The 57,671-nt window shown below is 37.2% G+C and carries 56 protein-coding genes, 5 tRNA genes and 2 rRNA genes (2 of these 63 running past the window's edge); 42 read left to right on the top strand and 21 right to left on the bottom strand.

The window, feature by feature from the left end; genetic code table 11:
* A protein-coding gene (locus tag V7S79_RS11030) for an outer membrane protein assembly factor BamB family protein (protein ID WP_459490644.1) crosses the window boundary here: on the top strand, positions 1-1,130 show its 3' portion. 955 nt of this gene lie to the left of the window's left edge; only the last 1,130 of its 2,085 coding nucleotides appear in the window; its start codon lies beyond the left edge, outside the window; its stop codon occupies positions 1,128-1,130.
* A gap of 121 nt (positions 1,131-1,251) precedes the next feature.
* Positions 1,252-2,733, top strand: coding sequence for a Fic family protein (locus V7S79_RS11025; RefSeq protein WP_459490643.1), 1,482 nt, complete (start codon positions 1,252-1,254; stop codon positions 2,731-2,733).
* 61 nt (positions 2,734-2,794) lie between these two features.
* Here the strand turns inward: V7S79_RS11025 and trpA are convergent, their stop codons facing one another.
* The 7 genes from trpA to V7S79_RS10990 are packed head-to-tail and all read right to left on the bottom strand — an operon-like array spanning position 2,795 to position 9,174.
* Positions 2,795-3,568 (bottom strand): tryptophan synthase subunit alpha, encoded by a 774-nt coding sequence (gene trpA, locus V7S79_RS11020; protein WP_459490642.1) that lies wholly within the window; start codon positions 3,566-3,568, stop codon positions 2,795-2,797.
* A 3-nt stretch (positions 3,569-3,571) separates the two neighbouring features.
* Complete coding sequence (gene trpB, locus V7S79_RS11015; RefSeq protein WP_459490641.1) at positions 3,572-4,771, bottom strand: tryptophan synthase subunit beta; 1,200 nt, start codon at positions 4,769-4,771, stop codon at positions 3,572-3,574.
* Between the two features lie 3 nt (positions 4,772-4,774).
* Entirely contained in the window at positions 4,775-5,401 is a 627-nt protein-coding gene (locus tag V7S79_RS11010; protein WP_459490640.1) for a phosphoribosylanthranilate isomerase, read from the bottom strand.
* Between the two features lie 3 nt (positions 5,402-5,404).
* Positions 5,405-6,190: an indole-3-glycerol phosphate synthase TrpC gene (trpC, locus tag V7S79_RS11005; protein WP_459490639.1), complete on the bottom strand. Its 786-nt coding sequence runs from the start codon at positions 6,188-6,190 to the stop codon at positions 5,405-5,407.
* A gap of 2 nt (positions 6,191-6,192) precedes the next feature.
* Positions 6,193-7,182 (bottom strand): anthranilate phosphoribosyltransferase, encoded by a 990-nt coding sequence (gene trpD, locus V7S79_RS11000; protein WP_459490638.1) that lies wholly within the window; start codon positions 7,180-7,182, stop codon positions 6,193-6,195.
* Between the two features lie 3 nt (positions 7,183-7,185).
* Entirely contained in the window at positions 7,186-7,749 is a 564-nt protein-coding gene (locus V7S79_RS10995) for an anthranilate synthase component II (RefSeq protein WP_459490637.1), read from the bottom strand.
* 6 nt (positions 7,750-7,755) lie between these two features.
* Positions 7,756-9,174: an anthranilate synthase component I family protein gene (locus tag V7S79_RS10990; RefSeq protein WP_459490636.1), complete on the bottom strand. Its 1,419-nt coding sequence runs from the start codon at positions 9,172-9,174 to the stop codon at positions 7,756-7,758.
* A gap of 272 nt (positions 9,175-9,446) precedes the next feature.
* On the opposite strand from V7S79_RS10990, the gene V7S79_RS10985 reads away from it, so the two are divergent.
* Complete coding sequence (locus V7S79_RS10985; protein WP_459490635.1) at positions 9,447-10,682, top strand: S8 family peptidase; 1,236 nt, start codon at positions 9,447-9,449, stop codon at positions 10,680-10,682.
* Positions 10,683-10,751: 69 nt separating this feature from the next.
* Entirely contained in the window at positions 10,752-11,327 is a 576-nt protein-coding gene (locus tag V7S79_RS10980; protein WP_459490634.1) for a methylated-DNA--[protein]-cysteine S-methyltransferase, read from the top strand.
* Between the two features lie 57 nt (positions 11,328-11,384).
* Here the strand turns inward: V7S79_RS10980 and V7S79_RS10975 are convergent, their stop codons facing one another.
* Positions 11,385-11,780 carry a VOC family protein gene (locus V7S79_RS10975; RefSeq protein WP_459490633.1) on the bottom strand — a complete coding sequence of 132 codons (396 nt, stop codon included), beginning with the start codon at positions 11,778-11,780 and terminating at the stop codon, positions 11,385-11,387.
* 1 nt (position 11,781) lies between these two features.
* Complete coding sequence (gene purB, locus V7S79_RS10970) at positions 11,782-13,146, bottom strand: adenylosuccinate lyase (RefSeq protein ID WP_459490632.1); 1,365 nt, start codon at positions 13,144-13,146, stop codon at positions 11,782-11,784.
* 107 nt (positions 13,147-13,253) lie between these two features.
* Here purB and V7S79_RS10965 point away from each other — a divergent pair, with 107 nt between their 5' ends.
* Positions 13,254-14,282 carry a sensor histidine kinase gene (locus V7S79_RS10965; RefSeq protein ID WP_459490631.1) on the top strand — a complete coding sequence of 343 codons (1,029 nt, stop codon included), beginning with the start codon at positions 13,254-13,256 and terminating at the stop codon, positions 14,280-14,282.
* A 165-nt stretch (positions 14,283-14,447) separates the two neighbouring features.
* On the opposite strand, the gene prfA is transcribed toward V7S79_RS10965, so the two are convergent.
* Positions 14,448-15,518, bottom strand: a complete 1,071-nt coding sequence (gene prfA, locus V7S79_RS10960) for a peptide chain release factor 1 (RefSeq protein WP_459490630.1) — start codon at positions 15,516-15,518, stop codon at positions 14,448-14,450.
* Between the two features lie 94 nt (positions 15,519-15,612).
* Between prfA and V7S79_RS10955 the strand changes: the two genes are divergently transcribed.
* Positions 15,613-16,077: a hypothetical protein gene (locus tag V7S79_RS10955; RefSeq protein ID WP_459490629.1), complete on the top strand. Its 465-nt coding sequence runs from the start codon at positions 15,613-15,615 to the stop codon at positions 16,075-16,077.
* Between the two features lie 76 nt (positions 16,078-16,153).
* Here the strand turns inward: V7S79_RS10955 and V7S79_RS10950 are convergent, their stop codons facing one another.
* Complete coding sequence (locus V7S79_RS10950; protein WP_459490628.1) at positions 16,154-16,600, bottom strand: META domain-containing protein; 447 nt, start codon at positions 16,598-16,600, stop codon at positions 16,154-16,156.
* A 34-nt stretch (positions 16,601-16,634) separates the two neighbouring features.
* Positions 16,635-17,828: a M20 metallopeptidase family protein gene (locus V7S79_RS10945; protein ID WP_459490627.1), complete on the bottom strand. Its 1,194-nt coding sequence runs from the start codon at positions 17,826-17,828 to the stop codon at positions 16,635-16,637.
* A 193-nt stretch (positions 17,829-18,021) separates the two neighbouring features.
* On the opposite strand from V7S79_RS10945, the gene V7S79_RS10940 reads away from it, so the two are divergent.
* Positions 18,022-18,540: an HNH endonuclease gene (locus tag V7S79_RS10940; protein ID WP_459490626.1), complete on the top strand. Its 519-nt coding sequence runs from the start codon at positions 18,022-18,024 to the stop codon at positions 18,538-18,540.
* Complete coding sequence (locus V7S79_RS10935) at positions 18,540-19,322, top strand: DUF2520 domain-containing protein (protein ID WP_459490625.1); 783 nt, start codon at positions 18,540-18,542, stop codon at positions 19,320-19,322. The genes V7S79_RS10940 and V7S79_RS10935 overlap by 1 nt, the downstream gene beginning before the upstream one ends.
* Positions 19,323-19,431: 109 nt before the next feature.
* Here the strand turns inward: V7S79_RS10935 and V7S79_RS10930 are convergent, their stop codons facing one another.
* On the bottom strand, positions 19,432-20,211 hold the full coding sequence (locus tag V7S79_RS10930; protein WP_459490624.1) for a Rossmann-fold NAD(P)-binding domain-containing protein: 780 nt from the start codon (positions 20,209-20,211) through the stop codon (positions 19,432-19,434).
* A 131-nt stretch (positions 20,212-20,342) separates the two neighbouring features.
* On the opposite strand from V7S79_RS10930, the gene V7S79_RS10925 reads away from it, so the two are divergent.
* The 18 genes from V7S79_RS10925 to V7S79_RS10840 all read left to right on the top strand — a co-directional run bounded on the left by V7S79_RS10925 (position 20,343) and on the right by V7S79_RS10840 (position 38,795).
* The gene (locus tag V7S79_RS10925; protein WP_459490623.1) at positions 20,343-21,590 is read left to right on the top strand and encodes a metallophosphoesterase; all 1,248 of its coding nucleotides are present in this window, start codon (positions 20,343-20,345) and stop codon (positions 21,588-21,590) included.
* A 163-nt stretch (positions 21,591-21,753) separates the two neighbouring features.
* Positions 21,754-21,824: transfer RNA gene (locus V7S79_RS10920), tRNA-Cys, on the top strand.
* A 528-nt stretch (positions 21,825-22,352) separates the two neighbouring features.
* Positions 22,353-23,558 carry a cytochrome c3 family protein gene (locus V7S79_RS10915; RefSeq protein WP_459490622.1) on the top strand — a complete coding sequence of 402 codons (1,206 nt, stop codon included), beginning with the start codon at positions 22,353-22,355 and terminating at the stop codon, positions 23,556-23,558.
* 45 nt (positions 23,559-23,603) lie between these two features.
* Positions 23,604-26,645, top strand: coding sequence for a TAT-variant-translocated molybdopterin oxidoreductase (locus tag V7S79_RS10910; RefSeq protein WP_459490621.1), 3,042 nt, complete (start codon positions 23,604-23,606; stop codon positions 26,643-26,645).
* A gap of 45 nt (positions 26,646-26,690) precedes the next feature.
* Positions 26,691-28,091, top strand: coding sequence for an NrfD/PsrC family molybdoenzyme membrane anchor subunit (gene nrfD, locus V7S79_RS10905; protein ID WP_459490620.1), 1,401 nt, complete (start codon positions 26,691-26,693; stop codon positions 28,089-28,091).
* 29 nt (positions 28,092-28,120) lie between these two features.
* On the top strand, positions 28,121-28,639 hold the full coding sequence (locus V7S79_RS10900) for a DUF3341 domain-containing protein (RefSeq protein WP_459490619.1): 519 nt from the start codon (positions 28,121-28,123) through the stop codon (positions 28,637-28,639).
* 39 nt (positions 28,640-28,678) lie between these two features.
* Complete coding sequence (locus V7S79_RS10895; RefSeq protein ID WP_459490618.1) at positions 28,679-29,290, top strand: c-type cytochrome; 612 nt, start codon at positions 28,679-28,681, stop codon at positions 29,288-29,290.
* Between the two features lie 32 nt (positions 29,291-29,322).
* The gene (locus V7S79_RS10890; protein WP_459490617.1) at positions 29,323-30,678 is read left to right on the top strand and encodes a quinol:cytochrome C oxidoreductase; all 1,356 of its coding nucleotides are present in this window, start codon (positions 29,323-29,325) and stop codon (positions 30,676-30,678) included.
* A 34-nt stretch (positions 30,679-30,712) separates the two neighbouring features.
* The gene (locus V7S79_RS10885; RefSeq protein WP_459490616.1) at positions 30,713-31,795 is read left to right on the top strand and encodes a cytochrome c oxidase subunit II; all 1,083 of its coding nucleotides are present in this window, start codon (positions 30,713-30,715) and stop codon (positions 31,793-31,795) included.
* 32 nt (positions 31,796-31,827) lie between these two features.
* Complete coding sequence (locus V7S79_RS10880; protein ID WP_459490615.1) at positions 31,828-33,726, top strand: cytochrome c oxidase subunit I; 1,899 nt, start codon at positions 31,828-31,830, stop codon at positions 33,724-33,726.
* Between the two features lie 65 nt (positions 33,727-33,791).
* Positions 33,792-34,691, top strand: a complete 900-nt coding sequence (locus V7S79_RS10875) for a COX15/CtaA family protein (RefSeq protein WP_459490614.1) — start codon at positions 33,792-33,794, stop codon at positions 34,689-34,691.
* Positions 34,684-35,532 carry a heme o synthase gene (gene cyoE, locus V7S79_RS10870; protein ID WP_459490613.1) on the top strand — a complete coding sequence of 283 codons (849 nt, stop codon included), beginning with the start codon at positions 34,684-34,686 and terminating at the stop codon, positions 35,530-35,532. Before V7S79_RS10875 ends, cyoE begins: the two co-directional genes overlap by 8 nt.
* Positions 35,533-35,537: 5 nt before the next feature.
* Positions 35,538-36,116 carry a cytochrome c oxidase subunit 3 gene (locus V7S79_RS10865; protein ID WP_459490612.1) on the top strand — a complete coding sequence of 193 codons (579 nt, stop codon included), beginning with the start codon at positions 35,538-35,540 and terminating at the stop codon, positions 36,114-36,116.
* 11 nt (positions 36,117-36,127) lie between these two features.
* The gene (locus tag V7S79_RS10860) at positions 36,128-36,895 is read left to right on the top strand and encodes a cytochrome c oxidase subunit 3 (RefSeq protein ID WP_459490611.1); all 768 of its coding nucleotides are present in this window, start codon (positions 36,128-36,130) and stop codon (positions 36,893-36,895) included.
* A gap of 19 nt (positions 36,896-36,914) precedes the next feature.
* Positions 36,915-37,232 carry a cytochrome C oxidase subunit IV family protein gene (locus V7S79_RS10855; RefSeq protein WP_459490610.1) on the top strand — a complete coding sequence of 106 codons (318 nt, stop codon included), beginning with the start codon at positions 36,915-36,917 and terminating at the stop codon, positions 37,230-37,232.
* Positions 37,233-37,251: 19 nt separating this feature from the next.
* Positions 37,252-37,968: an SCO family protein gene (locus V7S79_RS10850; RefSeq protein WP_459490609.1), complete on the top strand. Its 717-nt coding sequence runs from the start codon at positions 37,252-37,254 to the stop codon at positions 37,966-37,968.
* A 1-nt stretch (position 37,969) separates the two neighbouring features.
* A complete protein-coding gene (locus V7S79_RS10845) occupies positions 37,970-38,509 on the top strand; it encodes a DUF420 domain-containing protein (protein WP_459490608.1) in 540 nt (179 codons plus the stop codon).
* Positions 38,502-38,795 carry a hypothetical protein gene (locus V7S79_RS10840; RefSeq protein WP_459490607.1) on the top strand — a complete coding sequence of 98 codons (294 nt, stop codon included), beginning with the start codon at positions 38,502-38,504 and terminating at the stop codon, positions 38,793-38,795. The genes V7S79_RS10845 and V7S79_RS10840 overlap by 8 nt, the downstream gene beginning before the upstream one ends.
* Here the strand turns inward: V7S79_RS10840 and murI are convergent.
* Positions 38,792-39,601, bottom strand: coding sequence for a glutamate racemase (murI, locus tag V7S79_RS10835; protein ID WP_459490606.1), 810 nt, complete (start codon positions 39,599-39,601; stop codon positions 38,792-38,794). The genes V7S79_RS10840 and murI overlap by 4 nt on opposite strands.
* Before the next feature lie 109 nt (positions 39,602-39,710).
* On the opposite strand from murI, the gene V7S79_RS10830 reads away from it, so the two are divergent.
* From V7S79_RS10830 to mutL, 16 genes are all read left to right on the top strand, one after another.
* Complete coding sequence (locus tag V7S79_RS10830; RefSeq protein WP_459490605.1) at positions 39,711-40,259, top strand: RNA polymerase sigma factor; 549 nt, start codon at positions 39,711-39,713, stop codon at positions 40,257-40,259.
* The gene (locus tag V7S79_RS10825; RefSeq protein ID WP_459490604.1) at positions 40,256-41,005 is read left to right on the top strand and encodes a hypothetical protein; all 750 of its coding nucleotides are present in this window, start codon (positions 40,256-40,258) and stop codon (positions 41,003-41,005) included. The genes V7S79_RS10830 and V7S79_RS10825 overlap by 4 nt, the downstream gene beginning before the upstream one ends.
* Positions 41,006-41,008: 3 nt before the next feature.
* Positions 41,009-42,193: an outer membrane beta-barrel protein gene (locus V7S79_RS10820; protein WP_459490603.1), complete on the top strand. Its 1,185-nt coding sequence runs from the start codon at positions 41,009-41,011 to the stop codon at positions 42,191-42,193.
* 99 nt (positions 42,194-42,292) lie between these two features.
* Positions 42,293-42,375 (top strand) — tRNA-Tyr (locus V7S79_RS10815).
* Positions 42,376-42,421: 46 nt separating this feature from the next.
* A tRNA-Gly gene (locus tag V7S79_RS10810) sits at positions 42,422-42,494 on the top strand.
* 83 nt (positions 42,495-42,577) lie between these two features.
* Positions 42,578-42,649: transfer RNA gene (locus V7S79_RS10805), tRNA-Thr, on the top strand.
* 71 nt (positions 42,650-42,720) lie between these two features.
* Positions 42,721-43,908: an elongation factor Tu gene (gene tuf, locus V7S79_RS10800; protein WP_459490602.1), complete on the top strand. Its 1,188-nt coding sequence runs from the start codon at positions 42,721-42,723 to the stop codon at positions 43,906-43,908.
* Between the two features lie 73 nt (positions 43,909-43,981).
* On the top strand, positions 43,982-44,731 hold the full coding sequence (locus tag V7S79_RS10795; protein ID WP_459490601.1) for an NIPSNAP family protein: 750 nt from the start codon (positions 43,982-43,984) through the stop codon (positions 44,729-44,731).
* A 63-nt stretch (positions 44,732-44,794) separates the two neighbouring features.
* Positions 44,795-44,865, top strand: a tRNA-Trp gene (locus V7S79_RS10790).
* A 38-nt stretch (positions 44,866-44,903) separates the two neighbouring features.
* Complete coding sequence (gene secE / locus V7S79_RS10785; protein WP_459490600.1) at positions 44,904-45,095, top strand: preprotein translocase subunit SecE; 192 nt, start codon at positions 44,904-44,906, stop codon at positions 45,093-45,095.
* Positions 45,096-45,136: 41 nt separating this feature from the next.
* Positions 45,137-45,733 carry a transcription termination/antitermination protein NusG gene (nusG, locus tag V7S79_RS10780; RefSeq protein WP_459490599.1) on the top strand — a complete coding sequence of 199 codons (597 nt, stop codon included), beginning with the start codon at positions 45,137-45,139 and terminating at the stop codon, positions 45,731-45,733.
* Positions 45,734-46,011: 278 nt separating this feature from the next.
* Positions 46,012-46,449, top strand: a complete 438-nt coding sequence (gene rplK / locus V7S79_RS10775) for a 50S ribosomal protein L11 (protein WP_459490598.1) — start codon at positions 46,012-46,014, stop codon at positions 46,447-46,449.
* Positions 46,450-46,489: 40 nt separating this feature from the next.
* Complete coding sequence (gene rplA / locus V7S79_RS10770; RefSeq protein ID WP_459490597.1) at positions 46,490-47,188, top strand: 50S ribosomal protein L1; 699 nt, start codon at positions 46,490-46,492, stop codon at positions 47,186-47,188.
* A 1-nt stretch (position 47,189) separates the two neighbouring features.
* The gene (rplJ, locus tag V7S79_RS10765) at positions 47,190-47,723 is read left to right on the top strand and encodes a 50S ribosomal protein L10 (RefSeq protein WP_459490596.1); all 534 of its coding nucleotides are present in this window, start codon (positions 47,190-47,192) and stop codon (positions 47,721-47,723) included.
* A gap of 71 nt (positions 47,724-47,794) precedes the next feature.
* Positions 47,795-48,178 carry a 50S ribosomal protein L7/L12 gene (rplL, locus tag V7S79_RS10760; RefSeq protein WP_459490595.1) on the top strand — a complete coding sequence of 128 codons (384 nt, stop codon included), beginning with the start codon at positions 47,795-47,797 and terminating at the stop codon, positions 48,176-48,178.
* Positions 48,179-48,269: 91 nt separating this feature from the next.
* The gene (mutL, locus tag V7S79_RS10755) at positions 48,270-50,132 is read left to right on the top strand and encodes a DNA mismatch repair endonuclease MutL (RefSeq protein ID WP_459490594.1); all 1,863 of its coding nucleotides are present in this window, start codon (positions 48,270-48,272) and stop codon (positions 50,130-50,132) included.
* A gap of 15 nt (positions 50,133-50,147) precedes the next feature.
* Here the strand turns inward: mutL and proC are convergent, their stop codons facing one another.
* The 7 genes from proC to V7S79_RS10720 all read right to left on the bottom strand — a co-directional run.
* Positions 50,148-50,948 carry a pyrroline-5-carboxylate reductase gene (proC, locus tag V7S79_RS10750; protein ID WP_459490593.1) on the bottom strand — a complete coding sequence of 267 codons (801 nt, stop codon included), beginning with the start codon at positions 50,946-50,948 and terminating at the stop codon, positions 50,148-50,150.
* 7 nt (positions 50,949-50,955) lie between these two features.
* Positions 50,956-52,074, bottom strand: coding sequence for a peroxiredoxin family protein (locus V7S79_RS10745; protein ID WP_459490592.1), 1,119 nt, complete (start codon positions 52,072-52,074; stop codon positions 50,956-50,958).
* A 1-nt stretch (position 52,075) separates the two neighbouring features.
* Entirely contained in the window at positions 52,076-53,536 is a 1,461-nt protein-coding gene (gene gatB / locus V7S79_RS10740) for an Asp-tRNA(Asn)/Glu-tRNA(Gln) amidotransferase subunit GatB (protein ID WP_459490591.1), read from the bottom strand.
* A 65-nt stretch (positions 53,537-53,601) separates the two neighbouring features.
* Entirely contained in the window at positions 53,602-54,003 is a 402-nt protein-coding gene (locus V7S79_RS10735; RefSeq protein ID WP_459490590.1) for a MerC domain-containing protein, read from the bottom strand.
* Between the two features lie 7 nt (positions 54,004-54,010).
* Entirely contained in the window at positions 54,011-54,571 is a 561-nt protein-coding gene (locus V7S79_RS10730) for a hypothetical protein (protein WP_459490589.1), read from the bottom strand.
* Between the two features lie 280 nt (positions 54,572-54,851).
* Positions 54,852-54,963, bottom strand: a 5S ribosomal RNA gene (gene rrf, locus V7S79_RS10725).
* 73 nt (positions 54,964-55,036) lie between these two features.
* Positions 55,037-57,671 (bottom strand): 23S ribosomal RNA (locus V7S79_RS10720) (it continues 196 nt past the right edge of the window).

Genomic DNA, 57,671 nt, shown 5'->3' with positions numbered 1-57,671 from the left:
TCATTGATGCTGTAGCTCAAGTCACCAAACAAGGGCTCGTTTTTGTTTTTGATCGAGTAAGCGGGAAACCCCTTTTTCCAATCATTGAAAAGAAAGTAGGAAAATCGAATTTAAAAGGGGAATCCAGCTGGCCGACACAACCCTTTCCCTTGTTACCCCAACCCTATGCGCGACTATCGAATGAAATTACTGTAGATGACATTAACCCCTATGCTGAAAACAAGGAGGAGTTAAAAAGTCAATTAGCAAAACTAAAAAAAGGCTGGTATGATGCTCCAAGTTTGGAAGGGACCTTGATTTTGCCGGGATTTGATGGCGGTGCAGAGTGGGGTGGCGCGGGGGCAAATCCAGACAAAGGAATCTTGTACGTCAATAGCAATGAAATGCCCTGGATCCAAACGATGGTCGCCAATGAGCCTTCCAAGCAACAACAAAGTAGTGGCGAAAAAGCTTATCGACAAAATTGCATGGCTTGTCATGGGGAAGAAAGAAAAGGGAACGCCTTGAGTGGCTATCCGAATTTGGTGGACATCATTAAAAGAAGAAATAAAACTTTTCTGAAACAAATCATTGCGCAAGGTAAAGGAATGATGCCCGGATTTAATCATTTGAGCAAAACAGAGCAAGAAAATATATTGAATTTTATCAGTGATGAAGTTCCCAAAGAAGTGATTTCCAATGAAGTGACAAAAGGACCACAGATTCCTTACCGAATGACAGGCTATAATAAATTTTTGGACAGCAAAGGATTGCCAGCTATTGGTCCGCCTTGGGGCACATTGAATGCCATTGATTTAAATACAGGCAAATATCTATGGAAAATTCCTTTTGGAGAAGAACCCTTGTTGGCTCAAAAAGGCATTCACGATACAGGTGTTGAAAATTATGGTGGCCCTGTCATCACGACCAATGGTTTGATCTTCATTGCAGCTACCAAAGACGGATTTTTCCGTGTATTTGATGCAGATAATGGAAAGCTATTATGGAAATCAAAACTGCCTGCAGCTGGCTTTGCGACACCCGCGACCTATATGGCCAATGGCAAACAATATGTAGTGATAGCTTGTGGAGGCACCAAATTAGGAACGCCCAAAGGGAATAAATACGTGGCTTTTGCTCTGAAAAATTAGTTACAGGTAATAAGGGGAGTTTCCTCTTGTTTTAACACAAAGATTTTATAATGGAAAAAATTTTTCAAATAATGCTTTATAATGGAAAAAATTTAATAATTTGATTCAAATTTTGCAGATAATGGAAAATAATTTACCGCTCCACTTACAAGAAGTGATTTTTGGTTCTAAGGATTCAAAGATTTCAAATCAAATTTCAAAATTACTTAAAACAGGTTTAATAAGGAAAATTGCGCCAAAAGTGTATTCCCCTAATTTGGATGAGCCTGTTGAAGCGATTATTAGAAGAAATCTTTTTAAGATATTAGGAAATTTATATCCAGGAACAACTCTTAGCCATCGATCTGCGTTTGAGTTCAAGCCAACAAAAACAGGGCAAATCTTTCTAACCACGAGCTATACTAAAAAGATTAAACTTCCTGGCGTTACCCTTCAATTTCTTGAAGGTGCTTTACCAATAGAGGGTGATAATAAATTTTCTGGGGAATTATATGCCTCACAAAAAGCACGTGCATTTTTAGAAAATTTGCAATCGTCTAAAAACTTAGGAAGTAGCTCTAAATGCTTAGGTTTACCTGAAATAGAAAATCGGTTGGAAGAAATCATTCGTGTTAATGGCGAGGAGGAAATTAATAAATTAAGAGATCGCGCACGAGTAATTTCTGAGCAGCTGAATATGCAGAAAGAGTTTGAGAAATTAAACCGATTGATAAGTGCTTTATTAACGACCCAAACTTCAAAAATTCTAAGTTCTCCATTAGCCAAAGCAAGAGCATTCGGAAAGCCGTACGATCCAGCCAGGGTTGAATTATTTGAAATGTTGTTTCGAGAATTAAAACAAGCAGAATTCCCATTTCGACAAGACAATAATAATACAGCTACATCATTCAGAAATTTTTCTTTTTTTGAGAGTTATTTTTCCAATTACATTGAAGGAACGGTGTTTGAAATTGATGAAGCAAAAAAAATTATTGAAACCAATAAGCCCCTTCCAGCCAGAAATGACGATTCTCATGATGTATTAGGGACATATCAAATTGTTTCAAACAAAAAGGAAATGGACATTACCCCTTCGTCTCCTGAAGAATTTTTAAAGATTATCACGTTCCGACATTCGATATTATTGAATGCAAGAGTTGACAAAAACCCTGGTCAATTTAAAGACAAGAACAATTTTGCAGGAACCACAGCCTTTGTTGATTTCAACTTGGTGAAAGGCACTTTGATTGAGAGCTTCGACTTTTATAATGCCCTAGAACATCCCTTTTCAAAAGCTGCATACATTATGTTTGTGATTAGTGAAGTGCATCCATTTTTAGATGGGAATGGGCGTATTGCAAGAGTAATGATGAATGCAGAGCTTGTGAAAGCGGGTCAATCAAAAATTATCATACCAACTGTATTTAGAGAGGATTACATGGGTGCTTTGAAGAAATTAACAAAACAACGCAAATGTGATACCTACATTAAAATGTTGCAAAGGGCTCAGGAGTTCAGTGCCAATGTTTATGGAGATGATATGGATGACATGCAAGCTTATTTAACTTCATGCAATGCATTTGCAGATGACTCAGAAGTCATCTTGAAAATAGCACCTCGATAATTTATTCAAAAGCGATTAATCAAGAAGTGAAATTTAATTTTCCAACCCGTCATTCGCATTACTAAGCTTTAATACTCTTAACAAATTGGATAATATCCGCCTTTAAATTTTTGGACTGAGACAATAACTTTACAAAAGCGCTACCAATAATGGCGCCAGAGGAAGCCTCGGATGCCTTTAAAAAACTAGCTCGATCTGAAATTCCAAAGCCAATCAATCTTGGATTTTTTAACTGCATAGAAGCGATGCGCTTGAAATAATCTTCCTGTTCATCGCTAATGCCTGTTTTGGCTCCCGTGGTGGATGCTGAAGAAACCATGTAGATAAAACCTTGACTGATTGAATCTATTTGACGAATGCGGGCATCACTCGTTTGAGGCGTAATCAAAAATATATTAAATAATCCGTTTGCTTCGAAAATGGCTTTGTACTCGGATTCATATTCCGCTAAAGGCAAATCAGGCAAGATTAATCCATCTACTCCAACCTCTTTGCATTTTTGACAGAACTTTTCGACACCATATTGCAAAACGGGATTGACATAACCCATCAATAAAACAGGGGTAGAAACTGTTTTTCTCAAATCTTTCAATTGTTCAAACAAATGCACCAAAGTCATTCCTTGGTCCAAAGAGACTTGATTAGACTGCTGAATGGTTTCTCCATCTGCTACTGGATCAGAGTAAGGCATTCCGATTTCAATGATATCGGCACCGCCTTCTTGCAAAGATTCTATGACAGTCATGGTATCTCCAAAATTTGGATAACCCGCTGTGGCATATATGTTCAAAATAGGCCCTTTCACCTCCGCAAATACTTTCGAAATACGATTCATCTCTTAAATTAAATTTAATCTTTTAGTATAAGTTGCTAAATCTTTATCGCCTCTTCCTGATAAATTAATCACAACTACTTGATTTTCTTTAGCCCCTAATTTGGCTAAAACGGCTAAAGCATGAGCCGACTCCAAGGCAGGTATAATTCCTTCGAGCATACTTAATTCCAATGCAGATTCAAGCGCCTCTTCATCGGTAATATCAAAAAATTGAGCCCTCCCCGTTTTGAACAAATGCGCATGCAATGGCCCAATTCCAGGATAATCCAATCCCGCAGAAATGGAATATGGTTCTACTACTTGCCCGTCTTCTGTTTGCATCAAAATACTTTTACTACCATGTAGAACTCCCGGCTTCCCCAAAAATGTGGTAGCCGCTGAATGTCCAGAGCTAACACCTTGTCCCGCAGCTTCCGCTGCAATCAAAGCCGTTCTTGGCTCATCCAAAAAATGATAAAAAGCACCTGCTGCATTCGATCCACCACCCACACAAGCAATCACATAATCCGCATAATCTCTGCCAATTTTCTCTTTCAATTGAACACGTATTTCTTCAGAAATCACCGATTGAAATTTGGCCACCATATCAGGATAAGGATGTGGCCCGACTACTGAACCTATGATATAATGGGTATCAACAGGGTTATTAATCCAATGCCTCATAGCCTCATTGGTGGCATCTTTTAAGGTTTTTGAACCTGATTCAGCCGCAACAACCTTAGCACCCAACATACGCATACGCGCCACATTGGGTGCTTGTCTTTCAATATCAATGGCACCCATGTAAACGATACACTCCAATCCCATCAATGCACAAACCGTTGCCGTGGCTACTCCATGTTGTCCTGCACCCGTTTCCGCAACAATTTTATTTTTGCCTAAACGTTTCGCCACTAAAATTTGACCAATGGTATTATTAACCTTGTGCGCACCCGTATGGCACAAATCTTCCCTTTTGAGATAAATTTGGGTGTTATATTTGGCAGATAAACGCTCGGCTTTAAAAAGTGGAGTAGGTCTACCCACATAATCGCGCAGTAAAGCATGAAATTCCGTTTGAAAACTCGGATCTTCCATGATTTTCAAATAATTTTCGCGCAATTCTTCCACATTGGGATATAGCATTTCGGGGATAAAAGCCCCTCCAAAATCACCATAATATCCACGTTCATCTACATGAAACGAAACTTCTGAGCTAGACATAATCTAATTTTTATCGTTCAAAATTTTTGCTACTTCTTTCACTTTTTCAATATCCTTCAAAGCTGGTTCCAGCTCCAATTTACTGTTAAAATCCAAGGCATGAATTGGATATTTTTGTGCCAAAATCAAGGCCTCCTCAATTCCCGATGCATCTAAACCGCCCGCCAAAAAAAACGGTACATCTACTTTATATTCGGATAAAATACTCCAATCAAATCGCTGGCCTGTCCCTCCTACTTCGCTTCCTTTTTTGGTATCCAATAAAAAATAATTCGGTAAAATATTGAAGTTCGACAATTCTGCTAAATCATCATTTTGGGCAACAGACAATGCTTTGATGACCACTAATCCATTTTTTTGTAAAAAATCAATCTCCTCTGAATCCTCATTCCCGTGTAATTGAACATGATCAAAACCAGCAGATTGAGCTAAATCCAAAATCTTGTACTTATTTTCATTCACAAAAACCCCTACTTTTTTGATGTTTTGGGGCAAAGAAGGAATGATAAAATTCTCTCCGACATACCTGGGCGATTTTTCCACAAAAATAAAACCCATATAATCAGGTTGTAAGTCAGCTACCTGCTCACAATTGATTCGATCCCGCATGCCGCAAATTTTCCACTTCATCTTTTATTGGACTAAAAAATCACTCAGCGCTTTACCAGGAGCATTTGTTTTCATAAAACTTTCCCCAATTAAAAATCCACGATAACCATAACCTTTCAATTCATGAATAATCGCTGCGCTCGAAATGCAACTTTCAGAAATCTTAATAAATGAATCGGGAATTTTATCAGACAAAAATTTGGAAGCCTCCACATTTTGCTCGGCAAAGTTTTTCAAATTTCTGTTGTTTACTCCAACTACACTAATATAATCTCCCAGACTGCGGGTCAACTCTTCTTCATCGTGTACCTCCAACAAGGTTTCCATTCCTAATGAACGTGCTAAAGTGCCTAATGTTTTGATTTCTTTTGGACTCAATGAGGCAGCAATCAACAACACTACATCCGCCCCCATCGATTTTGCTTCTACGATTTGGTATTCGTCAACCATAAAATCCTTTCGTAAAATAGGCGTATTTGGATTGGCCAATCTCGCTTCATTGAAATCTTGATACGTTCCTCCAAAAAAAGGCTCATCTGTTAAAACCGACAAACAAGCTGCACCAGCTTGAACATAGGCCTGCGTCACTTCCTTGACAGATAATTGATCATTGATGATTCCTTTGGAAGGCGACTTTCTTTTAAATTCCGCAATGATTCCTGTTGAAGCAGGTTGCGTCAAAGAAAGGGATAAAGAATGGCAATTTCTTGCAAAGAAACCTTGCATCTCAAGTTCTTTCACAGAAACTTGTGATTTTTTTAATGCCACTTCCTCTTTTTTTGAAGCAATAATCGTATCTAAAATACTCATAATTAATCCATGATAAATTTCTTAAACACTTGAAAGGCTCTCCCACTTTCTAAAGATTCTTGAGCCATCAAATATCCATCCAATATATTTCCCACTTTCCCTGCTACCATTAAAGCAGCTCCAGCATTGGCCAAAATAGCTTGTGTTTGAGGAATCGTACCTTCTCTTTGTAAAATTTTGTACATAATATCAGCCGATTGTTCCACGGTATTTCCTCCGGACAAATCAACAGGTTGGCAATAATCGCAATGAAGATCTGCTGGAGTATAAACCTTTAGACCTTCTTGCGTAGCTAATCTAAAATTGCTTGTCAAAGAAATTTCATCGTATCCATCTTCGCCAAACACAATTCCATATTGTTTTCCACTGTTTTTGAAAAAACCGTCAAACAATTCCAACACTTCTGTTGAATAAACGCCTGTTAATTGTTTGACCACTTTGGCAGGATTCAACAAAGGCCCCAATAAATTAAAGAAGGTCTTCATTCCCAATTCTTTTCGAATAGGGCCAATATAACGCATGGCTGGGTGAAACAAAGGAGCATGTAAAAAACAAATTCCTGCTGTTTCCATTTTACGCTTCAAAAATTTAGGGTCATTGCTAAATTTAACACCTAGAAATTCCAACACCGTAGATGAACCCACGGCAGAAGAAACGCCATGATTTCCATGTTTAGCTATTTTTTGACCTGCACCTACCACCACAAAGGCAGAAGTAGTACTCACATTGAACGTATCTTTTCCATCGCCTCCTGTTCCGCAAACATCCATGGCATCAAATTCGTCTAAATCAACATTCACTGCCAATTCCAGCATGGCTGCCACAAAACCTTTCAGTTCTCGCACCTGAATAGGGTGATACCAATAGGAACTTAAAAATGCTGCAATTTGACTTGGATTAGAACCCCCTTGACCAATTTGCAACAAGATATTTTTCGATTCTTCTTCTGATAATGACTCTCCTAAAACTCTTCTTTCTAAAATATTTTTCATTTGTTAATTGATCCAATTTTTAATCATTTGTAATCCGTGTTGGGTTAGATAAGCTTCCGGATGAAATTGTACCCCTCTTACATCAAATTTTTGATGTGCCTCCGCCATCACAAAACCTTTATCATCCACAGCGGTAATTTTTAAATCGCTAGGCATCGTATCTGGAACAACGGTCCATGAGTGGTAACGACACACTTCAAATCTACTCGGAATGCCTTTAAAAAGTCGTTCGTTAGGATCCGTCACCACACATTCTGTGGTTACACCATGTAAAACTTCTCCCATATTTTGCAATTGCGAACCAAAAGATTCTGCAATGGCCTGATGTCCCAAACAAACGCCTAAAATTCGTTTGCTAGGTGCATATTCTTTCAAAAGATCCAACATAATTCCTGCTTCAGAAGGAATGCCTGGACCTGGAGAAAGTAAGATATGGTCATATACCTTTACTTCTTCCAAATTTATTTTATCGTTTCTTCTTACATCCACCTCTGCCCCGATCTCTTTCAATAAATAGACCAAGTTGTATACAAAGGAATCGTAATTATCAATCACTAATACTTTCATCTTTCCTTAATCTAATGTTTGAGCAACCTCCAAAGCTTTACGCAATGCGGCTAATTTATTATGTATTTCTTGCATTTCACTTTCCACCACCGATTTGGCAACAACGCCCATTCCTGCCTGAAAAAACAAAGTATTCCCTTTGCTTAAAAAAGTACGAATCGCTATGGCATGATTGAAATTTCCTTTAAAATCCATGAAACCAATCGCACCGCCATAAATATGTCGATTGGTAGGTTCCAAGCGATTAATTATCGTCATCGCATTGTGCTTGGGTGCGCCACTTAAAGTGCCCGCTGGAAACGTATCCGCCACCATTTGCAAGGGATTTATTCCTTTTTGTAAAGTTCCTGTTACTTTGGAAACTAGGTGAATCACATGTGAAAAGAACTGTACTTCTTTAAACGTTTCTACCTTCACATTGGTTGCACTTCTGCTCAAATCATTTCTTGCGAGATCAACCAGCATAACATGTTCAGCAGATTCCTTAGGGTCTTCTATCAATGCTTTTGCCAATTCCGCATCCCTTTCATCATCCCCCGAACGGCGGAAAGTTCCAGCAATGGGATGAATTTCTGCCAAATCGCCTTCTATTTTGATTTGCTTTTCTGGAGAAGCACCAAAAATATGGTAATTCTCATAATCAAAATAGAATAAATAGGGAGAAGGATTGATGGATCTCAAAGAACGATATACCTGAAAATCATCTCCTTGGTATTTTTGACTAAATCGACGGGAAGGCACAATTTGAAACACATCCCCTCTCAAACAATGTTTGATACAGGTTTGCACGATTTCTCGAGTTTGTTCTTCTGTCAAATTAGTTTCTTCTTGTCCTACGGTTTGAAAAGCTTCCAAGGTATAATGAGGCATTTCTAATAGATAGTCGACCGTTTCCAAATTAGGCGCTTGCCCATCGTAACTATGCGCATAGGCCGTCATTTGATTGTTAAAATGATTGATAGCAATCACATAACTATACACAAAATAACGAATCGAAGGGATTTCGGTTTCTGCATTTTTAGGCTGAATTTGAATATCTTCAAAATAGCTGACAGCATCATAAGAGATGTGCCCAAATAAGCCATTCGCCATAGGTGAATCGCCCGGTTCAGCAATAAAATGAAAACGATCAGCAAAAGATTTCAATGCAGATACTGCCGCTTTGGGATTTTCTAAACGAAAAGACTCTGTATGGCCATCGGGAAAAGATTGCGTGACAACCTGGTCATTTAACACAAAGCTTGCAATCGGATCAAAGGCTATGTGAGAAAAACCATGCTCTTTGCCGTGATAATCAGCACTTTCCAGAATTACCGAATTTTTAAAATTCTTTCGAATTTTCAAAAATATACCGATAGGCGTCAATGTATCTGCCAGTGAACGCTTTCGGGCGGTTTGAATATTATATATCGTATTAGTTGACATGCTTCAGAATAATCAAAATAAATAAAAAGGCTTACTGGGAACAGCAAGCCTTGAGTAAAACATATCATGTACACACACAGCAAAACTGTTCAGGGAGTATTACCCTTGCCACCAGTTTTTGTTGTATGTTGCTTTGTTCATTTTTATATTATTTTGATGCAAATGTATATTTTTTGAGATAAAATCAAAAATAAAATAGTAAAATTCTTCTAATAATTGTTGCCCATTCAAAATTTTATTTAGTAAATTGCCCGTCAAACAACTTATGTTCTATGAAAAAAATTATCCTAAGTATTGGAATATTATCATCTATTCTGATATTAAATTCATGTTCTAATGAATTAGAAAACATTACAAAAGTTGATTCCTCCATCGAAAAATCAACCAATCAAATTTCAAATATTCAAACAAATTTAGTGCCCCCAGCTGCTCCAAAGCCAATTTTCGGCTCTTACATTATTGTATTTAAAGAATCATCTACGCTAGATGTAGATGGTGAAACTTCCAAAATCAACAAAGCATTTGGAGGAAATGTTGATCAAATTTACAAGTATGCATTAAAAGGATTTGCGGTTTCTAATTTGAATTCAAAAGCTATTGAAGGAATCAAAAAAAATCCAAAAGTGGCTTATGTTGAGCAAGATATGGAAGTATTTGCTGTTGGAACTCAGTCACCTACACCCTCTTGGGGACTAGATAGAGTGGACCAAACTTCTCTTCCATTGAATAACACCTACAATTATACATCCACAGGATCAGGTGTAAAAGCTTACATCATCGATACTGGAATAAAATTGGACCACGTTGATTTTACAGGTCGTGTGGTGAAAGGAATTGATGTCATAGACAAAACGTTCAAAGATGGCAATGGTCATGGGACTCACGTAGCTGGAACTGTTGGTGGAACGACATATGGAATTGCCAAAGGAGTAACGCTTGTGGCAGTTCGTGTATTAAACAATAATGGATCAGGAACTATTTCTGGTGTAATTGCTGGTATTGATTGGGTAACGAACAATCATACTCCTGGCCCAGCGGTTGCAAATATGTCTCTAGGTGGTGGAGTTTCCGCATCTTTGGATGCAGCAGTTAGAAATTCAATTGCCGATGGCGTTGTGTATTGCATCGCGGCAGGTAATTCTGGAGCAGATGCCTCAACCGCATCACCTGCTAGAGTAACAGAAGCTATCACGGTGGCTGCATCAGACGTGTATGATAACTTTGCTTATTATTCTAATTATGGTTCTATCGTGGATATTATAGCGCCTGGAACCAATATCACTTCAGATTGGAATACAAGTAAAACAGCAACAAAAACAATTTCTGGAACGTCCATGGCTACCCCACACGTAACGGGTGTTGCAGCACAATTGTTATCGGTTAATCCAACCTTGGCTCCAGCAGATGTTCAAAGCTTGATTAAATCGAGTGCAAGTTCAAACCAAATCTCAAATGTACCTAGTGGGACAGCCAATGCCTTATTAAATGCATCTGGTGGTACTTTGTAGATAATATCATCGATTTCCTTTTACCTTTATACCCAAGGCTAACACCTTGGGTATTTTTTTACTAATCCGATGTTTTTCAATTATTCCATTAAAAATCCGCTTACTTTTTTAAGCATTCAGCAAATGAATGTGGAAGAAATTCCACAATTATCTATCCTTTTTAGTACAATTGACAGTCAATTTGGCCCCCTCATCGTAGCATCGACCCTCAAGGGCATTTGCTATTTGGCCTACTTGGAGGAAACAGAATCGCCCACCGAATCATTAAAAAATCAATTCCCAAAAGCAGAGATACGTCCAGGAAAAGACAAATATCAAGAAAATGTCCAACGATTTTTTGATGGAAAAAATGATTTGGAAGAGCCTATTCAACTGCATTTAAAAGCAAGTGAATTTCAATGGAAAGTTTGGAACGCTCTTTTAGAAATTCCAATGGGAAAATTAAGCCACTATGGCAAAATTGCAAATCAGATTCAGCAAGAGAAAGCAGCAAGGGCTGTAGGAACAGCCATTGGCTCAAATCCTATCGCATTTTTAATACCCTGCCATCGAGTGATACAATCCAGTGGAAAATTAGGTGGTTACCGTTGGGGCCTAAAAAGAAAAGCCGCTATCATTGCTTGGGAGGCAAATGTTGCATTTTGAGAAGAGAGAAGAGAGAAGAGAGAATCCTATTACCTATTACCTCTTACCTTTTACCTCTTACCTCACATCCCGCTCTATCAAATCCCATAAATTCCCATATAAATCCGCAAAAACCAATACTTTTCCAAACTCCTCTACACTTGGCTCACGGATAATTTGAACTGCATGTTTTACCAGATTTTGATAATCACGATCTAGATTATCTGTATGCAAAAACAAAAAAACTCGGCCACCGGTTTGATTTCCAATTCTCGACACTTGTTCTTCGCCACTTGCTTTTGCCAGTAACAATTGAGCTCCGCCATTGCCTTTAGGTTGAACAACCACCCAACGCTTGCTAGGACTTAACTCCGTATCTTCGATTAATTCAAATCCCAATTTTTGGATATAGAAATCGATGGCTTCATCATAGTCTGCTACAACCAAAGCCATTTGAAAAAACTGTTGGTTCATATTAATTTTCGTCTCTACCGACAAAATTGAAAGGACTAATCAACATTAATTCCTTTTTGATATCATCAGAAACATTCAAACCTTGGATAAAATTTTGGAATACCGCTTGGTCGATTTTACCATTATGACGTGTCAAGTCTTTCAAAGCCTCATAAGGTTTTGGGAAAGCCTCTCTTCTTAAAACAGTTTGAATAGCCTCAGCTATAACTACCCAATTATCTTCTAAATCCTGTTGGATTTTCTTTTCATTTAATTCCAATTTCCCCAATCCTCTTTGAAGTGAATTCAAGGAAATTAAAATATGTGCCAAAGGACTTCCAATGTTTCTCAATACAGTAGAATCCGTTAAATCTCTTTGTAACCTAGAAATAGGCAATTTAGCAGATAAAAATTCACACAATGCATTTGCGATGGCCAGGTTCCCTTCTGCATTTTCAAAATCAATAGGATTAACCTTGTGAGGCATAGCGGAGGATCCAATTTCTCCAGCTTTGATTTTTTGCTTGAAATAACCCATTGAGATATAAGCCCAAATATCTCTGGACAAATCGATTAAAATGGTATTTAATCGCTTTAAACCATCAAAATAAGCAGCAATATTATCGTAGTGCTCAATTTGTGTCGTGTATTTACTTCGAGTAATACCTAAATCTGCATGTAATTTTCCTGCAAAAGCCGGCCAATTGATTTCAGGAAATGAAACGTGATGTGCGTTAAAATTACCAGTTGCTCCACCAAATTTTCCCGTAAAAGGAACTTGCGCTAACAAATCTAATTGGCGATTCATTCTTTCCACAAACACCATCACTTCTTTCCCTAAACGAGTTGGAGAAGCTGGTTGACCATGTGTGTGAGCCAATAAAGGAATGTGTTTCCATTCTTCTGCATATCCAGCCAGAACTTCTACCACCGATTGATAAGCAGGTAAAATCAAGGCTTGATGAGCTTCAGCCATCGATAATGGAATAGCAGTATTATTTATATCTTGAGAAGTTAATCCAAAATGTATGAATTCTAAATAGGGAGTCAAGTCGCCATATTGAGCAGACATAGCCATCATTCTATCTTTGATAAAATATTCCACAGCCTTCACATCGTGATTGGTCACTTTTTCAGTTTCTTTGATCCATAGGGCATCTGACTCAGAAAAATCCAAATACATTTTTCTCAAAGTAGGAATCGCAGCTGATGGAAAAGATGCCAATGGGGCTAAAGGAATTTCACAAAGCGCGATAAAATACTCAATTTCAACTCTGACACGATATTGAATTAATCCAAATTCAGAAAAATAAGGAGCTAACGATTGAGTCTGACGACGATATCTACCATCTACCGGAGTAATGGCTGTTAATAAATTTAAATCCATACATTATTTTCAAAGCGCAAAGGTACAAAAAATGTGGTAAAATAGGATTTTAGATTAATTTTGTAAAAACGATCGCAACAATGCCCCATCGATTTTAACAATTTGCTATGCTAAGTCCAAGATACCTATCGGTTATATTAGCTTTTTTCATTGCCAGTGTGGCTACAGCCTTTATTTCGTTTTTACCTCAATCAGATGCTTTCACTTTGTTTGTCAGCTTTATCAGCTGCTTTATCTTCGGTAGTATTTTGATCTTTTTTGCATTAGACTACCTCGTTTTTCAAGAGGTTAACCAGCTCTATGACAGCATTAAACAAATCAAACAAAAAAACTTTGAGGTAATACCTCGTAAACAATTACTTGCTAAACAAAATCCGATTGAATTGTTAAGAAGAGAATTGGACACCTATGTAAGTAGCAAAGAAGATGAAGTAAAAGAATTAAAAAAAGCGGCCAAATACCGACAAGAATTTTTAGCAGATGTGTCTCATGAATTAAAAACGCCCATTTTTGCTGCTCAAGGTTTTGTTCATACGCTTTTGGACAATCCTGAAGAAGAAGAGGAAATTCGAATCAAATTCTTAGAAAAGGCTGCTAAAAGTTTAGACGGCTTGGATGTGCTTGTCAAAGATTTATTAACGGTTTCCCAAATCGAAACAGGCGCTGTAAAAATTGAAAAAAAGACCATCAATATCAAAACGGTCATTGCAGAAATATTTGAACAACTTGAATACAAAGCGAAAAGCAGAAAAGTCACACTTGCCATTAAAGCAGTAGATGGCCCAATCATGGTAAGAGCTGATTATCAAAGAATTTCACAAGTATTAACCAATTTAATTGTCAACGGAATCAAATACGGCAATAGTCCCGGAATTGTGGCTGTGGAAATAGAAGAAAGAAAAAAAATGATTGCTATCGCGGTAAAAGACAATGGTCCAGGTATTCCAGAAGAACATTTACCTCGATTATTCGAAAGATTTTATCGAGTAGATAAAAGTCGAGCGAAACAAAGTGGAGGCTCCGGACTTGGACTATCCATCGTAAAACATATCGTACAAGCCCACGGAAGTAAAATCTCCGTTCAATCGAAAATCAATAAAGGAACCAGTTTTGAGTTTAAATTGGAGAAAGCCTGAAAGAGGTAAAAGGTAATAGGCAAAAGGTAATAGGTAATAGGTAATAGGATTAAATACTAATAACTAATAACTAATAACTAATAACTAATAACTTCAACTCCTCAGCCATCGGTCTTATAAATCAAAACTTTTACCTCTTACCTATTACCTTTTACCTATTACCTCTCAACTCGCTCCTTCCGTTAATCTTTCTGCATTTTCAGCAATTCTCAATTGCTCAATGAATTCACCAATTTCACCATCCATTACGACAGGCAAGTTATAGACCGTAAGACCTATACGGTGATCCGTTACGCGGCCTTGAGGATAATTATAGGTACGTATTTTATCAGAACGGTCGCCTGAACCGACCATCGACTTTCTATTTCCAGCAATTTCAGCATTTCTTTTTGCCAATTCTATTTCATATAATCTGGAACGCAAGACAGTCATAGCCTTATCAAAGTTCTTGATTTGCGAACGCTCATCCTGGCATTGAACAACCAATCCAGTAGGAATGTGTGTCACACGAACCGCCGAATAGGTGGTATTTACCGACTGCCCACCAGCGCCTGAAGAACAAAAAGTATCTTTTCGGATGTCATTCATATTGATTTGCACATCCACTTCATCTGCTTCTGGCAAAACCGCCACAGAAGCGGCAGAAGTATGAATACGTCCCTGAGATTCTGTTGCAGGAACTCGTTGAACACGGTGTACACCAGATTCAAACTTCAATTTAGCATATACATCTTCTCCTTGAACAGAGGCAATGATTTCTTTAAATCCGCCAGCGGAACCTTCCGTAAAATCCATGATTTGGAATGTCCAGCCCATCTTTTCAGCATATCTTTGGTACATTCTAAACAAGTCGCCCGCAAAAATAGATGCCTCATCTCCCCCTGTTCCACCACGAACCTCCAAAATACAATCTTTGGAATCATTCGGATCTTTGGGAATTAACATTTCTTTCAATAAATCTTCTAATTCCTTTTGTTGAGGCAACAATTCTTCTAATTCCGCCTTCGCCATATCACGAAAATCCTCATCCTTCTCTGTCGCAATAACTTCTTTCGCCTCTTCAATCGAACGAATGACATTTTGATAGGTGATATATTGATCTACAATCTTTTGCAAATCCTTGTATTCTTTACTTAAGGTCTTGAATTTCTTTAAATCGGAAACAACTTCCGGCATAGCAATTTGTTGCTCTACTTCTAAAAATCTTTCACGGATGGCCTCTAACTGCTCCAGCATAATCTATTTAATATTTAAAAAACTTTGCAAAGATAACAATTAAATTCATTGACCTTTCTGCTCTACTCGATTACCTTTGTAGAAATCCCATTTTATGAAAAAGACCATCTTACTATTATTCCTATTTTCAATCAGCATCCATTCTTGCGATTTTTCTAAAAGAATAGACACCACAGCGGCTGTCAAAGAAATGAGAGCAAGAGAAGTGAAGCGAATTTTACCCCAAGATATTGTCTTAGAAACAGAACGATTGGGACAAATCATTCAAGGTAAATTAGAGAGATCCATGGATTCTAGTGCCCAAATTGCCCAAAAATATCATATCAGCATTGTAAATGGTACAGCGAAAGAATTAATCATCAAAGCAAAAGACCCAAAAATCAAAGAAACCTTGGATGCCATTGACTATAGCTTTAACCAAAACCAGGAAATCCCAGCAAGCATTCAAAAAAACACCCAAGGCGACAGTCTATTTTACTTTTTCATAAACCCCAAAAAACAAGTAATTATGTTGGGTTTCGCAAAAAAAGAAGTAGTGATGGGGATGGGGAAGATGTAAAAGAAGAGAGAAAAGAGAAAAGAGAAGAGAGAAAACATATTACCTATTACCTATTACCTATTACCTAATTACCTCATCAATTTTCCTCCAACCGAAAACTAGCCAATGCTTGGGAGCTGTTGGAGGAGAAAATCAATATATTTTCATTCAATTTAATTTGGGCGGTTTTTTCCAATAATTGGATAAATTGATTTTCTACTTCCATATTGACACAATACATTTTTGTCGCGCCTACATTTGAAAATACAATTTTGGTATTTTCACCCAATTGAAATGACCCAAACAACGTATTACAACCCGCTTTAGCACTAAACAGATCCTCCTTCGCATCAAATTTAATATAATAGGAATTAGCATCTCCATCAATGGATTTTGCATTCAATTCTGTCAAATGCCATTTTTTACTTCGGATATCAGAATAAGATACCACCGTGGAGGTGATTAATAAATTAGCAGGATTACTTTCCTTTTGACAAGATGTCATCAAAAAAATCACACCGAAGAAAAGAAATAATTTATTCATTTTGAATCTAAAAAATTAAAAGAATATTTTGGAATTAAATTTGACTCAATTCTTGAATGGCTAACCACGCCATTAATCCTGGGCCATGTTCCAAAGCTTGCTCATCTATATTAAAATTGGGGGTATGCACTCCATTAACAATCCCTCGCTCTTCATTGCGCACTCCTAAGCGATAAAAACAAGCATCTACATGGTGCGTATAGAACGCAAAATCTTCCGCGGCCATCCAAATATCCAAATCAATGACATTTTCTTCACCCATGTATTCAATCGCTGCTGATTTCATCCTTCTGGTTAATTCAGGATTATTTTGCAAAAATGGATACCCTTTTAACACCGTAAATTCGCAAGATCCCCCCATCGCTTCTGCTATTCCTTCTGCCAATTTTTTCATTTTAGCCAAACCTTCGGCTCTCCATGTTTCATCCATCGCACGGAAAGTCCCTTCAATTTTAACCTCATCTGGAATTACGTTCGTTGCACCGTTCGCAATAAATTTACCAAAAGTTAAAACAGAAGGTAATTTGGGATTTTTATTTCTTGAAATTATTTGCTGCATTGCTACGATAATATGAGAAGCAATTACCACAGGATCTATGCAATTGTCTGGCATGGCACCATGACCACCCAAGCCATTGACTGTCAAATACAATTCATCAGCACTCGCCATATACATTCCTTCTCTAAAACCAATTTTACCCACGGGAATATTCGTAGCAACATGCTGGCCTAAAATTCCATTGGGACGAGGATTTTCCAAGGCACCTTCTTCAATCATGATGCTTGCACCACCTGGGGCTTTTTCTTCCGCTGGCTGAAATAAAAGTTTCACAGTACCCTCAAAATCTCCTTTTAAGCTCTGTAATATTTTGGCTGTTCCCAACAAAGATGAAGCGTGAACATCATGACCACAAGCATGCATCACACCCGGATTTTGGGACTTATAAGGCAAATCATTGGTTTCTAAAATGGGCAAGGCATCTATATCAGCACGCAAAGCAACCACCTTTTTTTGAGGATTTTTACCTTCAATCAATGCAATCAGCCCTGTATTAGCTATTTTTTCAGATTTTATCCCATAAGAAGTCAATAGAGCTTCAATGAATGCCTGGGTTTGAAATTCATGAAAAGATAATTCTGGATTTTGATGTATATGCTGACGATTGGCAATCGTTTCCTTGGAATTCTGAATGGCCAATTGTTTGATTTTTTCTAAAATGGAAGACATACAAGGGTATTTATTTTACAAAGCTAATAAATTGTCAATGGTTAATCGCCAATTTGGCCGTAAAAAAGGACGATTCTTCCTGAATCATTTCGCTTTAAATTTTAGCCAATTACCTATCTATCAAATACTTATTTTTCGTAACTTTAAAAACAGATGGTTTGATTAAGTATTTATTCCTTAAATTCTTTTGCCAATGAGTCGGAAAGTTTTAGTATTAAATCAAGATTATTCGGCGTTAACAATATGTTCAAGCCCCAAGGCTTTTTTATTGGTTTATTTGAATAAAGCAGAGTTAGTAGCCGAGTGCAGCACAGAAAAACTACATTCCATCTCACAAACATTCCCTTATCCTTCCGTAATTCGATTGTATAAATATGTATATTTCCCATACAAAGGGGTAATGCTTACAAGGCAAAACATCTTCAAAAGGGACGAAAATACTTGTCAATATTGTGGTTCAAAAGAGCATTTAACTTTGGACCATGTGATTCCAAAATCAAGGCAAGGACGGACAACCTGGGACAATTTAATTACAGCTTGTAAATATTGTAATTCAAAAAAAGGTCATTTTACTCCTGAAGAAGCGGGCATGCAATTATTGCGCCAACCATATAAACCATCTTTTATTATGTTTTTGCGGAATTTTTCAGGAATTTTGGATCAACAATGGCTCCCATTTGTTGGATCTAAAAAGGAACAAATCATACAATAATGAAAATTTCGTTTATCGGTGCTGGAAATGTCGCGTGGAATTTAGCCCCAGCCTTGGAAAATGCAGGCAATAGTGTTCAAGAAGTTTTTAGCAGAAATCCTGCCAAAGCCAAAGATTTGGTTTCCCTCCTGTACAATGCTCAGGTCCAAGAACATTTAGATTTCTCGGAGTCTAATGCGACGGTTTTCTTTGTTTGTATTCCTGAAACTGCCTATGCACTGGTTTTGCCCGAACTATTGCTTCCCAAATATGCCACTTTAATACTTGTTTCAACGAGTTTCCCTTTAACAGAAGCGGCTACTTTATATGATCCCAATCGAGAAAGCACGAATCAAATAGGGGTATTTTACCCTTTGCAATTTTTTCAAAAAGCAAAAAAAATCAATTTGACGAAAATGCCAATTTGCATAGAAAGCTATTCGGAAGAAACGCAAGGAATTTTAATTCAATTGGCCAAAGACATCACTGATCTTTTGTATTTAGTGAATTCCGAAGAAAGAAAGAGAATTCATCTGGCGAGCCTAATGGCTGGAATTTTCACTCGTCAATTATTGAACCAAGCCAGAGAATTATTGAATGAAATTGAGTTAGATGCTACCTTGATTCAACCCTTAGTCAGCCATCAAATTCAAGCTTATTTCTCTGGACAACATGCTGAAAAAGATGCTGAAATCTCTCAACTCCCTAATACCCGTCAGACCTTCGATCATTTAGATATGATCAAAAGTGATGAAATGCAGGAAGTTTACAAGAACCTTATTAATCGCATTAAAAGGAAATAAGTTAGGAAGAGAGAAAAGAGGAAAGAGAAGAGAGAAATTAAGAATTGAGAAAAACAGTCTTAATGACTCTTAACGGCTTAATGTTTAAAAAAGAAAAAATCTATTTGTATTAAAAATTGATTGGATTAGGTTCTAAAAATGAATACCCTAATGCTTGCATCAACTTTTCCGATGAAACAAGTTTAAAGGAAGAGCAAACTCCTGGATTCCATATGGCTTTTGGCATATTTCTTCTCTCGCAATCCGCATCACCCACTTCCTTTTTAGAGGGATGTTCGGGAGCAACTACATTATAAATTCCTGAATCAAGATCGACTACAGTTCTTTCCAAAATGGCCAATACATCTTTTTGATGCACATAATTAACAGGACACTCCCCACCATCCATGATTTTCCCAGAAAAATATTTGGCCACATAACGCTCTTCACCCATCAAGCCACCCCAGCGAAAAATAATGGAATTACATGGTGCTGATGCAATGATTTTCTCTGCCTGAAGCATCAAAGAAGTTTCATCCACCTCAGACTCTTCATATACCCAAGAATTGTTGTTTTGATAAACAGAAGTGGAAGATAAAAAAATGATTTTTTTGACCTTATTGGGATTTATCTGTTGAATCCAATCACGAATCACACCCAAATAAAATTCCTCCGAATTCACTTTCCTTCGGGGTGGAATGGTCCAAATATGCACCTCTGAATCGCACATCGGTTCCCAATATTCCGGTAATTGATTTATTTCTGCTTTCCAATCTAGCTCGCTCAGATTTTCATTCGTTTCTAATGTTCGAAAAGAAGATTTAGATACATTCACAGTATGACCTAATCGTGCCAAATTTTTCGCTAAAGGATTTCCTACCCAACCACCACCAAAAATAGAAATTTGCATATTAAATAATTTGGGAACAATTTTAAACAATTATTTGTTAGTAAAATTTATGTTAAAAAAAACATACATCTTACATCATAAATCACAACATATTAAGTTCTGATAAAATTAGTAAATATTGAATCGAAAACATGAACAAATTGATATTCATACCATTGATGTCGCTTTTCCTTTTAGGAATTGACACCTATGTTTGGCAAGCCATCAAATTAGCCTTCAATAATACCTCCAATGAGACTCAAAACATTGTCAAATTTGTGTATTGGGGATTCACGGCGCTGGTGTTTTTGGGAATATTTGCTTACAATTTTTTACCCTTACATTTTTGGAAAAACGAGTTGAGGATTACCTTCATGGCGTTTATCATGATTTCCGTATTTTCTAAAATTTTCATCATTTTGTTTTTATTGATTGAAGATTTAACCCGTCTCTTGCGTTGGGGATTTCAACAAACAAAAAATGCGATTCAACCATCTGAAAATGGCATAAACAATATTTCCAGAAGCGAATTTATTGCCAAAACAGCCTTAGCAGTAGGTACCATACCTGCAGCCACATTTACCTTTGGAATTATTTCTGGAGCCCATGATTACCGTATAGAAAATGTCAAATTAAAAATTCCCAATTTACCGAAAGCTTTCAACGGCTTACGCATAGCGCAAGTTTCAGACATCCATTCTGGGAGTTTTTTCAACAAAACAGCTGTGCAAGGTGGGGTTGATATGATGATGCGAGAAAAAGCTGATTTGGTATTTTTTACAGGAGATTTAGTCAATAACGAAGCGAAAGAAGTCGAAGATTATTTCAACATGTTTTCCAAGATCAAGGCTCCTTTAGGGGTTTATAGCACTTTAGGAAATCATGATTATGGCGATTATGTAAGATGGAGTAGCCCAGCTGCAAAGAAAGAAAATCTGAAAAATTTAATGAAAGCACATGAATTAATGGGCTGGAATTTAATGATGGATGAAAATAAAATCCTTGAAGAGTCGGGAGAAAAATTAGCATTGATTGGAGTTCAAAACATTGGTATTGGTCGATTCCCTTGGTATGGCAATTTAGAAAAAGCTTACAAAGGAACCGAGGAGGCAAGTACGAAATTATTGCTTTCGCACGACCCGACTCACTGGAATGCCGAGGTGACAAAGAAATACCAAGATATAGACGTAGCTTTTGCAGGTCATACACATGGCTCACAGTTTGGTGTAAGCATTGGAGGATTCAGATGGTCTCCTGCTCAATATATTTACAAACAATGGGCGGGTTTATACAAAGAAGGAAATCAGCAATTGTATGTCAACAGAGGATTTGGATATTTAGGATATCCAGGTAGAGTGGGAATGCCTCCTGAAATTTCGGTATTTACGTTGACGACGTAGAAGAGAGAAGAGAGAAGAGAGAAGAGAGAAAAGAGAAAATTGGTTAAAAAAGAGTGACAAAAAGAGAAGATTTATTAAAGAGTATATTTACTTTAAGCACAATATTTTCCAAAATCATTTGTTCAATTATTAAAAAAAGACTAATTTTGTGTCCCGATTAATGGGCTTTGTGGCCGAGTGGCTAGGCAGAGGTCTGCAAAACCTTGTACAGCGGTTCGAATCCGCTCGAAGCCTCCCTAAAACCTTCCAATGAATTTTGGAAGGTTTTTTTTGTTTCACGATTAGGGAAGAGAGGAAAGCGAAGAGAGGAAAGAGAAAAGAATTGAGGAAAACAGTCTTAATCATTCTTAATGCCTTAATGTTTAAAAAAAAAGAAGAGAGAAAAGAGGAAAGAGAAAAGAGGAAAGAGAAAAGAATTAAAGGAAATAGTCTTAATCATTCTTAATGCCTTAATGTTTTAAAAAAAAGAAAAGAGAAAAGAGAAGAGAGGAAAGAGAAATGTAGAATTAAGAATGTAAAATTATTTGGATAGTAATTGGGAATTTCTTCTTTTCTCTTTCCTCTCTTCGCTTTTCTCTCTTCTAAAATCCTATTATCCAAAAATGTATTGAAAAAATACAAAATCAAGAATCTCTTATTTTGAAAAATTCTAAATAAGTGCCCACTTCTTAAAAAAACCTGAAAATCAATGCGAAATTAATTGTTTCCTAAAAAATCGGATTGTAGTTTTGCGCACTGAATTAAAATGAGAATTCTAATATTATGTTTTGCAAAAAAATAAGTCTCGTTACCCTTTTATTTTCTTTCGTGTTGACGTTTGCATTATCAAATTCAACATTAGCCCAAGATGCTGCAGAAGGAGAATCTTTATTTAAAAACAACTGTGCGGCTTGTCACTCTACAACAGACGAAACCCTTGTAGGGCCTGGTCTTAAAGGTGTTGGTGAGCGTCGTCCAATTGAATGGATCGTGAAATGGGTACACAATCCACAAGCAGTTATCGCCTCAGGTGATAAATATGCAAACGACTTGTATAACAAATTCAATAAAGCGGCAATGACTCCTTATCCGAACTTCTCTGAAGCTCAAATCAAAGGAATTATCGCTTATATTGATGCATCCAATGCAGCTCCAGCAGCAGCGGCTGCCGGTGCAGCGCCAGCAGAAGGTGCAGCAGCAGCGCCAGCACAGAGTTCAGGAGGCATCATGGAAGTATTATTAGTTGCCCTTTTAGCAATTATGGTATTGGTGTTAATCGCTTTATTATCTATCGTTAATTCATTAAGTAAGTTATCTACAGCAAATGCAGATGCTGAAACTCCATTTTTTCAGAAATTAGCAGAAAATGCGAAGCAATTAGCAGCAAATTCATCTGTTAAAACGGGTGTTATTGTTTTAGTATTGTTATTAGGTGGTAAAGCAACCATCGATTCTGCTTACGGAGTAGGTATTCACCAAGGATACGCGCCAGAGCAACCGATTAAGTTTTCTCACAAATTACACGCAGGACAATATCAAATCAACTGTAACTACTGCCACACAGGAGTTTACGATGGAAAAGGTGCTAACGTGCCTTCGGCAAATATTTGTATGAATTGCCACAATGCCATCAAAAGAGAATCACCAGAGATTCAAAAAATCTATTCAGCTTTAGAAAAAAACGAGCCAATTCAATGGGTTCGTGTTCATAATTTACCCGACTTAGCTTATTTTAATCACTCTCAACATACAAATGTTGGAGGTTTAGAATGTAAGAATTGTCATGGTGATATTGAGAAAATGGAAGTTGTAGAGCAACGTTCTACTTTAACGATGGGATGGTGTATCGATTGTCACCGTGAAACAGATGTTAACTCAAAAGGTAATGCGTATTACGACAAATTGGTTGAAATCCACAATAAGGATAGCAAAACTCCATTAAAAGTTCAAAACATCGGTGGTTTAGAATGTTCTAAGTGCCATTATTAATAGTATTATAAAAGATTCAAAATTATTCTGAATAAGAAAGATTATATGGAAAATTCGAACAAAAGGTATTGGAAAGGAATTGAGGAGTTAACCAATGAGCCATCGTTTGTAAAAAATATCCACAATGAGTTTGGCAATATGCCCTCTGAGAATGATGCTAAAGGAGAATCTTTAGTAGACGGATCAGGTACTCATCGTCGTGATTTTTTAAAGATGTTAGGTTTTGGTGTAGCTGCGGTTTCATTGGCAGCTTGTGAAGCACCAGTTAAAAACACCATCCCTTATTTGAACAAACCGGAAGATGTTGAACCAACTATCGCCAACTGGTATGCTTCAACTTATGTTGATGGTGGTGAATACGCTTCCATTTTGGTAAAGACTCGCGAAGGTCGCCCAATTAAAATAGAAGGAAATAAACTTTCTTCTGTTTCTAAAGGTGCCTTATCTGCAAGAGCTCACGCTTCTGTTCTTAGCCTTTATGATAACGAGAAATTAAAAGGACCTCAAGCCGCTGGCAAATCAACGGATTGGGCTCAATTAGATAAAGAGTTTGTTGCTAAATTATCAGCAGTAGCTGCTAAAGGTGGTCAAATTAGAATTGTTTCTAATACCATTCTTTCTCCAACTACTAAAAAAGTAATTGGCGATTTTATCTCCAAATATCCAACGACTCAACATGTGGTTTATGATGCCAATCCAGCTTATGGTTTGACTCAAGCACATGGTGGAATTTTACCAAGCATTGATTTCAGTAAAGCAAAAACCATCGTTTCATTAGGAGCTGACTTCTTAGGAACTTGGGTGGCTCCTACTGAATTTGCTGCTCAATGGGCGATTACTCGTCGTGTAAGTTCTGAAAAAGGTGGTAAAAAAGACATGTCTCGTCATTATCAATTTGAGACAATCTTATCTAACACAGGAGCAAATGCAGATTATCGTTCTACTTACAAACCTTCTCAAGAAGGTTTAGTAGCAGTCGCTTTATATAATGCTGTAGCTAAGTTGACAGGTGCTTCGGCCATCGCTGGTTCAAGTGTTAAAATTGATCATTTAGAAAAAGCAGCGAAAGATTTAGTAGCATCTAAAGGTGCATCTATCGTTGTTGCTGGTTCAAATGACCCAGAAGTTCAAAAAATAGTTGTAGCAATCAACGCATTAGTTGGTGCTTACGGAACAACAATCAATACAGCTGCACCCGTTAATTACCGACAAGGTAATGATATGGCAATGGCTAATTTCATCAAAGAAGCAAGCGCAGGTTCAATCGCTGCAGTAATCTTCTATAATGCTAATCCAGTTTACAATCACCCAATGGGTGCTGCTTTAGCAAAAGCTTTGCCAAACATCGGTTTAAGTTTAGCGACCAACGAAAGAGCAGATGAAACAGCTTCATTATGCCAATTCAATGCTCCAGATTCGCATTATTTAGAATCTTGGAACGATGCAGAACCAAAAGCTGGATCTTATTCATTAACTCAACCAACCATCTCTACCATTTTCAAAACACGTCAAGCACAAGATAGTTTCTTGACTTGGGCTGGAATTGCAGGAGACTATGCAACTTATTTAGAGCGCAATTGGGAAGCAACTATCTTAAAAGGTGGTGCTGTTCAATGGAAAGCTGCATTGCATGATGGTGTATTCGGATCATCTGAAATTGTATCAAGTGCGAGCCCATCGGTAGATGTGAATGCTTCTGCTGCTGCAATCTCAAAAGCATACAAAGCAAATTCGTCTGATTTAGAAATTGCTGTTTACGAAAAAGTAGGTTTAGGTACAGGTTCTCAAGCCAATAACCCTTGGTTACAAGAATTCCCTGAGCCAGTTTCAAAAGCATGTTGGGACAATTATGCATCTATTTCGCAACCAACAGCAAGCAAATTAAAATTAAAGCAAGGAGACGTAGTTAAAGTTAGCGCGAAAGGTTACGAAGTAACTTTGCCAATTTTAGTTCAACCAGGTCAAGCTTCAGATACTATTGCCATCGCTATCGGATACGGTAGAACGAAAGCAGGTAAATCAGCCGACGGAGTTGGGGTAAATGCTTATCCTTTTATTTCTGAAATTAACGGTGCTTGTGTAGGAGTTTGTACACAAGGAGTTAGCTTGACACCAACAGGTGATGAAAAAGCAATCGCTCAAACACAAACTCACCATACAGTAATGGCTCGTCAAGCAGTTGTTCAAGAAACTGTTTTAGGAGCATTTGTTAAAAATCCATTATCAGGAAGATACAAACCAGAGATTAGTACTGCAGAAGGTAAAAAATCTGCGATGGACATTACGCTTTGGAATGGTCACAAGTATGAGAACCATGCTTGGGGAATGGTAATCGACTTAAATACATGTACAGGATGTTCAGCTTGTGTGGTTTCTTGCTCAGCTGAAAACAACGTACCAGTGGTAGGTCGTCAAGAGGTAATTAATCGTCGTGAAATGCACTGGATGCGTATCGACCGTTATTATTCTTCTGATGCAGAAGTTGAAGACATCCACGGATTAGAAATTGCTTCTGATAATCCAGAAGTAGTATTCCAACCAATGTTATGTCAACATTGTAATAATGCACCTTGTGAAACTGTTTGTCCAGTATTGGCAACCACACACTCTTCAGAAGGTTTGAATCAAATGACTTACAACCGTTGTATTGGTACTCGTTACTGTGCAAACAACTGTCCATACAAAGTTCGTCGTTTCAACTGGTTCCGTTATTTCCAAACAGATGATTTTGATTTCCATTTCAACAATGACTTAGGTCGTATGGTGATTAACCCAGATGTAACAGTTCGTTCTCGTGGGGTTATGGAAAAATGCTCTATGTGTGTTCAAAGAATCCAAGAGGGTAAATTAACAGCGAAGAAAGAAAAGAGAAGACCAGTAGATGGAGAAATCCAAGTAGCTTGTGCACAATCTTGTCCAACTAATGCAATTACCTTTGGAGATATGAATGATCCAGCATCTGAAATCTCAAAATTATTAGCGGTTGAAAGAGAAGGTAGAGCTTACGGTGTGATTGAAGAAATCAATGTTAAGCCGAACATTTCTTATTTGATGAAAGTAAGAAACAAAGAAGCTCATAAAGCATAATTGCAGAATTAAGAATTTTAAAACGTAATAAACTATAATAAATATATGTCGCACGTTGTATCACCCATAAGAGAGCACCTAGTAACAGGAGGCAAATCTTATTCAGATGTTACCCACGATATTTGCAAGCAGGTAGAGGGAGAACCAACCAAAGAATGGAAATGGGCTTTTGGTATTTCAAGCATTATCTTTGCCTATGGTGCTTATTGCCTATTTTATACTTGGTGGCAAGGAATTGGAGTATGGGGCTTAAATAAAACTGTCGGTTGGGCATGGGACATCACCAACTTCGTATGGTGGGTGGGTATCGGTCACGCGGGTACTTTGATCTCAGCTGTATTATTATTGTTCCGTCAAAAATGGAGAACATCCATTAACCGTTCTGCAGAAGCGATGACCATCTTTGCTGTACTTTGTGCTGCATCATTTATTTTGGCTCACATGGGTCGTCCTTGGTTAGCTCATTGGGCTTTACCATTACCAAATGCCTTTGGTTCATTATGGGTTAACTTCAACTCACCATTGGTTTGGGACGTATTTGCGATTTCAACTTATTTATCTGTTTCTTTATTGTTTTGGTACATGGGTCTAGTTCCTGATTTGGCAACTATCCGTGATAGAGCAACAACAAAAGGAAGAAAATTCTGGTATGGATTGTTCAGCTTAGGCTGGAATGGTTCTGCTAAAACTTGGGCTAGATATGAATACATGTCATTGATTTTGGCAGGTATCTCTACTCCCCTAGTACTTTCAGTACATACAATTGTATCAATGGACTTTGCAACATCTGTAATTCCAGGATGGCATACAACCATCTTCCCTCCATACTTCGTGGCGGGTGCGATCTTCTCTGGATTTGCCATGGTACAAACATTGTTGTTGATTACTCGTGTCGTATTTAAATTAGAAGATTATATCACAATTGAGCATATTGAAATGATGAACATCATCATCACCGTAACAGGTTCAATTGTTGGTATCGCTTATTTAACAGAGTTTTTCATCGCTTGGTATTCTGGAGTTGAATATGAAAGTTATGCTTTCATCAACCGTGCAACTGGTCCGTATTGGTGGGCATATTGGATGATGATGACATGTAATGTAATTTCTCCACAATTATTTTGGTCAAAAAGCATTCGTACGAACTTATTGGTAAGTTTCTTCTTATCTATCGTGGTAAACGTGGGTATGTGGTTTGAGCGTTTTGTAATCATTGTAACATCTTTACACCGTGATTACATCCCATCTTCTTGGGCAATGTTCTCTCCAACGATGTATGATATTGGTGACTACATCTTCTCTTTTGGTTTATTCTTTACTTTATTCTTCTTATTTGCTAAGTTTTTACCGGTAGTAAATATGGCTGAAGTTAAATCAGTAATGAAAGGAGTTTCAACCAACTTCCCAGCTAAAAAAGCAAAGAAGGAAAGTAAAAGCGCAGAATAAGAAAATTTGAAATCAGAAATTAACACATTATGAGTTCTACAAGTAATTACATTTTAGGAGTTTTTGATGATGAAGACGAAGTTTTACACGCTGTTAGCGAAGTAAAAGCCAAAGGCATCAAAATTGAAGAGGTATATACTCCTTTCCCTATTCACGGTTTAGATACTGCTATTGGACATGCACGTACAAGACTACCTATCGCGGCATTTATGTTCGGATTTTTAGGATTCGTTTGTGCTCAGGCATTAATCAATTATACCATGGTATTTGATTGGCCAATGATCATTGGTGGTAAAGATTTCTTTGCATTGCCAGACTGGATTCCAATTACTTTTGAAGGTACGGTATTATTTACAGCCTTTGGAATGGTAACTACATTCTGTATTTCAAATGGTCTATACCCAGGAAAGAAAATAGATGTATTAGATCTTCGTATTACAGATGATCGTTTTGTAATGGCCATCGACTTATCTAAAAACAAAGTAAGTCAAGAAGATATTACAAAAGCCTTGAAAAATTCAGGAGCTGTTGAAGTAAATGTTAAATAATTAATCAAGAACAAATTGTTCAAGAAGAAGAATAAAAAGATGTTTAATCAAAGCAACAAAGTCGTTATTTTAGCAGGATTGGTAATTGGATTACTAAGTTCATGCGGTAAAAATCCAAACGATACCGGTACAGAATTTGCACCCAATATGTATCATTCGGTCGCTTATGAACCGATGACGCAAACAGAAGGTGATACAAATACCATCAATCCATACGGAATGAATATGCGTCAACCCGTAAAAGGCACGATAGCAAGAAATAAATTCGTTGGTTCAGATAGCATTAAAAAAGCATTTTTGAGTCAAGATTTGATTTCAAAAACAATTCCAAATGATAGTATTTCCTATTCAGAAAAATTATTGAGCAACCCAATTGCGGCAACTCCAGAAAACATTGAAGCAGGAAAACTACAGTATGAAAGATTCTGTCAACATTGCCACGGTGAAGCAGGTAAAGGAGATGGTTTAGTTGCTAAACAATACAAAGGTGTTCCTGTATATTCAAGTGATGCCTTAAAAACAATGAACGACGGACATATCTATCACGTGATTACACATGGAAAAGGTAGAATGTGGCCACATGGTTCACAAATTTCTTCTGCAAATCGTTGGAAGATCGTACTTTATGTACATGAATTACAAAAACAATAGGATCAATTTTTAATTATTAAATAGAGATAAAGATGGCGGGACATTCACATTTTTCCCCAGCAAATGTAGAAGAGCATTTCGAATTCACTTCTGAAGGCAAAAAGAGAATCATTTATGCTTTCGTTGCGGGACTAGTTGCTTTAATTGTTGGAATTTACCTTTTATCCAAAGGCGAATCTGGTGGACATGAAGTTGCTAACGCAGGTCACGAAGCAGTAAAAGCTGGTCATGAAGCAGCAGCAGAACATTTATCTGGTGGAGCGGCATCACATCAAGCAAATTCACATTACGATTGGACCAATAGAATTTGGGCAAACGTGTGGTTGAATGGAGTATTCTTTACAGGAATTGCTGTCATAGGAATGTTTTTTGTTTCTATACAATATTTAGCAAAAGCAGGTTGGTCTTCAGTTGTAAAAAGAATTCCAGAAGCTTTCCCTAAGTTTTTATATGTTACTTTCCCTATTTTGTTATTGGTATTCATTTTCAAAGGGGATGTGATTTTCCACTGGATGCACCATGGTGTTACGGAAGTAGGAAGTGAAAACTACGATAAAATCATTGCTGGAAAATCAGGCTATTTGAATAAAACATTTTTCATTGCAAGATTAGTAGCTTTCTTCGTTTTATGGTTAGGTTTATGGACAACCATCCGTAAAAAATCATTGGAAGAAGATTTAAACGGTGGAACTGAAACATTTTATCAAATGGTGAAAATTGCAGTTGCATTCATCGTAGTAATGGGTATTTCTAGTTCAATGTCTGCTTGGGATTGGGTGATGTCAATTGACACACACTGGTTCTCAACCATGTTCGGCTGGTATATGTTCTCTTCTTGGCATGTAACAGGTTTAGCAGTTATTACGTTAACTATTTTATATCTGAAAGATAAAGGCTACATGCAATATGTAAATGATTCACATTTACATGACTTAGGTAAATTCATGTTTGCATTCTCTATCTTCTGGTCTTATGTTTGGTTCTCACAATTCTTATTGATTTACTATGCTAACTTCCCAGAGGAGACCATTTATTTCTTAGAAAGATGGGAAGGTCATAACAAAATTTATAAAGCTTCAGAAGTTTTAAACATTTTCTTTAACTTTTTAATGCCTTTCTTAGTTTTAATGACAAGAGATGCAAAAAGAACAAGAATCTTCTTAAAAATTGCGTGTTTCTTTATCATTGGAGGACACTACATCGATTTTTATCAAATGATAATGCCAGGTGTTTTAGGACCTCACGGAGGTTTTGGTTTAGTTGAATTTGGAATGGTAACAGTATTTGCTTCTGCATTTATCTATATCATCTCTGATGAATTAACAAAAGCATCTTTGGTGGCAAAGAATCACCCATTCTTACCAGAGTCATTACACCACGATATTTAATATTTTAAAAAGAACGATTCAAAAATAAAATCTTATGAATTACCTGATTGGTCTTTTATCCTTAGTATTCTTCACTTTAGCGATTGTTGTAATCAGCAAAAGCTTGAAGCTAAATAAAAATTTAAGTGGCGACGAAGCTGAAACAGCTTTGGATTCAAGCAACAACTCAAATGCGATCGGAATGTTACTATTCTGGTTATTGGGAACAATTGCAGGGGTTTGGTCATTCTTACATTCACAACCAGACTTTTTGCCAGTTGCGGCATCAGAACATGGAGTAGATACAGACAGAATGTTCTGGGTATCTATGAGCATTGTAACTTTTGCATTTTTCGCTACCAATACTTTGTTATTATTCTTTGCTTATAAGTACAGATATAACAAAAATAGAGTTGCTACTTTCTATCCAGTGAATCACAAATTAGAAGTAATCTGGACAATCATTCCAGCAATCGTCATGGCAATCTTAGTATTTACAGGTTGGAGAACATGGAGAGATATTACTTCTCAAGCACCAAGCAATTCTGAAGTCATTGAAATCACAGGTCACCAATTTGGATGGTATGTTAGATATGCGGGCAACGATGATAACACTCTTGGTAATTTTAATTTTAAATTAATTGATGATACGAATAGCATCGGTATCGATTTTACAGATAAGAATTCATTTGACGATTTTACAGCAACTGAATTACACCTTCCAAAAGGAAAGCCTGTATTATTGAAAATCAAAGCACAAGACGTATTACACTCGGTATATTTACCTTTCCAACGTGTAAAAATGGATGCGGTTCCAGGTATGCCGACAAAATTCTGGTTTACCCCGACCATTTCAACAGAAGAAATGCGTGCTAAACTAGGTAATAGTGAATTCAACTTTAAATTAAACTGTACAGAAATTTGTGGTAGAGGTCACTTTGGTATGGCCATCACTGTTTTTGTAGATGAGCCTGCTGATTATGCAAAATGGAAAGCAGAACAAAAGCCATTCCTAACTTTGAACCCTACTTATATGGACAAAGTACCAGCGAATTTAAAAGCGAAAGCACAGAAATATTTTGTACCTGCTGAACCAGCTTCAGTAGATAGTACAGCAACAGAAGTAACTGCAAAATAATTAAGAACAGAAGAAAGTAAAACGATATACTTATGTCAACTGCAACTACACACGCCGAAGAAGTTCACGCACATGCTCACGATCATGACCATGAGCACGAGCATCATGAATTAGGATTCATCAGAAAATACATCTTCTCAGAAGATCACAAAGTTATTGCTAGACAATACCTTATTTCTGGTATCTTATGGGCGTTCATTGGAGGATCATTATCCATCATTTTCCGTTTACAATTAGGTTTTCCAGATATGAACTTAGATTGGTTAAAGCCAATTTTAGGTACATGGATTGACGAAGGTGGAAAATTAGACAAAGAATTTTATTTAGCCTTAGTTACTATGCATGGTACCATCATGGTATTCTTTGTATTAACGGCTGGCTTATCGGGAACATTTTCTAACTTCCTAATCCCATTACAAATCGGTGCAAGAGATATGGCCTCTGGATTCATTAACATGTTATCCTATTGGTTCTTCTTTTTGTCATCGGTTATCATGTTCTGTTCTTTATTCTTAGAGACAGGTCCCGCATCAGGTGGTTGGGTAATTTATCCACCATTAAGTGCCTTGCCTCAAGCAATGCCAGGTTCTGGTTTAGGTATGACTTTATGGCTAACAAGTATGGCATTCTTCATTGTATCATCATTAATGGGTGGTATCAATTATATCTGTACAGTAATCAATTTACGTACAAGAGGTATGACTTTCACAAAAATGCCTTTAACAATCTGGGCATTTTTCTTTACTGCTGTTTTAGGTTTATTATCTTTCCCAGTATTATTATCAGCAGCGTTATTATTGATTTTTGATAGAAGTTTCGGTACTTCATTTTACCTTTCTGAAATCTATATTCAAGGACAAGCTTTACCAAATATGGGTGGTAGTCCAATCTTATACCAACACTTATTCTGGTTCCTTGGTCACCCAGAGGTATACATTGTATTACTTCCAGCATTAGGTATGACTTCAGAAATCATTGCTACCAATTCTAGAAAACCTATCTTCGGATATCGTGCTATGATTGGTTCTATGATGGGTATTACGGTATTAGCCTTCATCGTTTGGGCTCACCACATGTTTGTAACAGGTATGAATCCCTTCTTAGGATCTGTATTTATGTTCTTAACATTAATTATCGCTGTACCATCCGCTGTAAAAGCTTTCAATTATATCACTACGCTTTGGAAAGGTAATATCATCTTTACTCCAGCCATGTTATTTTCAATCGGTCTAGTATCCTTGTTTATTTCTGGTGGTGTTACAGGTATTATTTTAGGTAACTCAGCTTTAGATATCAACTTACATGATACGTATTTCGTAGTAGCTCACTTCCACTTAGTAATGGGTGCGGCATCTTTCTTCGGATTAATGGCAGGAGTTTACCACTGGTATCCAAAAATGTTTGGTAGAATGATGAATAAAACAGCAGGTTATATTCACTTCTGGTTTACTTTCATTGGAGTATATGCGGTATTCTTCCCAATGCACTACACAGGTATTGCAGGTTTCCCTAGAAGATATTATTCATTCACCGCTTTAGGAAATAATGCAGAAGCTGCATTTACAGATTTAAATGCTTTTATTTCTATCGCCGCAATTGTAACGTTTTCTGCACAAGCGATTTTCTTTATCAATTTCTTCTACTCTATGTTTAAGGGAAAGAAAGCAACTGAAAATCCATGGAACTCAAATACATTAGAGTGGACAACACCTGTAGAACCAGGACACGGAAACTGGCCAGGAGAAATTCCAGCTGTATATCGTTGGCCTTATGACTATAGCAAACCAGGTTCTGCAACAGACTTCATTCCTCAAAATGTACCATTCTCTGCAACTCCTGAATCAAATCTTCCAGAAGAAAATGAGGAAATTGCAAAAGAAAAGGATATTGAAGGTTTATTAGCAGCACAGAACGAGAGTTATAATCGTTAATAATAAACTATATCAAGGATGCATCGAAATGAATTCATTTGGATGCATCCTTTTTTTCTGCCAAAATGAAATTTAAAACCTTCGGCTTAATTTCTTTAACATTAGTATATCTTTTAATACTAGCTGGTGGTATCGTGAGAAGCACAGGCTCAGGTATGGGATGTCCAGATTGGCCGAAATGTTTTGGTAGATTCGTTCCACCCACAGAAGTTTCTCAACTTCCCTTCAATTACCAAGAAATTTATAAAGAAAAACTCCACGGAGAAGTATTATTCAATCCCACTAAAACGTGGATTGAATACATCAATCGCTTATTAGGAGCATTAACTGGATTATCCGTATTAATCAGTACTTTACTCGCATTAAAAGAAAAGCGCCAAATATTCATTTATTCTTTACTTGCATTGGTATTCGTACTAGCAAATGCAGTATTAGGAAAGTTTGTAGTCGATTCATTTTTAATGCCAGGTGTAGTAACAGCACACATGATCCTCACCATAGCCGTCATTTATTTCTTAATGAAAGCTATCTATTGGAATGAGGAAAAATGGATAACAAACAAAAAAACGAGAAATCTAGTTATTATAAATCTAATAGCAATTGCCATTCAAATTATTCTAGGCACGCAAGTGAGAGAAAACATGGACCATGTAATCAAAGAATTTGGCGAAAATAACAAACATCTTTGGATAGATAATTTAGATCTCATCTACATTATTCATAGAAGTTTTACATGGATAATCATGTTAGGAGCGCTATTCTTATTTAGATCCTTAAACAATCAATCAATTTTTGAAGTTACCTATAAAAGAACGATCATCCTCTTTTTAGCGATTTCAATCATAAGTGGAATATTGATGGCCTATTTTGCCCTACCTTTGGGTGCACAACCAGTTCATCTAACCTTATCACTGTTGATATTAGGAATACATATAAAAGCTTTGCTAGTTTTAAAAAATGCATAAAATTAAACCCTATATAGCCCTATTAAAAACCAGACTATCTATGACGGTAGCCTTTTCAGGGACATTTGGCTATATATTGGGTCAAAAAGAAGTTTCCTTTTTAAACATAGCCATCATCTCATTCGCAGGCTTTTTACTTACCGGGGCAGCTAATATTGTCAATCAATTAAAAGAAATTGAATTCGACAAATTAATGAAAAGAACAGCTAAACGTCCGCTACCAACAGAAAGCATTACTCCATCCAATGCAATATTATTTGGGGCAATTATGGCCGTTTTCGCGATAACCTTGTTAGCCTACTTTAATTGGAAAACGGCAGCAATTGGAGCTTTGTCTTATATTTTATACGGATTTGTTTATACTCCATTAAAGCGCGTTGGACCTATCTCGGTGTTTGTTGGCGCATTTCCAGGTGCCTTCCCTCCTATGATTGGTTATTTGGCAGCTACCAATGTTTTCAGCTGGGAACCAGGCATCTTATTCGCTATCCAATTTTTCTGGCAATTCCCTCACTTTTGGGCCATCGCATGGGTAGCAGACGAAGATTATAAAAGAGCTGGATTTAAAATGTTGCCCAACGATGGTAAGAAAAATTTAAAAACAGCATTTACCATCATGATTTATACGGTATTTTTAGTGCCTTTGGCATTTGTTCCGTATCTATTACACATGACAGGCATAAATTCAGCGATTGTAGCGGTAACAGCAAGTACCCTATTTTTATGCCAAACATTTTATTTAATGATGAAACCGACAGACAAATCCGCTAAATGGATGATGTTCGGGTCGTTTTTATATTTACCAATAGTACAAATTGCCTACTTATTTGATAAACTTTAATCAACATGAAAAAAGAAATAAATTCAATGGAACCGGCGCCTACAAGATCCGTAAATCCCAAAATATTTACCATGTGGTTATTCATCGTTTCGATCATAATGCTATTTGCAGCCTTCACTAGTGCCTATTTAGTGAGAAAAGCAGAAGGCAATTGGGTCGAGTTTAAATTACCCAATTTGTTCTGGATAAGCACAGGTATTTTGGCATTAAGCAGTATTTCTATGCAATTCGCATTATCCGCTGCAAAAAAAGACCAATTTAATGCGTTAAGAACAAGTATTTCTATTACTTTTGTGCTCGGATTAGTTTTTTTAATTCTACAATATTATGGTTGGATCCAATTAGTGGAAATGAATGTATATTTTGTAGGTAATCCATCAGGTTCTTTTGTATATGTTTTATCAGGTCTACATGGCCTACATTTAATCTCCGGATTAATCGTTTTATTAGTTGCACTAGTTGCAGCATTTAAACTGAAAATCAATGCAAAAGCCTTGACCCAAATTAAAATTTGCAGTACCTATTGGCATTTTTTGGATGCCTTGTGGATTTATTTATTTTTATTTTTAGTGTTTAACAATTAAGCTTTAACCTCATGTCAGTTGCACACGCTGCCCCTGCTGTACCAGAAAATTTAACTTGGACTGGTGGTTCTGAACCATTAAAAGCAAGTTACGGAAAACTAATGATGTGGTTTTTCCTCCTATCTGATACTTTCACATTCTCTGCATTATTGATCACTTACGGTATGATCCGTTTTAGTCAACCTGCTTGGGAAGGAACTCCACAAACTTTTTACTTCTCGACAAGCCATTGGCCAATTCCTGAAAAAGTATTCGAAGCAGTTCCATTCTTACACGGAATGTCATTGCCATTGGTATTCGTTGGAATCATGACTTTCATCTTGATTGCGTCTTCAGTTACCATGGTTTTAGCAGTAGAAGCTGGACACAGAGGAGATAGAAAAGATGTGGAAAAATGGATGTTATGGACAATCATAGGTGGATTCACTTTCTTAGGTTCTCAAGCTTGGGAATGGACACACTTTATCCATGGACCAGAGGATTTATCTTTGGCAGCAAAACAATTGGTAGATGGTGTCATGCAACCGATAGAAGGAGCTAACTTGGTTAGAAATCCATACGGCCCTCCTGCATTTGCCGACTTATTTTTCTTTATTACTGGATTCCACGGAACTCACGTATTTTCAGGAGTAATCTTAAACGTGTTGATCTTTTTCAATGCTGCTACGGGAGTTTATGAAAGAAGAGGTCATTATGAAATGGTAGAGAAAGTTGGTTTATATTGGCACTTTGTAGACTTAGTTTGGGTATTTGTATTTACCTTCTTTTATCTTGTTTAATATTTAATTGATATACATTATGGCATCGCACGTTACATCACACGATAGCTCTGAAAAAGAAATTCCAGCTCCACAAACTGGCGCTATTTGGAAAACATTTTGGATTTTATTAATTCTTACTGCAATTGAATTCGTAATTGCTTTTACCATGCCTGCTAACACCCTTCGTGTAGCTATATTCTGTGGAATGACCATCGTAAAAGCATTTTATATTGTTGGTGAATTCATGCACTTAAAACATGAAGTAAAAACTTTAATCTGGATGATTTTAATTCCAGTAGTATTTGTTGTTTGGTTATTAGTAGCATTAATCTACGAAGGCGGACACTTATATTAATTTATTTTGACAATCTACAATGAAAAAAGCAGGCATTTTATTACTCGTACTAATAGTGCCTGTTTTTATTTATTTAGGCCTTAGTACTTTTGGGGAAAATCACTTTACCCTTCCTCGATTTATTCCAGCCATAGATTCCACAACCGGTGAAATTTTGATGCGAGAAAGAGCGCATCCTAGATGGAATGAGTCCAAAATGGACACCGTTTTCCAGACAATTCCCCCATTTAGTTTAACAGACCAAAACGGGAACATTTTCTCCTCTAATCTGCTAAAAGACAACATTTACGTCGCGAATTTCTTTTTCACCCGATGTACTACCATTTGTCCGAAACTCAATTCACAAATCAATCGAGTGGCAGATGCATTTACCAATGATCCAAAGATCCAATTTATTTCCATTTCTGTTGACCCCAAATTTGATCAGCCTGAAATTTTAAAAGCTTACTCAACTAAATTTGATACCTCCAATAAAAATTGGCATTTCTTAACCGGTGAAAAGAAAGAAGTTTACCCATTAATTTTAAAAGGTTTTCACGTCCCTTTAGCTGATGCTTCAGAATATGATCAAGCAATAAAAAATCCAGACGAAACATTTATCCATTCTGAACGTTTAGTATTAATCGATAAAGAAGGAGTTATTCGTGGATTTTATGATGGAACTGATCGAAAAGAAGTAGATCGTCTCATTATGGAAATGAAGGTTCTTCAAAAAATATACCTAAGCGAAAAATAATATGAGTGCTTTTAAAATAGAAAAATCAAGCAAAAACGATCAAATCGTAAATATTTTGTCCATTGCGATACCGGTAGCGGTAGCCGTGTTAATCGGACTACAAATACAAGTGGCCTTAGGGGAATGGACTAAAATTATCCCTCATATTATTGCTATACTTAACTCAACAACAGCAATTTGTTTAGTCTTGGGCTTTATCTCCATCAAAAACAACAACATTAGCTTGCATAGAAAATACATGGGATTATCCTTTATCCAAGGAGCCTTCTTTTTAATTTTATACATTTTATACCATATTTCAAATCCATCTACTAAATATGGAGGCGAAGGAATTAGTAAATACATCTATTATTTTTTCTTAATTACTCACATATTATTATCCATTGGAGTAGTAAGATTAGTATTAAAAGCCATCTATTACGCGCTGACAGATGACATTCCTGCACATAAAAAGGCAGTAAAATGGGCATTCCCCATTTGGTTATACGTTTCAATCACTGGAGTAATTGTTTATTTGTTAATATCACCTTACTATGCTTAAGAAATTCACCTTCTTGCTATTAGTAATTGTCCTCTTCATTTCCATCGATTCTTTTGGACAATGCGCCATGTGTCGGACAACGATTGAAAGTTCTATCTCAAACGGTAGAAGTAATATTGCCACAGGATTAAATACAGGGATTTTATACTTATTAAGTGCCCCTTATCTTTTGGTGGCAGGGATTGCTTTTCTTTGGTTCAAACAAAGTAAAAAGGAACAAGAAGAAAAATTATTTAAATTGAAAATAAAGTCGCGAGTAGCCAACTTATTTGGACAAAAGCTTTAATCCCAAATGGGGTATTTGGTTAATTTAATCGCTTCGCCATAAAAAATTTGAGTAGCCTTCTCAAAAGATTCCGTAAAATCAGAAACAAAAAATTGCCGAGTTCCTACTTCCGCGGCTTCAGATAGCTGACCCTCCTTTTTCAATAAATCTTGAATATACTTTGCAACAATAATGGATGTGTCGATTACAGGAATACTGCCATTATAATAAGCTTCAATTTGAGCTTTGATCAAAGGATAATGTGTACAACCTAGAATTAATCCATCAATGGCAGAAAGTTCTTTATGGTCTAAATATTCTTTAATAATATGTTCCGAAATACGATTATTGAAAAATCCCTCTTCAATCATCGGTGCTAGTAATGGAGTCGCCAAGGATTGAACCTTGATATTTTTATGTAAACCTGTGGCTTTCTTTTCATAAATACCGCTATTGATTGTTTGTTTAGTTCCAATTAATCCAACGGTTTTATTTTCCCAATTTTCTCCCAAATATTCAATCACGGGATCAATCACATTCACTACCATGGCCTTTGAACCCACATAGGCTTTGACCAAATCATAAGCAGCAGCAGAGGCAGAATTACAAGCAATGAGAATTAACTTGCATTTTTTTTCCAGCAACAAATTGCAAATCTTCACAGAATAAGATTGAATGGCAGTCGCTGATTTATCTCCGTATGGCAAATGTGCAGTATCTCCAAAATAAATGATGGGTTCATTGGGCATCAAACTTGTAATAGCATGAGCATGGGTTAAACCACCAATACCACTATCAAAAATTCCAATTGGAGCTGAATTCGACATAAAAATGAAATATAATCTTTGTAAAGAACGTAAATTTGAATTTCTTTTCAAATGCACGCAACCATTTATCAAGGAAATACATCTAAAAGATCTGTAGATTAAAAATTCATTGGCAAAACATTTACTTAAATATTCAAGCGAAACAAATCTGATTTTGGGATGTAAAAACCAAGAAAGAGATGCGCAATATGCTGTTTTTCAATTATATGCAGGAAAAATGCTAGCTGTTTGCAAAAGATATTTGGGAAATGGTCCAGAAGCAGAAGATACATTGATGGAAGGATTTATGAAGGTCTTTACTAAAATAGATGCTTTTCAAGAGCAAGGCAGTTTCGAAGGATGGATTCGAAGAATTTTCACCAATGAAGCTTTAATGAAAATCAGAAAAAATCATCGCTTCCAATGGATAGATATCGATGAAACCTGGGATCTCTCGAGTCCGGAAAATGGAATGATGAATTTACAAGTGGAAGAAATAGAAAGAATGATCGAAGACTTACCCATGGGATATCGAACAATTTTCAATTTATATGCCATTGAAGGATATTCCCACAAAGAAATTGCGGAAATGTTACAAATATCTGAGGGAACTTCAAAATCACAGCTTTCACGAGCAAGAATGATCTTACAAACAAAATTTAATAACTCACAAATATGAAAAATCAAAAAAATAATTCGTGGGAAAAATTAGAAGAAAATTGGAGAAATCAATTAAAAAATAGCTCTTCGCAACCTTCAGAAGAATTATGGTCAAAAATAGATCATCAATTATCCAAAGAGGATGAGCCTAAATTATTGATAGCTTCCAAAACTCCAATGAAAAAATATTGGACTTGGGCAGCCATTATCGCGCTGGCTATTGGTTTAAAATGGCTAAATGACATCAATCAAGTCACAGAATTACCAAAAACTACCCAATCCAATGGCAATTCAATATTGGTAGAAACACCTGAAAAAATCCATCATGAAAAGATTTTGGCAAAAGAAGATTCAAAAAAACGAGTTCAGACAACTATTCATAAACTGCTAATATCAAAAGAAGTCGCAGCAGTCAATGAAAAGAAGGTTGAAATTGAAAAAACAGACCTTAGTCAAAATTTGGCATCGACAACCCAAAATAATGAAAACTCGATTAGCCAACATGAGCCAGAAGGCACGGAGGAAGTTTGGGTAAAGGTTTCCATTGATCCAATTCCAACAACTGTTCAGTTGGAAAAAATAGCTGAGGCAAAACCCATTGAAAAAAAGAAAAAATCATTCCTGAAATTAATCAAACAATTAAAAAATATCATGAATGGTGAAAATAACCTGGAGGATGCCCCAGAAAATATCACAGGAAGTATTCACCAAGTAGCCAATACGTATTACCGCACAGAAGAAAAATTCAAACAAACATTTCAATAAATCATGAAAAATATCGCAATCATTCTACTCCTTTTAATAGGTCATCAGCTATCTGCCAAAAGCGGGCAAGATAGTTTATACCTAAAGATTGATCAAAGAGATCAAAAAATCATTGGTAGGCATTCAGATAATAAAATCTCCTTAAAAGAAGCTTTGGAGAAAGAATTCCAGAAAAAAGGCATCAGTTTAAGTGACAGCCTGTGGCAACAAATAAGAAAACTAATAAAGGAGGATACAAGCACCAATCCCTCCATTAAGGTTCAATTAGGTGGACAAAAGGTGGAAATAGCTTTGGTAAAAAACAATGATATCCCTGATAATTTGGAAGTATTTCCGGAAATCAAAGCTGAAAAAACCGAAAAACCGAAGGAACAAATCAAAGTTGGATTAAATGGAGTACATGTCGTAGAAGGAAAAGAAGAGGTGCATGTCGACTGGAATGGAGTGTTAGTCAAAGAGGCGGACGGAAGTGAAACAAAGGTAATATGGGGACAAGACACCACTAAAATACATCCCAAAGAGAAGAACTTGAATCTATATAACCGCAAAGGACTCAATTTGTATTTAGGTTTAAATGGGTTGTCCAAAGATATCTCTCCTATTCAAACCGCCATTTATCCGCCAACTATATTAGATACAGATGCCAATTTAAAACCTCTAAGTTCTAGGTATGTTTATTTGGAAATTGCTAGGACGGCGACCTTATCGAGATACAAAAAAAGTGCCTTAAAATTAGGCTATGGGATAGGAATTGAGTGGTATAGTTTCATTTTTGATCATAATAGAGTCCTTGAAAATAGAAATGGACAGACCATCTTTCAACCTCAAATAGATGCCAATTTAAATGAAATCAAATATGCGAAAAACAAATTAGGCATCAGTTATTTGAGTATTCCCATCATGCCTTATTGGTCATTCTCAAAAAATTCGAGCATTCAAATGATTGGTCTAGGAGGATATGTGGCTTACAGAATAGATAGTTGGACAAAAACGATTGAAGAAAAAAATGACAATTTGGTAAAGAATTCCAACAATTTTAACATAAATTCATTCAGATACGGAATAAAGGCAGAAATAGCGATCAAAAATTTCCCAGATTTCTTTTTCAATTATGATTTAAGCCCTGTATTTGACATAAAACATGGACCAAAAATGACAGGTTTTAGTTTTGGAATCAAATTATTATAAAATTTATTTAAAAATTTTGGCACAAGGCTTTGTAGAAATAAAAAATTGAGCTACTTTTGCGAACTATTTCAGCGAAAAGTTACGTTGAACTAAGAATTAGGGGATATACCAGAGCGGCCAAATGGGGCAGACTGTAAATCTGCTGGTGAATGCCTACGGTGGTTCGAATCCATCTGTCCCCACAATTCAAATAAAGGAAAATTAATTTTTTCTACCTACAAAGTTTAAGCGGGAGTAGCTCATTTGGTAGAGCGATAGCCTTCCAAGCTATAGGTGGCGGGTTCGAGCCCCGTCTCCCGCTCAACAAATAAACGCTAGAAGATTCTTCTTCTAGTATTTTTTTATTGAGAAAACTTAAATAATGTGAGTAGCCAAAAGGTAAAAGCCTTTGTAGCTCAGTGGTAGAGCACTTCCTTGGTAAGGAAGAGGTCGGCAGTTCAATCCTGCTCAAAGGCTCTAAATACTAGCGGAATTAATCAGTAAGTACATTTTGAAACTTTTTATAAATAATTAAGAACTAAATAATCATGGCAAAAGAAAATTTTGACCGAAGTAAACCCCACGTAAACATTGGTACTATTGGCCACGTTGACCACGGTAAAACTACATTGACTGCTGCTATCACAAAAGTTCTTTCTGAAAAAGGTCTAGCTGAGAAGAAAGATTTCTCTTCAATTGACTCAGCTCCAGAAGAGAAAGAGCGTGGTATCACTATCAACACTGCTCACGTTGAGTATTCAACAGCTAACCGTCACTATGCACACGTTGACTGTCCAGGTCACGCTGACTACGTGAAAAACATGGTAACTGGTGCTGCTCAAATGGACGGTGCTATCTTAGTAGTTGCTGCAACAGACGGACCAATGCCACAAACTCGTGAGCACATCCTTTTGGCTCGCCAAGTAGGTGTACCTCAATTAGTTGTATTCATGAATAAAGTGGATATGGTGGATGATCCAGAATTATTAGAATTAGTAGAAATGGAAATCCGTGAATTGCTTTCATTCTATGAGTTCGATGGTGATAACATTCCAGTAATCCAAGGATCTGCTTTAGGTGGATTGAACGGAGATGCTAAATGGGTAGCGACTATCGAAGCTTTGATGGATGCAGTAGATAGCTGGATTCCACTTCCTAAGCGTGATGTTGATAAGCCTTTCTTGATGCCTGTTGAAGACGTATTCTCGATCACTGGTCGTGGTACTGTAGCAACTGGTCGTATCGAAACTGGAGTTATTAACTCAGGTGAAGGTGTTGATATCTTAGGTATGGGAGCTGAAAACTTGAAATCTGTAGTAACTGGTGTTGAGATGTTCCGTAAGATCTTAGATCGTGGTGAAGCTGGTGATAACGTAGGTTTATTGTTACGTGGTATTGAGAAAACTGATATCCGTCGTGGTATGGTAATCTGTAAGCCAGGTTCAGTGAAGCCTCACACTAAATTCAAAGCTGAGGTTTATATCTTGTCTAAAGAAGAAGGTGGACGTCATACTCCATTCTTTAACAAATATCGTCCACAATTCTATTTCCGTACAACAGACGTAACAGGAGAAATCATGTTGCCTGCAGGAGTAGAAATGTGTATGCCAGGTGATAACTTAACTATCGAAGTTACTTTATTGAACCCTGTAGCTATGGACAAAGGTTTACGTTTCGCGATTCGTGAAGGTGGACGTACTGTAGGTGCTGGTCAGGTAACTGAAATCTTAGACTAAGTTTTATTACTTACCTATATTGAAAAGAGCGGTTTTACCGCTCTTTTTTTGTTTAAACAAAAAATCCAAAACTATGAAAAAATTCACATTAACATTCGTCTTGACTTGCTTGTCAATCATTTCTGTATTCAGCCAAGAGTATTACGAATTAAGAACCTATGAAATGAAATTCAGAGGAAATGTAGGTTTACTAGAAAATTACTTATCAAAAGCTTTGATCCCCGCATTGAATAAATACGGTGTATCAAAAGTTGGTGTATTTAAAGACTTAGGTAAGCCTGAGCCCGTTGTGCTTGTTGTCGCTATACCATTTGCAAATCTCACCTCGTATGAAGGTTATAAAGCAGCGTTGGAAAATGATGCTGTCTATCAAGCAGCAAGTAAAAATTATTTTGAGGCTGTTGGTTTAGAAAAACCTATGTTCGACAAGATGTCGACAACCTTAGCAAAAGCTTTCAAAGAAAGCCCTCAATTAATCATTCCGAAGAGTAATCCTGAGAGAATATATGAATGGAGAACTTACGAATCATACAATGAGGATGCCTTAAAGCGTAAAATAGCGATGTTTAATGAGGAAGAATTAAAGATTTTTGATCACGTAGGTTTACATAGAACTTTTTTCGGAGAAGTTTTAGCAGGCGAATTTGCTCCTAGTCTAACATATATGGTAGGCTTTTCAAATATGGAGGAAAGAGATGCAAATTGGGCCAAATTTTCCGCAGATGCTGATTGGAAAAGAATTTCAACTGATCCGAAATACAGTAATAGTCATTCCAAAACAATCAGAAGATTCTTAGTTCCTACCAATTATTCTCAATGGTAAGAAGATAAAAATGAATTGAGGTTTGCAAATTCTGAAAATTTACCTAAATTTGCAATCCTTTATACGGGCATAGTATAATGGTAGTATGCAGGTCTCCAAAACCTTTGGTCAGGGTTCGAATCCTTGTGCCCGTGCTTAGTAAATTTTAAAAACCGTCAAAAACGGTGAAAATATGAGCAATTTTACATCATTAATTAAAGAATCTTGGGTAGAAGTTACTGAAAACGTAACTTGGCCTAAATTCTCTGAACTTCAATCAAGTTCAGTTTTAGTATTGGTGGCATCTTTAATTTTTGCCTTATTGGTAGGACTTATCGACTTGGCCTTCAAATCAGGGTTGGATTTATTTTATAGTTCATTTTAATAATTGGCTTTAAGCCCCGATCCATAAAAGATCAAATTCCCATGGCAGAGACTAAATGGTATGTTTTGAGAGCAATTTCAGGACAAGAGAAAAAAGTAAAAACTTATATGGAGAACGAATTAACTCGCCAAGGTGTGTTAGATTCTGTTCCCCAAATATTGATTCCTACCGAAAAAATTTACGAAATCCGTAAAGGGAAAAAAGTCATTCGTGAAAAAAACTTGTTCCCTGGTTATATCATGGTAGAAGCGGATTTAGCTGGAGAGGTGAGTCATATTTTGACTTCGACACCAGGTGTAATCGGTTTTTTACAAACAACTAACGAAGAGCAAGAAGAAACTAAGATAGAAGGAGGTAAAACAAAAAAGGTAAAAGTAATGGTAAAAAAACCAATGCCTTTGAGTCAAGCTGAAGTAAATCGTATCTTAGGTAAAGTGGATGAATCAGCAGCGGTAGAAGAATTAGAATCAGTAACATTTGTAAAAGGTGAAATTGTTCGAGTAATCGACGGGCCTTTTGCTTCTTTTGAAGGAACAGTTGAAGAAATTCATGAAAACAGTAAGAAATTACATGTGATGGTGAAAATCTTTGGAAGAAATACACCTTTGGAATTAAATTATTCTCAAGTAGAGAAATAAAAGCAAATTCTAGAAAAATTAAAATCCTGTCAAAGCAATTGACAGGATTTTTTTTGCCCCAATATTTAATAATATAAAAACATTTGGTTTTTAAAATAATTACTTCTAATTTTGCAGTCCGTTTAAAAGCGGGATTCTGTGACACCCAAGTTGGGCTAATGGAATAGACTGAAAGGTTTGTTACGCTGGAAAGTCAAACGGAGCATATCAGATAAGGAAGCTTCCACCCTTATTGGCAGAGAAACTCCACCAATTCACTTAATAAACGATGTTTTAATATGGCAAAAGAAATAGCTGGTTACGTTAAGCTTCAATGCAAAGGTGGCCAAGCCAATCCTTCACCGCCCATCGGTCCTGCTTTAGGTTCGAAAGGATTAAATATCATGGAGTTCTGTAAGCAATTTAATGCTAGAACACAAGATAAACCTGGCGTAGTATTGCCAGTCCTAATTACTTATTTCGCGGATAAATCGTTTGAATTCGTTGTAAAAACTCCTCCAGCACCAATTTTGTTATTGGAAGCTGCGAAAGTTAAATCTGGTTCAGCTCAACCTAACTTGAAAAAAGTTGGTTCAGTATCTTGGGATCAAGTTCGAGTAATCGCTGAGACAAAGATGCCAGACTTAAATTGTTTTACAATTGAAGCAGCAATGAGTATGATTGCTGGAACGGCCCGATCAATGGGTATTACTGTTTCCGGTGAAAAACCGTTCTGATTTACAAAAAATCAGAAATTAACAATTTAATTTAAAGGTAATGGCAAAACTTACGAAGAAAAAAAAGGAAGCCCTTTCAAAATACGATGCAACGCAAGCGTATTCGCTTGACAAAGCGGCGGAGATTCTGAAGGAAATTTCCTATACTAAATTCGATTCTTCAGTGGACATCGATGTTCGCTTAGGAGTAGACCCCCGCAAAGCAGACCAAATGGTTCGTGGCGTGGTTGCCCTACCTCATGGAACCGGGAAAGACGTACGAGTTCTCGTATTATGTTCTCCCGATAAAGCAGAGGAAGCAAAAGCAGCCGGAGCTGATCACGTAGGATTAGATGATTACATTGCAAAAATCGAGAGCGGTTGGACCGATATCGACGTAATCATTACTATGCCAACTGTGATGGCTAAGTTAGGTCGCTTGGGACGTGTGTTAGGTCCACGTGGACTAATGCCTAATCCAAAGTCTGGTACAGTAACTTTGGAAGTAGGAAATGCAGTAAAAGAAGTAAAAGCTGGTAAAATCGACTTTAAAGTTGACAAAACTGGTATTATCCATACCTCAATTGGTAAGGTATCTTTTGATGCGAAGAAAATTGTTGAAAATGCGCAAGAAGTAATCAATACATTGATGAAATTAAAGCCTAGTTCAGCAAAAGGTACTTATGTTAAATCTATCAACATATCATCGACAATGTCTCCGGGCATCATCATTGATAAGTCGACTGTAAGCGGTTTGTAATATGACAAGAGAAGAAAAAAATCAAATTATTGATGAGTTGGGCGAAAAGTTTGCTGCAACTCCGTACTTCTACATCGCAAGTACAGCGGGTTTAACGGTAGCTGAGGCAACTCAATTTCGTAGAATGTGTTTCGCAAGAGGTTTAGAATTCCGTATTTTCAAAAATACGTTAATCGCTAAAGCTTTAGAGAAAACAGGAAACGATTATTCAGCATTTAATGCTGAAGTTTTGACAGGAATGTCTGGAATTATCTTCTCTCCAGAAGATGCTAAATCTCCAGCAAAATTGATCAAAGACTTCAAAAAAGAAGCTGGAAAAGACAAAATTACATTCAAAGGTGCTTCTATCGAAGGTGGCTTATACATTGGCGAAGGTCAATTAGTCGCTCTAGAAAACATCAAGTCGAAAAACGAGATGATTGGAGAAGTTATCGGATTGTTACAATCGCCCGCTAAAAATGTTGTTGCAGCTCTTAAGAGTGGTGAACACAAATTGGCTGGCCTTGTTAAAACATTATCTGAGCGCACAGAATAATTTTTACTCAAGTTTAAACGAGGTTTAATCCTCAACAAATAATTAATTCTTAACAATTAAATTTTCAAAAAATGGCAGATTTAAAAGCGTTCGCTGAACAATTAGTGAACTTAACTGTAAAAGAAGTAAATGAATTAGCTGCTATCCTTAAGGATGAGTACGGTATTGAGCCAGCTGCTGCTGGTGCTGTAATGGTTGCAGGTCCTGCAGCTGGTGGCGACGGTGGAGATGCTCCTGCAGAGAAAACATCTTTTGATGTTATCTTGAAGTCAGCTGGTCCTAACAAATTAGCGATCGTTAAATTAGTAAAAGACTTAACTGGTTTAGGTTTGAAAGAAGCTAAGGATGTAGTTGATGCTGCTCCAAAGGCTGTTAAAGAAGGTGTAAGCAAGGATGAGGCTGAAGGTTTGAAAAAATCTTTAGAGGAAGCTGGTGCTGAAGTTGAATTAAAATAATCAACTTACCGATTTTCGAAAAAAGGGGATGGCAACATTCCCTTTTTTTTGCTTTATTTGGTACTTAATTTAAAAATTACTCATTTATTCCATGCGTGATCTGATTCAACTCCTTCCTGATGCGATTGCCAACCAAATTGCGGCTGGAGAAGTAGTTCAAAGACCTGCTTCCGTAGTAAAAGAGTTGATGGAAAATTCCATCGATGCTGGAGCGACCTCTATTCAGCTCATCGTAAAGGACGCAGGGAAAAATACCATTCAAGTCATCGATAATGGCTCAGGAATGTCTGAAACAGATGCCAGAATGTGCTTCGAAAGACATGCCACTTCAAAAATTAAAAAAGCAGAAGATTTATTTAGCATAAAAACCATGGGATTTCGTGGTGAAGCAATGGCATCTATTGCTTCTGTTGCCCAAGTAGAGCTTAAAACTAAAAGAGAACATGATGAATTAGGTTCTTCACTCCGAATTGAAGCATCCGTAGTAAAAAGCCAAGAAAACATCTCTTGCCCACTAGGAACATCCATCACTGTAAAAAACTTATTTTATAATATACCTGCCCGAAGAAATTTCCTAAAGTCGAATCCCGTAGAAATGCGTCATATTTTAGATGAATTTCAACGAATCGCTTTGGCACACCCCGATATTAAATTTTCTTTGATCCAAAATGATCAAGAAACCTATTTACTTAACCCAGAAAAATTAGGCAAAAGAATTGTAGATCTTTTTGGTAAAACTTACCGTGAACAATTAGCTGCCTGTGAGGAAGAAACAAGCTATGTCAGCATCAAAGGGTATGTAGGAAAACCTGAACATGCTAAAAAAACACGTGGAGAACAATTTTTCTTCGTCAACAATCGGTTCATCAAAAGCACCTACCTCAATCATGCTGTGATGAGTGCCTATGAACGACTACTCCCAGATGGCGCCTTCCCTTTCTATGTTTTGTTTCTAAGCATCGATCCAAGTCATATTGACATAAATGTCCATCCAACGAAAACTGAGATCAAATTCGACGACGAAAGGGCTATTTACGCGATTGTTCAAGCGGCGATCAGAAAAACATTGAGCATCAACAATTTGATTCCTTCATTGGATTTTGATACTAACGTGAATTTTCACATACCAAAATTTCAAACAGATAAAACTAATTTCAATACAAGTTCTTCCCAATTTAAGCAATCAACAGATTTCCCAGCTAAAAAACATTCCATTCAAGACGCTTGGAAAAAGCTATATGAAGGATTGCAAGACAATATCAATGATTTTGAACGACAGTCCCCAGCCATTCAACAAGATCAATTATTTGAATCTCAATTGAACCAACATACAAGTGGGACAACCTTACAAAGCAAAGCCAATCTTTCAAGCCTTGATAATCAAACATCGAATAATTTTCAAGTCATACAAATTTTAAATCGCTATTTAGCCGTTACCATTTCAGAAGGGCTATTGTTAATCGATCAAAAAAGAGCCTACCAAAGAATTCTTTATGATCAATTCATTGAAAATCTGAAAAGGAAAAATGGAGTATCCCAACAATTACTTTTTCCTAAAATATTACATATTTCTCCATCAGATAAAAGTTTGTTAGAAGAGATAAAGGAAGATATTACTGATTTGGGATTTCAATTATCCTTGGACCAAGAAAATATGTATTGGGTACAAGGAGTACCAGCAGGACTCGCAGAAGAAGATGGACAAAATTTAATTGAGGGAATATTGGAACAAGTTAAAAATGAGTCTTCCGAATTCCATCAACACCGAATTGAAAAAATAGCACAAGCCATGGCCAATCGATCAGCCATCAAATTCCAACAAAAAAGACTAAATAATGAGGAATTAAGGTCATTGGTAGAACAATTGTTTTCTAGTACAAATCCGAACTTTTCACCGAATGGAGAAACGATTTCTAGGAAACTGGGCGAGGAAGAACTAAAAGATATCTTTTGATAGCTATTTAATTTACTATTTCGCTAACTCCACTGCTCTATCCCTGGCTGCGAAAATACCTTGTTGCAAACCTTCTGCTACGGCTTTTTCCGTGAATGTTTTTAACGCTGCTTCCGTAGTTCCGCCTTTAGAAGCGACATTTTGAATCAATTCATCCAAGGATTTATCGCTAGTTTGCATCAAATGATAAGACCCTAACATGGTTTGTTTAACTAATAAAGCCGACATCGCTGAATCAAATCCCATTTGAACCCCAGCATCAATCATGGCTTTAATCAAATAAAAGAAATAAGCCGGACCACTTCCACTCAAGCCTGTTACAGCATCCAGCAAACTTTCTTCTTCCAAAAATACAGCCCTACCAGTTGAATTAATCAAATTCTCTACTTTACGAATATCCGACAAACCCACTTCTGGAGCTGAAGCAAAAGCGGTCATACCCATTCCTAACAAGGCAGGCGTATTGGGCATCGCACGAATGATTAATGCATGATTCAATGATTGTTGGATCGTGGCAATAGGAATACCAGCCATGATAGATAAAACCAATTGTTTGGGCTGAATAACTTGCTTTAATTCATCCGCTACAACCGCATAATCCTGAGGCTTAACGGATAAAATGATTAAATCCACATGAGAGATCTTATCCGATATCGTATCGACAACTATCCCAGATTTTTGTTCTTGCAATACTTCTCCTCGCTCTTTATTTTTTTCAATCAACAAAAGGTTCTCTTTTTGTACCAAATTGTATTGAATAAATGAATTGGCAAAAGCCATACCCATATTTCCACAGCCTATGATTGCAATTTTCATCTGTAAATTATTTGTCTTTGAATATATTTGCTAAGTATTGTTCCAATGCCGGACCTCGTAATCCTTTTGCCACAATTTTACCAGTAGGATCCAATAAGAAGGTCATTGGAATAGAATTAACACCATAGGCTTGAGCACCTACTGAATTCCAGTATTGTAGATCAGAAACATGCTTCCAAACTAATTTATCGTTTTCAATCGCTCTTAACCACGCCGCTTTATCTTTGTCTAAACTAACACCAAAAATTTCAAATCCTTTGTCTTTGTATTTGGCATAAGTCTTAACTACATTGGGATTTTCTTGTCGACAAGGTCCACACCAGCTTGCCCAGAAATCAATCAACACATATTTTCCTTTCAAGGAAGATAAAGCTAATATTTCCCCAGTCGGTGTTGGTAGTGCAATCTCAGGAGCCTCCGAACCTTGATTCGCCCCTTTCAAGCGTTTCAAATTTTCTAAAAAAGGTTTTACTTGAGGGTGGTTGGGTCTACTTTGACGAAATCGATTTCCAATTTCTTCCAAAGTTGCCATTTCAGTATCTTGAGGCAAAAAATTAGTCGCCCATAATGCTACTAAATTACTTCCCATTTGTGGAACAAGGGATTTTATTTTTTGCAAAGTTGATTGCTGAGCTGTTGCAAATTCAGTTTGAATTCGAGAAGATGATGAAGGATTTTTTTTAATTTCTTCATTCCAAATTTTCACTTTCCCTTCCAATTCTTTCGATATTGCCATCAACTGAAGCATATATTTGATATTCTCCGATTTGGATTGAATACTAAAATTCCCTTGTTTTTCTGGAGTATTGATTCCGTCGGCGGTTACTTCCACCGTTTCGTTGCCTTCCAAAATCAATAGAACTTTTTGTGGATTAGGAACATCATAAAAATTCAATAAGTAAAATCCTCCTTGATCCACAATTTTACCAGTAAATAAAGCTGCATTCTGAGCATTAGGCAAAACTGAATCGATTTTTATGGCTTGACCTCGTGCATTAATTAATTCCAAATAAATTTTTTTGTTCGGAATTACTTGTCCTACTTTAACTTTAATCTGATAATTTTGAGCCGTCAACACAAAGGTTGAGAGGAGTAAAACAAATAATATACTTAGTGATTTTTTCATGTTATTTTAATTTTTCCAATGCCTCAATCATTAAGGCATTTACCTTTTTAGGGTCTGCGGTTCCTTTCGATTTTTTCATCACCTCCCCTATAAACAAGGCAATTAAGCCTTTTTTACCTTTATGATATTCCAAGACTTTCTCTGGATATGCAGCGATGCTTTCTTGAATAAATTGGGAAATCTGATCCTCTCCTTGTGATGCTGACCAACCTTGCTCATCAATAATTTGGCTAATAGATTTATTGGCATCCAATAAACAAATTGGGAATAATTGATGCACAGCCAAATTGTGGTTAATCACTCTTTCTTCCACCAAATTAATTATTTCCGCTAATCTCTCTGGTGTAATTTCAAACTCAATGATCGATAAATTTTTATCATTTAAGTGGGATTTAACAGGCCCCAACATCCAATTTGATAATTGTTTATAGTGCTTTGTGAAAGATGCTGCTTTTTGAAAATATTCCGCCATTTCTCTTGAATCAGCTAAAATATGAGCATCGTAATTAGGCAAATGATATTGATCAATTAATTGTTTTTCTTGTTCCCAAGGAAGCATTGGCATTTGACTCCTAATTTCCTCGATCCATTCTTTCGAAATAGTTAATGGAGATAAATCAGGCTCAGGAAAGTAACGATAATCATTCATCGTTTCTTTTACTCTCATGCTATGCGTGAGACCAGTATGGGCATCGAAAGTCCTTGTTTCTTGGATAATTTTTTCTCCTTTATCCAACAATTCTGCCTGTCGAACACATTCATGTTCGATGGCACGTTGAATATTTCGCAAAGAATTCATGTTTTTAATTTCAACTTTGGTACCAAGAGTTTGTGATCCTTTTTTTCTCAAAGAAACATTCACATCAGCTCGCAATGAGCCCTCTTCCATGTTTCCATCACAAATACCAATATAACGAACAAGTTTTCGAATCTCAAATACCAAAGCAAAAGCTTCTTCAGCAGAATGAATACTCGGCTCAGTAACCATTTCAATCAATGGTGTTCCAGCGCGATTATAATCAATAAAACTAAATGGATTATCCCCTTCATGTAAGGATTTCCCCGCATCTTCTTCCATGTGAATATGGTGAAACTCCAAATACTTAGATCCTTCCTTTAAATGGACATGAATACCTCCCCCGATACAAATAGGAGTTTTATCTTGTGTAATTTGATAGCCTTTTGGAAGATCAGGATAAAAATAATTTTTACGATCAAAGTATTGATTAGGAGCAATTTTTGATCCTAAAGCCAATCCCATTTTTATAGCAAATTCAACCGCACGCTTATTCAGTTTCGGCAAAGTACCTGGGTGACCTAAAGAAATCGCAGAAATAAGCGTATTGGCTTCCTGGCCAAATCGAACAGGATCGCTAGCAAAAATTTTTGAATCAGTTTGTAACTGAGCATGAATTTCAAGACCAATTACAGGCTCGTAGGAAGTAGATTGAAAATTACTCACAAAAAATGTTTAAGGATGATCATCTAATTTCGTAAAGATACAAAATTAAGAACTTATACTGTGAATTAAGACTTGATTTTACAAGTACATGTAGATTTATGTTGGTAATTCAACCAATAGGCAAATCCAATACTGACACCCAACAAGATACCAAAAATCCAATCCAAAGAGTTTATATTGACTAAATATTCAGCAGCTTTTATTAAAATCGCGATTAAAAGTAAAACAAGTGGTAAAGGTTTTTGATGTTTTTTAAAGTCAAAATACAGAAGAATAGCAGCTAAAAGAAAACTAGAAATTACAAGGCTCCATTCCATTGAATCAGAATAAGCAAAAGATGATAAAAACATGGGTGCAAAAATGAGTAAAAAGGGCATAGCCATACAATGTATAGCACATACGATAGAAAGAATTATGCCAATTCGTTCTATCGTCATCAATTTTACTATTTTTTTTCTTTTTGCCAAAGTCGTACTATTTAATCATTAAATCAAAGGATAGATCAATATCTGTACTTCCTAAATCCTCATCACCATTTTTAACAGGTTTCCCATTCACAGGAGGTTGGTGCTTTAATAATACCTGTAATTTTGCACCTTGCAATTTATTGGAAGGATTATTTTTGGTCGTTATTTTAGCTTTTCTTCCAAATGCAAGTCCATTTTTATCTTTATTCAAACTATGAAAATTGGCGATAGAAGCTGGGAGAACACGATAAACAAACAAATGCACATCACTTTCTTCTTCTATTCCCTCTGTTACGTCAACACGATTAGGTTTAGAATCGTCAAATACCGAAATCTCTAAATGATAGGTAGAATTACGATCTAAAACTATTGGTTGAATGTATTCAAAAACACCATCACCATCACGATCGAGCGCTTTAACAGTAAATTCATCATTGTCCTGTTCGTTTTCAAATTCGATTTCCACAGAAGTAATTAATTCATTATCATCCATGGGAGCCAAATCATCACCTACCTTCTTACAAGAGAAAGCAATCGTAATCAAGAAAAATAAAACCAAATATTTCATACCTTCGGTATAATTGCAATAGTGTTGCAAGTTAATAAATAAGACTAAAATTTGCAACAGTGTTGCAACAATAATTTAACGAGCACAAAAGTATAATAAAAGAGTGGAATGGTATAATAGAATAGATGAAAAGGAGAAATTGGTGTATGAAATGATGTAGGATGTACGATGTAAGAGGTAAAAGGTAAGAGGTAATAGGTTTTTCTCTTTTCCTCTTTCCTCTTTTCTCTCTACCAAACAAAAAAAGCCAACCCATTTCTGGATTGGCTTTGAGATAATAACTTGGAGCTTACTTACTTTCCCGGGTTTGATCCCAGTATCATCAGCGGTGCGGGGCTTAACTTCTCTGTTCGAGATGGGAAGAGGTGAACACCCGTCCTATCGGCTCCATAAATCTTGCAAGGCTTAGCCTTTTTCCATATTGTGAGTAAAAATAAATAGTCATAGCATTTCAATTATTTTAAAAATAGTAAGCTTTCGGGTAATTAGTACTACTCGACTTTGACATTACTGCCTTTACATCTGTAGCCTATCAACCGTGTCGTCTACACGGACCCTTCATGGAATACTCATCTTCAGGTCAGTTTCGCACTTAGATGCTTTCAGCGCTTATCTGGTCCCGACGTGGCTACTCAGCTATGCCCTTGGCAGAACAACTGATTTACCAGCGGTCAGTCCAACTCGGTCCTCTCGTACTAAAGTCAGAACCTGTCAATATTCCTACGCCCACAACAGATAGGGACCGAACTGTCTCACGACGTTCTGAACCCAGCTCGCGTGCCACTTTAATCGGCGAACAGCCGAACCCTTGGGACCTTCTCCAGCCCCAGGATGTGACGAGCCGACATCGAGGTGCCAAACCTCCCCGTCGATGTGAGCTCTTGGGGGAGATCAGCCTGTTATCCCCAGAGTACCTTTTATCCTTTGAGCGATGGCTGTTCCATACTAAACCACCGGATCACTATATCCTACTTTCGTACCTGATCGACTTGTCGGTCTCACAGTCAAGCTCCCTTTTGCTATTGCACTCTACGCACGGTTACCAAGCGTGCTGAGGGAACCTTTGAAAGCCTCCGTTACTCTTTTGGAGGCGACCACCCCAGTCAAACTACCCACCAAGCAATGTCTCCGTTTAACGGATTAGAATTCCAGTACAAGAAGGGTGGTATTTCAACGTTGGCTCCCCGATGCCTAGCGACACCGGCTCACAGCCTCCCACCTATCCTACACATCCAGTACCAAAACTCAATGCTAAGCTATAGTAAAGGTTCATGGGGTCTTTCCGTCCCGTTGCGGGTAAACGGCATCTTCACCGTTACTACAATTTCACCGAGCTCACGGCTGAGACAGTGCCCAGATCGTTACACCATTCGTGCAGGTCGGAACTTACCCGACAAGGAATTTCGCTACCTTAGGACCGTTATAGTTACGGCCGCCGTTTACTGGGGCTTCAGTTCAATGCTTCGCCTTGCAGCTAACATCCCCCCTTAACCTTCCAGCACCGGGCAGGTGTCAGGCCTTATACGTCATCTTTCGATTTTGCAAAGCCATGTGTTTTTGTTAAACAGTCGCCTGGGCCATTTCTCTGCGGCCACGATTGCTCGTGGCTCCCTTTATCCCGAAGTTACAGGGTTAATTTGCCGAGTTCCTTAGCCGTGATTCACTCGAGCGCCTTAGAATATTCTTCTCGACCACCTGTGTCGGTTTACGGTACGGGTTACTTAACAGTTATGCGCATAAACTTTTCTTGGAAGATTACTCGCTACACTCGTTTTGGCATTGCTGCCGCCTCTCAAAGGCACTATTCCGTCAGTACCTGGTAACCCATTCTCTCCGTCATCTAATTGCCCATTAAGTAAGTACAGGAATATTAACCTGTTGTGCATTAGGCTGTCGCTCTCGCTAGGCCCTTAGCCCCCGACTAACCCTCAGTTGATTAGCATAGCTGAGGAATCCTTAGTCTTTCGGCGTGAGGGTTTCTCGCCCTCATTATCGTTACTCATGCCTACATTTGCTTTTCTGAACGCTCCAGCAAAGCTTGTCGCTTCACCTTCTCCGCAGATCAGAATGCTCCCCTACCAGTATATAAATATAATCCAAAGCTTCGGTATTTTACTTGATGCCCGTTTATTATCGATGCCCGCCTCGCTCGACCAGTGAGCTGTTACGCACTCTTTAAATGAATAGCTGCTTCCAAGCTAACATCCTGGCTGTCACTGCAATCAGACTTCCTTAGTTCAACTTAGTAAAAATTTTGGGACCTTAGCTGTTGGTCTGGGTTCTTTCCCTCTCGGATTGGGACCTTAGCACCCCAACCCTCACTCCCGGGTATATTTTAAGCCATTCAGAGTTCGTCAGGATTTGGTAGGATTTGACTCCCCCTAGTCCTATCGGTAGCTTTACCTGCTTAAAACTTGACCCCGAGGCTGTTCCTAAAAACATTTCGGGGAGTACGAGCTATTTCTCAGTTTGATTGGCCTTTCACCCCTACCCACAAGTCATCCAAATACTTTTCAACGTAAACTGGTTCGGTCCTCCACTCCGTTTTACCGGAGCTTCAACCTGCTCATGGGTAGATCACAAAGTTTCGCGTCTACTCCCACTGACTAAGCGCCCTATTCAGACTCGCTTTCGCTCCGGCTGCTCACGTCTACGTGATTAACCTCGCCAGTGAAAGTAACTCGTAGGCTCATTATGCAAAAGGCACGCCGTCACCCCACGAAAGGGCTCCGACCGCTTGTAAGCGTATGGTTTCAGGGTCTTTTCACCCCCTTACTCAGGGTACTTTTCACCTTTCCTTCACAGTACTCGTTCACTATCGGTCTCTTGGTAGTATTTAGCCTTACCGGATGGTGCCGGCAGATTCAAAGGGGATTTCTCCAGTCCCCCCCTACTCAGGATACTCCTACAATTTAATAAACTTACCATTACAGGGCTCTCACCTCCTTCGGCCTGCCTTCCCAGACAGTTCATGTTCATTTATAAAATCGATATCGAAGTCCTACAACCCCAGTCTTGCCGCAACAACACTGGTTTGGGCTAATCCGCGTTCGCTCGCCACTACTTACGGAATCACTTTTGTTTTCTCTTCCTCTGCTTA

The organism is Aquirufa sp. ROCK-SH2, from assembly GCF_054558315.1.
Note: the sequence above shows the minus strand (reverse complement) of the source record. Positions and strands in the feature narration are given on the sequence as shown.

Excerpts from the sequence above, each read along its gene's own strand:
- V7S79_RS11025 (WP_459490643.1), top strand. The coding sequence starts at position 1,252 with ATGGAAAATAATTTACCGCTCCACTTACAAGAAGTGATTTTTGGTTCT.
- trpA (WP_459490642.1), bottom strand. The coding sequence starts at position 3,568 with ATGAATCGTATTTCGAAAGTATTTGCGGAGGTGAAAGGGCCTATTTTG.
- trpB (WP_459490641.1), bottom strand. The coding sequence starts at position 4,771 with ATGTCTAGCTCAGAAGTTTCGTTTCATGTAGATGAACGTGGATATTAT.
- V7S79_RS11010 (WP_459490640.1), bottom strand. The coding sequence starts at position 5,401 with ATGAAGTGGAAAATTTGCGGCATGCGGGATCGAATCAATTGTGAGCAG.
- trpC (WP_459490639.1), bottom strand. The coding sequence starts at position 6,190 with ATGAGTATTTTAGATACGATTATTGCTTCAAAAAAAGAGGAAGTGGCA.
- trpD (WP_459490638.1), bottom strand. The coding sequence starts at position 7,182 with ATGAAAAATATTTTAGAAAGAAGAGTTTTAGGAGAGTCATTATCAGAA.
- V7S79_RS10995 (WP_459490637.1), bottom strand. The coding sequence starts at position 7,749 with ATGAAAGTATTAGTGATTGATAATTACGATTCCTTTGTATACAACTTG.
- V7S79_RS10990 (WP_459490636.1), bottom strand. The coding sequence starts at position 9,174 with ATGTCAACTAATACGATATATAATATTCAAACCGCCCGAAAGCGTTCA.
- V7S79_RS10985 (WP_459490635.1), top strand. The coding sequence starts at position 9,447 with ATGAAAAAAATTATCCTAAGTATTGGAATATTATCATCTATTCTGATA.
- V7S79_RS10980 (WP_459490634.1), top strand. The coding sequence starts at position 10,752 with ATGTTTTTCAATTATTCCATTAAAAATCCGCTTACTTTTTTAAGCATT.
- V7S79_RS10975 (WP_459490633.1), bottom strand. The coding sequence starts at position 11,780 with ATGAACCAACAGTTTTTTCAAATGGCTTTGGTTGTAGCAGACTATGAT.
- purB (WP_459490632.1), bottom strand. The coding sequence starts at position 13,146 with ATGGATTTAAATTTATTAACAGCCATTACTCCGGTAGATGGTAGATAT.
- V7S79_RS10965 (WP_459490631.1), top strand. The coding sequence starts at position 13,254 with ATGCTAAGTCCAAGATACCTATCGGTTATATTAGCTTTTTTCATTGCC.
- prfA (WP_459490630.1), bottom strand. The coding sequence starts at position 15,518 with ATGCTGGAGCAGTTAGAGGCCATCCGTGAAAGATTTTTAGAAGTAGAG.
- V7S79_RS10955 (WP_459490629.1), top strand. The coding sequence starts at position 15,613 with ATGAAAAAGACCATCTTACTATTATTCCTATTTTCAATCAGCATCCAT.
- V7S79_RS10950 (WP_459490628.1), bottom strand. The coding sequence starts at position 16,600 with ATGAATAAATTATTTCTTTTCTTCGGTGTGATTTTTTTGATGACATCT.
- V7S79_RS10945 (WP_459490627.1), bottom strand. The coding sequence starts at position 17,828 with ATGTCTTCCATTTTAGAAAAAATCAAACAATTGGCCATTCAGAATTCC.
- V7S79_RS10940 (WP_459490626.1), top strand. The coding sequence starts at position 18,022 with ATGAGTCGGAAAGTTTTAGTATTAAATCAAGATTATTCGGCGTTAACA.
- V7S79_RS10935 (WP_459490625.1), top strand. The coding sequence starts at position 18,540 with ATGAAAATTTCGTTTATCGGTGCTGGAAATGTCGCGTGGAATTTAGCC.
- V7S79_RS10930 (WP_459490624.1), bottom strand. The coding sequence starts at position 20,211 with ATGCAAATTTCTATTTTTGGTGGTGGTTGGGTAGGAAATCCTTTAGCG.
- V7S79_RS10925 (WP_459490623.1), top strand. The coding sequence starts at position 20,343 with ATGAACAAATTGATATTCATACCATTGATGTCGCTTTTCCTTTTAGGA.
- V7S79_RS10915 (WP_459490622.1), top strand. The coding sequence starts at position 22,353 with ATGTTTTGCAAAAAAATAAGTCTCGTTACCCTTTTATTTTCTTTCGTG.
- V7S79_RS10910 (WP_459490621.1), top strand. The coding sequence starts at position 23,604 with ATGGAAAATTCGAACAAAAGGTATTGGAAAGGAATTGAGGAGTTAACC.
- nrfD (WP_459490620.1), top strand. The coding sequence starts at position 26,691 with ATGTCGCACGTTGTATCACCCATAAGAGAGCACCTAGTAACAGGAGGC.
- V7S79_RS10900 (WP_459490619.1), top strand. The coding sequence starts at position 28,121 with ATGAGTTCTACAAGTAATTACATTTTAGGAGTTTTTGATGATGAAGAC.
- V7S79_RS10895 (WP_459490618.1), top strand. The coding sequence starts at position 28,679 with ATGTTTAATCAAAGCAACAAAGTCGTTATTTTAGCAGGATTGGTAATT.
- V7S79_RS10890 (WP_459490617.1), top strand. The coding sequence starts at position 29,323 with ATGGCGGGACATTCACATTTTTCCCCAGCAAATGTAGAAGAGCATTTC.
- V7S79_RS10885 (WP_459490616.1), top strand. The coding sequence starts at position 30,713 with ATGAATTACCTGATTGGTCTTTTATCCTTAGTATTCTTCACTTTAGCG.
- V7S79_RS10880 (WP_459490615.1), top strand. The coding sequence starts at position 31,828 with ATGTCAACTGCAACTACACACGCCGAAGAAGTTCACGCACATGCTCAC.
- V7S79_RS10875 (WP_459490614.1), top strand. The coding sequence starts at position 33,792 with ATGAAATTTAAAACCTTCGGCTTAATTTCTTTAACATTAGTATATCTT.
- cyoE (WP_459490613.1), top strand. The coding sequence starts at position 34,684 with ATGCATAAAATTAAACCCTATATAGCCCTATTAAAAACCAGACTATCT.
- V7S79_RS10865 (WP_459490612.1), top strand. The coding sequence starts at position 35,538 with ATGAAAAAAGAAATAAATTCAATGGAACCGGCGCCTACAAGATCCGTA.
- V7S79_RS10860 (WP_459490611.1), top strand. The coding sequence starts at position 36,128 with ATGTCAGTTGCACACGCTGCCCCTGCTGTACCAGAAAATTTAACTTGG.
- V7S79_RS10855 (WP_459490610.1), top strand. The coding sequence starts at position 36,915 with ATGGCATCGCACGTTACATCACACGATAGCTCTGAAAAAGAAATTCCA.
- V7S79_RS10850 (WP_459490609.1), top strand. The coding sequence starts at position 37,252 with ATGAAAAAAGCAGGCATTTTATTACTCGTACTAATAGTGCCTGTTTTT.
- V7S79_RS10845 (WP_459490608.1), top strand. The coding sequence starts at position 37,970 with ATGAGTGCTTTTAAAATAGAAAAATCAAGCAAAAACGATCAAATCGTA.
- V7S79_RS10840 (WP_459490607.1), top strand. The coding sequence starts at position 38,502 with ATGCTTAAGAAATTCACCTTCTTGCTATTAGTAATTGTCCTCTTCATT.
- murI (WP_459490606.1), bottom strand. The coding sequence starts at position 39,601 with ATGTCGAATTCAGCTCCAATTGGAATTTTTGATAGTGGTATTGGTGGT.
- V7S79_RS10825 (WP_459490604.1), top strand. The coding sequence starts at position 40,256 with ATGAAAAATCAAAAAAATAATTCGTGGGAAAAATTAGAAGAAAATTGG.
- V7S79_RS10820 (WP_459490603.1), top strand. The coding sequence starts at position 41,009 with ATGAAAAATATCGCAATCATTCTACTCCTTTTAATAGGTCATCAGCTA.
- tuf (WP_459490602.1), top strand. The coding sequence starts at position 42,721 with ATGGCAAAAGAAAATTTTGACCGAAGTAAACCCCACGTAAACATTGGT.
- V7S79_RS10795 (WP_459490601.1), top strand. The coding sequence starts at position 43,982 with ATGAAAAAATTCACATTAACATTCGTCTTGACTTGCTTGTCAATCATT.
- secE (WP_459490600.1), top strand. The coding sequence starts at position 44,904 with ATGAGCAATTTTACATCATTAATTAAAGAATCTTGGGTAGAAGTTACT.
- nusG (WP_459490599.1), top strand. The coding sequence starts at position 45,137 with ATGGCAGAGACTAAATGGTATGTTTTGAGAGCAATTTCAGGACAAGAG.
- rplK (WP_459490598.1), top strand. The coding sequence starts at position 46,012 with ATGGCAAAAGAAATAGCTGGTTACGTTAAGCTTCAATGCAAAGGTGGC.
- rplA (WP_459490597.1), top strand. The coding sequence starts at position 46,490 with ATGGCAAAACTTACGAAGAAAAAAAAGGAAGCCCTTTCAAAATACGAT.
- rplJ (WP_459490596.1), top strand. The coding sequence starts at position 47,190 with ATGACAAGAGAAGAAAAAAATCAAATTATTGATGAGTTGGGCGAAAAG.
- rplL (WP_459490595.1), top strand. The coding sequence starts at position 47,795 with ATGGCAGATTTAAAAGCGTTCGCTGAACAATTAGTGAACTTAACTGTA.
- mutL (WP_459490594.1), top strand. The coding sequence starts at position 48,270 with ATGCGTGATCTGATTCAACTCCTTCCTGATGCGATTGCCAACCAAATT.
- proC (WP_459490593.1), bottom strand. The coding sequence starts at position 50,948 with ATGAAAATTGCAATCATAGGCTGTGGAAATATGGGTATGGCTTTTGCC.
- V7S79_RS10745 (WP_459490592.1), bottom strand. The coding sequence starts at position 52,074 with ATGAAAAAATCACTAAGTATATTATTTGTTTTACTCCTCTCAACCTTT.
- V7S79_RS10730 (WP_459490589.1), bottom strand. The coding sequence starts at position 54,571 with ATGAAATATTTGGTTTTATTTTTCTTGATTACGATTGCTTTCTCTTGT.